This is a genomic window from Klebsiella sp. JB_Kp004, assembly GCF_040065795.1.
GTDB classification, from domain to species: domain Bacteria; phylum Pseudomonadota; class Gammaproteobacteria; order Enterobacterales; family Enterobacteriaceae; genus Klebsiella; species Klebsiella quasipneumoniae.
In genome coordinates this window covers 56,570-107,925 of record NZ_JBEAKW010000033.1, presented here as the reverse complement: position 1 = coordinate 107,925, position 51,356 = coordinate 56,570, and the positions used below count along the sequence as shown (strand labels likewise).

Here is a 51,356-nt window from a genome sequence, read left to right as displayed (position 1 = left end):
ACTGTTTGATAACTCAGGTTCAGCAGCCTTCCGTAGGCCGGATAAGGCGTAGCCGCCATCCGGCACAACAACGGGAATAGCGTAGGATACAGCCTGCCCGGCGGCGCGGCGCTTGCGCGGGCCTGCGGAGTCGAATAACTGTTTGATAACTCTGGTTCAGCAGCCTTCCGTAGGCCGGATAAGGCGTTAGCCACCCACCAGACAAAGCGGAGTAGCCCGGATAAGGCGCAGCGCGCCGCCATCCGGGTGACTTGTGCGGCAAAAGCGGCGGGAATTAGCCTTCGTTTTCCGCCAGTTCACGCAGATACTGGAAGATCAGGCGCGCGGATTTCGGCGGTTTGTTGCCTTCTTTCTCTTTCTTCGCATTGCGGATCAGGGAACGCAGCTGCTGACGGTCAGCATCTGGCCACAGGTTCAGCACTTCAGCTACGGCGTCATCCCCGTCGTCAATCAGTCGGTCACGGATCTGCTCCAGCTTGTGGAACAGCGCAACCTGCTGGTTGTGGCGGTTTTTCAGCTTATCCAGCGCCTGACGAATCGGATCGACATCGCGATTGCGCAGCATCTTACCGATAAGCTGCAGCTGGCGGCGGCGACCCTCTTTTTTGATTCGCTGGGCGAGTTCGATGGCGTCGCGCAGGTCAGTATCCAGCGGAATTTTATCCAGCGCGTTTTTCCCCAGGTCAACGAGTTCCGCGCCAAGACGCTTCAGTTCTTCCGCGTCGCGCTTAATTTCACTCTTACTGACCCAGATAATTTCATCGTCTTCATCCTCGATATCATCACCGGGAACGTCGTCGAGCCAGTCTTCGGGCTGCTTTGTCATCTCAGGCTCCTTAAAAAAAGAGGCTAATGTTACCAGTTAAGGCGCGCACTGAAAAACGGTTCTCTGTTAGACTTCAGTTAACTCCTTCTTACATTATGGCATTAGCAATGAAAGTGATCTCTCAAGTTGCCCAGCAACGTAAGACGCTGGAAGAGGCCGTGACCACGGCGCTGGAACTGGCGGCAGGTAAATCCGATGGTGCGGAAGTCTCCGTCAGCAAGACGACGGGCATCGGCGTCAGCACCCGCTATGGCGAAGTGGAGAATGTAGAATTCAATAGCGATGGGGCGTTAGGCATCACGGTTTACCACCAGAACCGCAAGGGCAGCGCCTCTTCCACCGATCTCAGCCCGGACGCCATCGCCCGCACCGTGCAGGCGGCGCTGGATATCGCCCGCTACACCTCCCCGGATCCCTTCGCCGGCGTGGCGGATAAAGAGCTGCTGGCCTTTGACGCCCCGGATCTGGACCTGTTCCACCCGGCGGAGGTCTCCCCGGATGAGGCCATCGAACTGGCCGCCCGCGCAGAGCAAGCGGCGCTGAAGGCCGATAAACGCATCACCAACACCGAAGGCGGCAGCTTTAACAGCCACTACGGCATCAAAGTGTTCGGCAACAGCCATGGCATGCTGCAGAGCTACTGTTCGACTCGCCACTCCCTTTCCAGCTGCGTGATCGCGGAAGATGACGGCGACATGGAACGCGACTACGCCTATACCATTGGCCGGGCGATCGAGGATCTGCAGTCCCCGGAATGGGTCGGGGAAGAGTGCGCCCGCCGCACCCTGTCGCGCCTCGCGCCGCGTAAGCTGTCGACCATGAAGGCGCCGGTGATTTTCGCCAATGAAGTGGCGACCGGGCTGTTTGGCCACCTGGTCGGAGCGATTGCCGGTGGTTCGGTATACCGCAAATCCACCTTCCTGCTCGATTCGCTGGGCAAACAAATTTTGCCGGAGTGGCTGACCATTGAAGAGCATCCGCACCTGCGTAAAGGACTGGCCTCCACGCCGTTCGACAGCGAAGGCGTGCGCACCGAGCGTCGCGATATCGTCAAAGACGGCGTGCTGACCCAGTGGCTGCTGACCAACTACTCTGCCCGCAAGCTGGGGATGAAAAGCACCGGCCACGCCGGCGGCATCCATAACTGGCGCATCAACGGCCGCGGCCTGAGTTTTGCAAAGATGCTTAAAGAGATGGGCACCGGTCTTGTGGTTACCGAACTGATGGGGCAGGGTGTCAGTGGCGTCACTGGCGACTACTCACGCGGCGCATCCGGCTTCTGGGTAGAAAATGGCGAAATTCAATATCCTGTCAGTGAGATCACCATTGCAGGAAATCTGAAAGAAATGTGGCGTAATATCGTGACCATCGGCGATGATATTGAAACGCGCAGCAACATTCAGTGCGGTTCTGTGCTGCTGCCGGAGATGAAAATCGCCGGGCAATAACACCTGTTTGCTTAAATAATAAAAAGGAAGTGAGCAATGCGTAAAAAACTGTTAGCGATGCTGGCTGTCTCTGCTTTTGCGCTCGGTTCAGCCTCGGCCTTCGCCGACCTGGGCGAAGACATGGACACTCTGGCAGAAAATCTGCAAGTGGTACAGAAAACCTCCGACGCCGGCGAACTGAAAGCGGCGCTGAATAAGATGCGTACCGCCGCGGTTGATGCCCAGAAAGAGACGCCGCCGAAGCTGGAAGGCAAAGCGGCCGACAGCGCTGAGATGAAAGATTACCGTCACGGTCTGGATATTCTGATCGGCCAGATCGACGGCGCGCTGAAGCTGGCGAATGAAGGCAAGGTGAAAGAGGCGCAGGCCGCCGCGGAGGAGTTTAAAACCACCCGCAACACCTACCATAAGAAGTACCGCTAACTGCCGTTTTCGGGAGGCATCAGCCGATGTCTCCCACCTCAAAGCCTACCGATATCACACTTTTCGATCTCTTTTTCCGGCCTTTCCGCAGCCGCGGGCTGCACATTCACGCGCATTGTTGTGATACGTCTCACGCCATAATTGCTGTTTTTTCATTTTTCCAGTGAATGTGTGGGGTCGATCACGCCTGCCGTCTCCCTTTCCACTTCGAAGTGGAAAACAACTCGCTACAAACTCCCATCCCCCGGCGCTACTTTGATTCCCAGAGACATCAGCGGGGTATCAGAAGTGAATAACGGAGCGGTAATACACGACGTAGGGGAGCAGGCAGCGCAGACCGAACGCCTGGCTGACAAGATGCTGCAGCAGGTTTTTGCCCTGTTAAGCCGTCACGGCATCGTCCCTAACGACGTTCAGGAGCAAATGCTGACCTCCCACGTGCGGGCGATGGCCCACCGGTCAATCAGCGGGGAACCGCTGCCGGAAGTGGATGCCAGCCTGTTCGAAGAGATTTCACCAGATTCAATGACGTTGGCCCGCGAAGTGGTCGCGCAGTTCGGCAACCTGCCTGATGAAGAGGCCTGGCTGCTCTCCGTCCATTTCGAAGTCGCAAAAGAAAACCTGTAAGGAGCAAAACATGGAACAAATCACCGTAGTTATTGGCGACCGTCTGGGTAAAGGCCAAAAAGTCGCCGCAGGCGCAGAGAAAGCCGGCGCACGTGCAGTGGTCGTCCCTGGCGTTGCTGCCGACATGAAGCTTGGCGACATGATGAAAGCGGAAAACGCCACCTTCGGCATCTCCTTCTGCGGCAGCGGCGGCGCCGGCGCCATCACCGCCCAGACCAAACACGGCTACAAAGCGAAATACGGCATGCGTTCCGTGGAAGAGGGCGTCACCGCCATCAACGAAGGCTGCAACGTGCTGGGCTTCGGCTTTATGGATAAAGAAGAGCTGGGCGAGCGGCTGGTAGAGGCCTGGAAAAAGAAATACGGCGCATAAGTATGAAAGAGCAATTCACCACCACGGTGAGGGTTGCCGGCAAAGGCGAAAGCAAATCACGGGCCTTCGCCGATGCCCTGAACCATGTGCAGGCTGCGGTGATGAAAACGTCATCGCACATTCTGCTGCGTATTGAGCCACAGGACGTGACGGTTGTTCATGCGCGCGAAGCGGTACGAAAAGAGGCCTTCCTGTTTTTCTTTTTGCGCCGTGAACGACGGACCTACAGCGTGGAGCTGGACGTCACCGTCAACGTGACCGCCATCGATCTCGATAAAGTGGATTTCGTCACGCAAACCTGATTGTTAGCAAAGGGTCTGACTATGTTCCTGATAATATTAATAAAATCGCTTATCATCGGCGGCCTGGTCGGCGTCGGCGTGGGCGCCGGAGCGGCACGCATGTTTCATGCCCCTACCACCCAGGGGATGGGGGCGTTTCGAACCCTGGGCGAGCTGAACTCCTGTGAGGGCGATCCGGCTTCCCACTTCTCCTTTGGCCTCGGTTTCTTCTTTAACGCCTGGGCCTCTTCCGTTGCAGCAGGCTCCTTCACCCAGGATGTTGACCACCGCATTATCCCCAACTGGGGCGCGGCGGCGCTGATGCTGAAAAATCGTAACGTCGGCGAAACGCTGCACGATCCGAAAAAAATGGCCATCTCCTGCGGCATCATCGGCATGATCGTCGTCGCCTTCCTTAACCTCACCGCCTCGTCCGTACCGGAAGCGCTGCAGGTGACCGCGGTTAAGGTACTGGTCCCGGCGGCAAACCTGCTGGTGAACACCGTGATGCCGGTGATCTTCTGGCTGGCGGCGATCGACGCCGGTAAAAAATCAGGCTTCTGGGCGACCATCTTCGGCGGCGCGGCGCAGCTGATTATGGGCAACGCCGTACCGGGGCTGGTGCTGGGCATCCTGATCGGCAAAGGCGTTGAAGAGAGCGGCTGGAACCGGGTCACCAAAGTGATGATGGTGGCCATTGTCGCCCTGTTCGTCCTCAGCGGCTTCTTCCGCGGCTTCGACATGAAGATGATCGAATCCTTCCATCTGACCGTGCCGAACTGGCTGGACATGATCCACAACTCACTCAGCGGCAAGTAACGGGAGCCTGATAATGGAACAGAATAAAGGTTTTTGGTATGCCGACTGGTCGTTCCCGATCTTCGTTGGCCTGCTCTCCTCCGGCGTCTTCGCCGGGACCCACATGTACTACCTGTACGGCATCGGCGCCTTTAACGAAGTCGCCTTCGTGGCGATGCTGAAGTCGGGGATTGATACCGGCGTTTACGGCGCGGTGGCCGCGTTTGGCGCCAGCTTCCTGTTCGCCCGCATCATCGAAGGGTCGCTGGTGGGGATCCTCGATATCGGCGGCGCTATTCAGACCGGGATCGGTCTTGGCGTCCCGGCGCTGCTGCTCGGCGCGGGCTTTGTCTTCCCGGTGGCGAACTTCGCCGCCTCGCTGGCAACCGGCCTGATCCTCGGCCTGGCGGTGGGCTACATCATCATTCTGGCGCGTAAGTTCACCATCAACCAGAGCGACTCCACGTACGGCGCCGACGTGATGATGGGGGCCGGTAATGCCTCCGGCCGCTTCCTCGGCCCCTTGATCATCCTCAGCGCAATGACCGCCTCGATTCCTATCGGGATCGGCTCGCTGGTTGGCGCCCTGCTGTTCTACATCTGGCAGAAACCGATCACCGGCGGCGCCATCCTCGGCGCGATGATCCTCGGCTCCATTTTCCCGGTGGCGATTAGCTAATCGCCCGATGGCGCGGCGCTTATCGGGCCTACACGTCAGCGCGATTGATAGGCCGGATAAGGCGGTACGCCGCCATCCGGCAACAGATACACTCTTTCATCAGGAGATAGCTATGTTTGATTTACTCCTGCGCCGCGCGCGCCTCGTCGACGATACCCTGACTGATATCGCCATTCAGGACGGGAAAATCGCGGCGCTGGGCGAGATTAGCGCGCCCTCCCGCAAAACCCTCGATCTGCAGGGCAACAGCTACGTCAGCGCCGGTTGGATTGACTCCCACGTTCACTGCTACCCGAATTCGCCAATTTATCACGATGAGCCGGACAGCGTCGGTATCGCCACCGGCGTCACCACCGTGATTGATGCCGGCAGCACCGGCGCCGACGATGTCGATGAGTTCTATCAACTGACCCGTAAAGCGGCGACGGAAGTCTATGCCCTGCTCAATATCTCCCGCGTCGGGCTGATTGCCCAGAATGAACTGGCCAATATGACCAATATTGACGCCGAGGCGGTGAAGCAGGCGGTGCAGCGTCATCCCGATTTTATCGTTGGTCTGAAGGCGCGGATGAGCAGCAGCGTAGTGGGGGAAAACGGCATTACGCCGCTGGCGCGCGCCAAGGCGATTCAGCAGGAAAACGGCGATCTGCCGCTGATGGTGCACATTGGCAACAATCCGCCGAACCTCGATGAAATCGCCGATCTGCTGAGCCGCGGCGACATCATTACCCACTGCTATAACGGCAAACCGAACCGCATTCTGAATCCTGCCGGCGAACTGCGCAGTTCGATTACTCGCGCCCTGCAGCGCGGCGTGCGCCTCGACGTCGGCCACGGTACCGCCAGCTTCAGCTTTGAAGTGGCGCGCCGGGCGATTGCGCTGGGCATTCTGCCGCACACCATCAGCTCGGATATTTACTGCCGTAACCGCATCGACGGCCCGGTGCGTTCGCTGGCGCTGGTGATGTCGAAATTTCTCGCCATCGGCATGACCCTGTCGCAGGTGATTGCCTGCGTGACCGTCAGCGCTGCCGAGGGGCTGCGCCTGTCGCGTAAAGGGCGGCTGGAAGTGGGTTTCGACGCCGATCTCACGCTATTTCGCCTGGAGCGCCAGCCAACGCTGCTGGTGGATGCCGAAAAAGAGAGCCTCCAGGCAGACAACATTTTGGTGCCGCTGGCCGCGATCCGCGCGGGCAAAGGCTATCTGACCGAACAAGGGAGCGCGGAACATGCCTTCGATTTTTGAAAAATACCATTTAAAACAAGTTATTAACACTTCTGGCCGGATGACGGCGCTGGGCGTTTCCACGCCGCGTCCGGAAGTGGTGGACGCCGCGATGGCCGGCATGAACCAGTACTTTGAAATGAAAGATCTGGTGAATAAAACCGGCGAGTACATCGCCAGGCTGCTGGACGTGGAAGGGGCGACCGTGGTCTCCTGCGCCTCGGCAGGGATTGCCCAGTCGGTGGCGGCGGTGCTGGTGAAAGACAGCGACTGGCTGCTGGAGAACCTGCACGTCACGCCGATAGAGCATAACGAAATCGTCCTGCCGAAGGGCCACAACGTCAACTTCGGCGCGCCGGTCGGCACCATGGTGGCGCTGGGCGGCGGCAGGCTGGTGGAAGCGGGCTACGCCAACGAATGCTCTGCCGAACAGCTGGCGGCGGCGATCACCCCGCGCACCGCGGCGATCCTCTACATCAAATCCCACCACTGCGTGCAGAAAAGCATGCTCAACGTGGCGCAGGCCGCGGAAGTGGCGCGTCAGCATCATTTACCGCTGATCGTCGACGCGGCGGCGGAGGAAGATCTGCAGGGCTACTACCGCATGGGCGCCGACCTGGTGATCTACAGCGGCGCGAAAGCGATTGAAGGGCCGACCAGCGGGCTGGTGATCGGCAAAACGCAGTACGTCGAGTGGGTTAAACGCCAGTCGATGGGGATTGGCCGGGCGATGAAAGTGGGTAAAGAGGGGATCCTCGGCCTGACCTGCGCCATTGAACACTACCTGACGGCAAGCAAAGAGAGCGGCGAAGAGATGGTGGCGAAGATGACGCCGTTTATCGAACAGCTCAATACCCTCAACGGCGTCACTGCCCGCGTGGTCTGGGACAGCGCCGGCCGCGATATCGCCCGCGCCGAAATCAAATTCGACGAAGCGGTGACCGGCGTGAAGACCGGCGATCTGGTTAACGCGCTGAAGCAGGGCGAATACGCCATCTACTTCCGCGGCTATAAAGCGAATGAAGGCATTATCGAAGCCGATGTCCGCAGCGTTGACGCCCAGCAGCTGGCGGTAGTCGCCCGCCGTATCGCGGAAGTTCTGAACAAGGAGAAACAAGCATGAAACTGACCCCAAACTTTTACCGTGACCGCGTGTGCCTGAACGTCCTGGCGGGTAGCAAAGACAACGCCCGGGAAATCTATGACGCGGCGGAAGGTCATGTCCTGGTCGGCGTGCTCTCCAAAAACTACCCGGACGTCGCCAGCGCGGTGGCCGATATGCGCGACTACGCGAAGCTGATTGATAACGCCCTCTCCGTCGGGCTGGGCGCAGGGGATCCGAATCAGTCGGCGATGGTGAGCGAGATTTCGCGCCAGGTGCAGCCGCAGCACGTCAATCAGGTCTTCACCGGCGTGGCCACCAGCCGCGCGCTGCTCGGGCAGAACGAAACGGTGGTCAATGGCCTGGTCTCGCCCACCGGCACCCCGGGTATGGTGAAGATCTCCACCGGCCCGCTGAGCAGCGGCGCGGCGGATGGGATTGTGCCGCTGGAAACCGCCATCGCGCTGTTAAAAGATATGGGCGGCAGCTCCATCAAATACTTCCCGATGGGCGGCCTGAAGCACCGCGACGAGTTCGAGGCGGTGGCCAAAGCCTGCGCCGCGCACGATTTCTGGCTGGAGCCGACCGGCGGTATCGATCTGGAAAACTACAGCGAGATCCTGAAGATCGCCCTCGATGCCGGGGTGAGCAAAATCATCCCGCATATCTACAGCTCGATTATCGATAAGGCCAGCGGCAACACCCGCCCGGCCGATGTTCGCCAGCTGCTGGAGATGACCAAACAGTTAGTGAAGTAGTGCCCTTGCCCCTCACCCTCAAAGGGTGAGGGGCAGCTTATCCCACTGAACCATCAAGGAGTTGCTATGCCTGTCGCTCGTCATCTGCTTGTCGCTTCACTGTCCCTGTTTGCCGCCGCCGCCGCCGCGCAAACTCACTATGCCTGGGTAGGCACCTATAATCCCAATGGCGAAGGTCTGTACCGCTTTACCGTTGACAGCCAAACCGGCGCGCTACGTGACAGGACGCTGGTGAGTTCGTTGCCGAACGCCGCTCAGCTGACCGTCTCGCGCGATGGCAAGACGCTGTATGCCGCCAGCGAGGTGGAGAAAGGCGTGGTGCAGGCGTGGCGCATTGAGAAGAACGGCGAGCTGACCGCACTCAATCAGGTCGCCTCCGGCGGCGCCGGTCCGGTTTATCTCTCCCTGACGCCGAACGGTAAACAGCTGCTGGTGGCCAACTACGTCAGCGGCAGCATCGCCGTGCTACCGGTGAAAGAAGACGGTAGCCTGGGTGAGGCGGTGGACAGGCATCAGGATGAAGGCCCGGCAGGGGCCGAACGCCCGGCGGCGGCCGTCGAGGGCAGCTTCGCCATCAGCGATCACAATGGCCCGCACGCCCATATGATCGCCGCCGATCCCAGCGGGAAATTTGTTTACTCCACCGATCTGGGACTGGATCGGATCTATCAGTATCGGCTGGATAGCGCCAGCGGCAAGCTGACGCCGAACGATCCGCCGTTTATCGCTGCCTCGTCGCCGGGAGCCGGCCCGCGCCACTTCGTCTTCACGCCAAAGGGCGACGGTCTGTGGCTGATTAACGAGGAAGCGTCGACGCTGACCTTCTATCATCTGGATCAGCAAAGCGGCCTGCTGCGCGAAGGCAAAACTGTCTCCGCGCTGCCGAAAGAGTATAAGGGCACCAGCTTTGCCGCCGGCCTGGCGCTGAGCAACGACGGCAAACAGCTGTACGTCGCCAACCGTCTGCATAACAGCATCGCCCACTTTACGGTGCAGGCCGACGGCCGCCTGCGCCACCAGGAGGATATCTGGACGCGCGGAGATTACCCCCGCACGCTGACCCTGGATAATCAGGGGCAGTGGCTGTACGTCATGAACCAGCGTAGCGATAATATTACCCGCTTCAGCGTGGCGCCGAAGGATGGCAAATTGACCTTTGTCTCAGACTACACGCCGGTCGGCAGTCCATCGCAGATGGTGATTTCCGCCCAACCCTGAGCCGTAACCACAAGGAACTGACATGCGATTTCCCAACCAACGCTTAGCGCAACTCTTCACCCTGCTGCGGAATGAAACGCTGCCGCAGGATGAGCTGGCGCAACGCCTGTCGGTTTCCACCCGTACCGTGCGCGCCGATATTACCGCCCTGAATGCGCTACTGGCGCAGTATGGCGCGCAGTTTATCCTTAACCGCGGCAGCGGTTATCAGCTGAAAATTAATAACCCGGCGAGCTTTCAGGCGCTGGAGGAGACGGCGCCGAAGGCGCAGCATGTCCCGCGTACCGCCCAGGATCGCATCACTTTCCTGCTGGTGCGTTTTCTGACGTCGGCATTCTCGATCAAGCTGGAAGACCTGGCGGATGAGTGGTTCGTCAGCCGCGCCACGCTGCAAAACGATATGGTCGAGGTGCGCGAGCGCTTCCAGCGCTATCAGCTAACCCTTGAAACCCGCCCGCGCCACGGCATGAAGCTGTTCGGTAGCGAGGTATCGGTTCGCGCCTGCCTCACCGACCTGCTGTGGGAGCTAACCCAGCAGGGCGGTATCGCGCCGCCGATCGGCGCCGAGGCCTTTGCAGAGGAGGTGCCTGCGCTGCTGGAGCCGGTGCTGCAGGAGACGCTCACGCGCCACCATATTCGCCTCACTGACGTCGGCGAGCGCTTTATCGGCCTGTACGGGGCGGTGGTGGTGCGTCGCGTCAGCGAAGGCTACCCGCTGGCGGATTTTAGTGCTGAAGATGTGGCGCAGAACGTCCGCGATGCCGCGCGCGATCTGGCGGGCGAACTGCAGCGGCTGGCCGGTAAACCTTTATCGCCCGCGGAAGAAGAGTGGCTGTGCGTGCATATCGCCGCCCGTCAGGTACAGGACGTGGACCCGGAAACCATCAGCGCCGACGATGACGAAGCGCTGGTCAACTACATCCTGCGCTACATCAACAGCCAGTATAACTACAACCTGCTGGACGATGCCCAGCTGCACGCCGATCTGCTGACCCACATAAAGACCATGATCACCCGCGTGCGCTACCAGATCATGATCCCCAATCCGCTGCTGGATAACATCAAACAGCACTACCCGATGGCCTGGGATATGACCCTCGCCGCGGTCTCCAGCTGGGGCAAATATACTCCGTACACCATCAGCGAAAACGAAATCGGCTTTCTGGTGCTGCATATCGGCGTCGGGCTGGAGCGCCACTACAACATCGGCTACCAGCGTCAGCCGCAGGTGCTGCTGGTGTGCGATACCAGCAATGCGATGGTGCGGATGATTGAGGCGATCCTGCAGCGCAAATATCCGCAGCTGGAGATCGCCGCCACTATTTCCCAGCGCGAGTACGAACAGCGGGACGCGATCGAGGCGGATTTTGTTATCTCCACGGTGCGGATCAGCGAAAAAGACAAGCCGGTAGTGACCATCGCGCCGTTCCCCACTGACTATCAACTGGATCAGATCGGCAAGCTGGTGCTGGTGGACCGTACCCGTCCATGGATGCTGAATAAGTACTTCGATGCCGCCCACTTCCGGGTGGTCGATACGCCGATGGATCAGCAAACGCTGTTCGCCGAGCTGTGCCAGCAGCTGCTGGAGGAAGGCTTTGTTGACGCCGAGTTTCATGCTTCGGTGGTGGAGCGTGAAGCGATTGTCAGCACCATGCTCGGCGATGGCATTGCGCTGCCGCACTCCCTGGGGCTACTGGCGAAAAAGACGGTGGTCTATACCGTCATTGCCCCGCAGGGCATCGTCTGGGGTGACGAAACCGCCCATATCATCTTCCTGCTCGCTATCAGCAAGCGCGAGTATGAAGAGGCGATGGCGATCTACGATATTTTCGTGACTTTCCTGCGCGAGCGCGCCATGAGCCGCCTCGCCGCGACCCGCAGCTTCGATGAGTTTAAAACGGTGGCGATGGAGTGCGTCAGCCGGTTTTGAGAGGCGTTTTCCAGATTCGAGTGTAATTCAAATGTAATGCTATAATGCATTACGAAATATCCCTTTCTGGAGGCATAATGGCCACGCTCAACGTTCGACTGGACGATAAACTCAAAAAAGAGGCTTATGCCGTGCTGGAGAAACTCGATATGACGCCAACGGAGGCGGTGCGCCTGCTGTTTCAATACATTGCGGAAAATGGCCGCATGCCAGTGAAAAGTATGACTATCAGCGATAGCGAAGCGGCATTATTACGCACCGTCCGCGAGCGGCTGGAAAACCCGCAGCCGGAGGTGAAGGTGAGTCTGGATGATCTATGAACTGGCGTTTGATCCGCGTGCCTGGCGCGAATGGCAGAAGCTTGGCGAGACGATCAAAAAACAGTTCAAAAATAAGCTCCAGCAGGTTGTGCAGAATCCGCGAATTGCATCGGCCAGTCTGAGTGATTTACCGGATTGCTACAAAATCAAGCTTAAGGCGTCAGGTTATCGGTTGGTGTATTAAGTACGGGATAGTGTGGTGGTGGTTTACGTTATTGCCATTGGCAAAAGAGAGAAAGCGGCCGTTTATCATCAGGCGAATAAACGGCTCTAAACGCTATCGCAAATGATGTACCACCTGGTTGCTGCTGCCGCGCCAGATCAGCGCCGGGTCTTTTAAATCCTGCACAAACTTACCGTCGACCAGCACGTTGATCAGGTTCACCACCTGCATCTGCGCCTCATTCAGCTCATCCAGTTTATAGCCGGTCCAGACCCAGATATCTTTGCCGGGGCATTCGGCACGCACGCGCTGAACCAGTTTGAGGATCTCCGCGACGTTCTGCGGATGCAGCGGATCGCCGCCGGAGAGTGAAATCCCCTGGCGTTTGATGCGGGTATCGTTGAGATCGGCAATGATGCGGTCGGCCATCTCGGCGGTAAACGGCATGCCGGAGTTCACCCGCCAGGTGCTTTTGTTGTAGCAGCCGGGGCACTCATGGACGCAGCCGGAGACAAACAGGGTGCAGCGGGTGCCGGGGCCGTTGACAATATCTACCGGGTAGTACTGATGGTAATTCATTGTTTCCTCTTCTCATTTGCCGATGTAGCGGCGTTGGCTGCGCTCGCTCGCCCGGGTCACTTACTCCAGTAAGCTCCCCGGGACTTACTCGTTTGCCGCCTTGCTACAACGCCAACTGATTTGAGGAAACCCACCTGGCTGTTTGGGATTCCCTCGTTTGCCGCCTTGCTCTGACGCTAATGGCTTTGCGAAAACGGAGGTGCTGTGCATTTGTAAAGGGAACGGCTCCCGGCGTCGCTGCGTTCGCCCGGGCTACGAAAAGCCGCATACGCGGTTGTAGCCCGGATAAGGCGCTTTGCGCCGCGATCCGGGAACGGCGCCTTAGTGGCCTAACGGCTACGGGCCGGTTCCCTCTCCCCGTTGGGGAGAGGGGGAGGGGCTAAACCAGCTGGAATTAACCGATCTGCCCGTTGCCCAGGTGCTTCACGCGGCGCTTCACTTCTTCCTGCTTGCCGGCGTTGAACGGGCGCGCGTCCGGACTGCCGAGGTAGCCGCACACCCGACGGGTAACGGAAACGCGGGAGGCGTCGTGGTTACCGCATTTCGGGCAGGTAAAGCCCTTGCTGGTGCACTCGAACTCGCCGGTGAAACCGCACTCGTAGCACTCATCGATCGGCGTGTTAGTGCCGTAGTACGGCACATGCTGATAGCTGTAATCCCATACGTCTTCCAGCGCCTTCAGGTTGTGCTGGATGTTTGGGTATTCGCCGTAGCAAATGAAGCCCCCGTTAGCCAGCGGCGGATACGGCGCTTCAAAATCGATCTTGTCGTACGGGTTGACCTTCTTCTCCACGTCGAGGTGGAAGCTGTTGGTGTAGTAACCTTTGTCGGTCACGCCCTCCACCACGCCAAACTCGGCGGTGTCGAGACGGCAGAAGCGGTCGCACAGGTTTTCGCTCGGCGTGCTGTACAGGCTAAAGCCGTAGCCGGTCTCTTCTTTCCACAAATCGACGGCGTCGCGCAGGCGCTGGACGATGGCCACACCCTTCTCGCGCAGCGCCTCGCTGTCGTACATATGCTGGTTGCCGTACAGCGCATTGATAGTTTCATGGATACCGATATAGCCCAGCGAAATCGACGCCCGGCCGTTTTTAAAGATCTCGGCGACGTCGTCGTCGGCTTTCAGCCGTACGCCGCAGGCCCCTTCCATATAGAGGATCGGCGCCACGCGCGCTTTTACCCCTTCCAGGCGGGCAATGCGGGTCATCAGCGCTTTGCGCGCCAGCTGCAGGCGCTCGTCCAGCAGCGCCCAGAAGGCGGCTTCGTCGCCTTTCGCTTCCAGGGCGATGCGCGGCAGGTTGAGGCTGATGACGCCGAGGTTATTGCGCCCATCGTGCACCTGCTCGCCGTTCTCGTTTTCCCACACCCCGAGGAAGCTGCGGCAGCCCATCGGCGTTTTAAACGACCCGGTAACCTTCACCACCTGGTCGTAGTTGAGGATATCCGGGTACATGCGCTTGCTGGCGCACTCCAGCGCCAGCTGTTTGATGTCGTAGTTCGGGTCGCCGAACTTATGGTTCAGGCCGTCACGGATCGCGAACACCAGTTTCGGGAACACCGCGGTCTTACGGTTTTTACCGAGGCCGGCAATGCGGTTGCGCAGAATCGACTGCTGGATCAGCCGCGATTCCCAGCTGGTGCCGAGACCGAACCCGAAGGTGACGAACGGCGTCTGGCCGTTGGCGGTATGCAGCGTGTTAACCTCATACTCCAGCGACTGGAAGGCGTCGTAGCACTCTTTTTCGGTACGGGCGCGGGCATAGCCTTCGGCATCCGGGATCTGCCACTCTTCGGCGATTTTTCGATGCTTGTTAAAGCTTTCGCTGACGAACGGCGCCAGCACTTCATCGATTCGGTTGATGGTGGTGCCGCCGTAAATATGGCTGGCGACCTGGGCGATGATCTGCGCGGTCACCGCGGTGGCGGTAGAGATAGACTTCGGCGGCTCGATCTCCGCGTTGCCCATCTTAAAGCCCTGGGTCAGCATGCCTTTCAGGTCGATCAGCATGCAGTTAAACATCGGGAAGAAGGGCGAGTAATCGAGGTCATGATAGTGGATCATGCCGCGTTCGTGGGCCATCACCACATCGTGAGGCAGCAGGTGCTGCCGGGCGTAGTGCTTGGCGACGATACCGGCCAGCAGGTCGCGCTGGGTCGGGATGACTTTACTGTCCTTGTTGGCGTTTTCGTTGAGCAGCGCGGAGTTGGTCTGCTCGACGAGGCCGCGGATCTCCTGATTGAGGCGGCCGCGCTTCTCACGCTGGCTATCGCGGTCATGGCGATACTCAATGTAGGCGCGCGCCAGCTGCTTATAGGGGCCGGACATCAGCTGGTTTTCCACCGCGGTCTGGATCTCGTTGATGTCGACCTGAGCGCGGCCCTGCATTTGTTGGCTAACGACTTCTGCGACGGTGGCGCAATAGTCTGCGTCATCGACTCCCGCTGCTTTAGCTGCACGCAGAATTGCTTCCTGAATGCGCTCTGACTTGAACGGCACTTTACAGCCATCACGTTTCATCACATGCGGTGTCATGATCACTCCATATATAGAACAGGTTATCCACAGAGGCGGAGGTTATCCCGAAGGCGCTGTACGCTACGGCTCGTGCTGTTTGCCTTCAGATCCGGCCCGTTTTATCCACATCTCATCACCGCCAGACATCGACAAGATATGGTGACATAATAGACGATTAATACAACATGTAGGGCCGGGACGCATTTTAAGTTCTATATGTAGTGATTTGCATCAAAGATGTTTGCGATTTTATTGACCCAGAACAAGGTAAAAAGGTGAGAGTACGGATGATGGGCGCTGGCGATAAATGTAAATTTATCTGGCTGGCAAATAAGCAAAAATGCCTGGCGTTCGCCACCGGCGCCAGGCATGACCTTCTCATTTCGGGAGGGCAGGGGACACCTTACGCCTGCAGCCACCATACCGCTTCGAACGGCCGCAGCGTCAGCCCGGTTGGGCGGGGCGTGGTCTCGGCATAGTTGCTGATGATCATCTTCCACTCGCCCGGGGCGTCCTCAGGCTGCCAGGCCTGCAGGTCGCGGCTCAGGTTGGCGGCGACCACCAGCGTTTGTCCCTGCCACTGACGGCGATAGCACCACAGCGACGGATGGTCAGGCAGGAGATCCTGATAATCGCCCCAGGTCAGCAGCGGCAGGGTTTTACGCAGCGTAATCAGCTGCTGATAGGCATAAAACACCGAATCAGGGTCCGCCAGCGCCGCCTCGACGTTGATCTCCTGGTAGTTATCGCCAAGGCCGATCCACGGTTCGCCATCGCTAAAGCCACCGTTCTCGCCACCATGCCACGGCATCGGCGTGCGGCTGTTGTCGCGCGACTTGCTGGCAAGGATCGCCAGCAGTTCGTCCGGACTTTGCCCCTGCGCCGCACGTTCGATAAACATATTGTGGCTCTCGACGTCGCGATAATCGCTGATGCTGTTGAAGTGCGGATTGGTCATGCCGATCTCTTCGCCCTGATAAATATAGGGCGTGCCCTGCATGCCGTGCAGCACCATCGCCAGCATCTTCGCCGCCGGCACCCGGTACTCGCCTTCGTCGCCAAAGCGCGAGACGATGCGCGGCTGATCGTGATTACACCAGAACAGCGCGTTCCACGCCTGGTTGTGCATCCCCTGCTGCCAGTGGCGGAACAGCGCCTTCAGCGCCACATAGTCCGGGCGGGCGAGGGTCCACTTCTCCCCACCGGGATAATCGACTTTTAAATGGTGGAAGTTAAAGGTCATCGACAGCTCGCGGCCGTCCAGCGCGGCGTACTGCTGGCAGTGTTCCAGCGAGGTGGAAGACATCTCGCCGACGGTCATCAGATGACGCGGCGTGAAGACATCGCGGCTCATCTCCTGCAGGAACTCATGCACCCGCGGGCCGTCGGTGTAGAAGCGGCGGCCATCCCCGTCCGCATCGCAGGGAAAGGCCTGATCCTTCGAGATCAGGTTGACCACGTCGAGGCGCAGGCCGTCGACGCCGCGGTCGGCCCAGAATTCGCAGACCTTTTTCAGCTCGGCGCGCACCGCCGGGTTCTCCCAGTTGAGATCCGCCTGCTCAATGGCGAACAGGTGCAGATAATACTGACCGCTGTCGGCATGCCACTGCCAGGCGTTGCCGCCAAACTTGGAGCGCCAGTTGTTCGGCAGGGCGTCCGGTTCGCCGTCGCGCCAGATATAGAACTGACGGTAGGGGCTCTCCTTATTCAGCGACTGACGGAACCACTCGTGTTCGGTCGAGGTATGGTTCAGCACCATATCCAGCACGATGCGGATCCCGCGGGCCTTCGCTTCCGCCACCAGGGCGTCAAAATCGGCCATCGTGCCGTAGGAGGGATCGATGGCGGTGTAGTTTGCCACGTCGTAGCCGTTATCCACCTGCGGTGAAACGTAGAACGGCGTCAGCCAGATGGCGTCGACCCCAAGCTTTTGCAGATAGTCGAGGCGGGAGGTGACGCCGCGCAGGTCGCCGGTGCCGCTGCCGGTGGTATCCTGAAAACTCTTCGGATAGATTTGATAAATAACGCCGTTTTGCCACCAGTGGGGGAGATGATTCATAGTACTTTCCTGCTGCAACGAGGGGCGCCAAAGGCGCCCCGAAAGAAGAAGTTAGACAATCTGCAAGGTGCCCTGACGGTACTTGCGCTGATACACCACGGTGGTGAGGATAATCGGCACCACCACCGCGATGGCCATCGCCATGGCGTACACCTGCCAGTAGCTCGGCTGGATGGAGAGGATCCCCGGCAGGCCGCCGACGCCGATGCCGTTCGCCAGCACGCCGTTCAGGCCGCACAGCAGGCCGGCGAGGCCGGAGCCGATCATCGCGCACAGCATTGGGAAGCGGTACTTCAGGTTGATACCGTACATTGCCGGCTCGGTGACCCCAAGATAGGCGGAGATCGCCGCCGGTACCGAGATTTCACGTTCATTCTGCTTGCGGCTGGCGATGATGATGCCGACCACCGCCGACGCCTGGGCAATGTTGGACAGCGCAATCAGCGGCCACACCGGGGTCCCGCCCATGCTCTGGATCATCTGCATATCGATGGCGAGGGTGGTCTGATGGACGCCGGTAATCACCAGCGGCGCGTAGAGGAAGCCAAACAGCGCGGCGCCGATCGGCGCGAAGCTGCCGGTTAACAGATGGCGCACTGCGAAGGCCACGCCGTCGCCGATCAGGCGGCCGAACGGACCGATAATGGCGTGCGCGAGGAATACCGCGAGGATCAGCGAGCAGACCGGCACAATGACCAGATAGAGGTAGTCAGGCACAATGCGCTTGAGGCGCGTCTCGATAAAGCCTAAGGTCAGGCCCGCCAGCAGGGCCGGGATGACCTGCGCCTGGTAGCCGACTTTAGCAATGGTAAACAGGCCGAAGTTCCACACCTCCGGCACCTGCTGGCCGAGGAGATAGGCGTTCATCAGCTGCGGGGACACCAGGGTCACGCCCAGGACGATCCCAAGGATCGGCGTACCGCCCATCTTCTTCACCGCCGACCAGCAGATCCCCACCGGCAGATAGAAGAAGATCGCCTCGCCAATCAGCCACAGGAAGTCATAGATGGTTTTCAGCGACGGGTGCATCTGGGCCAGCGTCTGGCCATTGCTCATGGGTAAGTCGCCGATGACGTTGCGGAAACCGAGGATCAGACCGCCGCTGATCAGCGCCGGCAGCAGTGGGAAGAAGATCTCGGCGAAGTGCGAGATCAGCTGCTCATGCCACTTCATATTTTGCCGCGCGGCCTGTTTGACCTGCTCTTTATCGGCGGAAGTCTGACCGGTGGTCGCCAGCAGGGCCTTGTAGTAATCACCCACCTCGGTGCCGATGACCACCTGGAACTGACCGGCGTTAGTGAAGCATCCCTTCACCATGCGCAGCTGCTCAATCTCTTTTGGTCTGGCGATGGCCGGGTCGTTCAGCACAAAGCGCAAACGGGTAATACAGTGGCTGACGGTGGCGATATTGCCGCGCCCGCCCACCAGTTCGATCAGTTTATCGATGTCCTGCTGGTTTACTTTGCTCATGATGAAGCCTCAAAAACAGAGGGGAGAGATGCCGTTTTTACCTTGAGGGCATCCTAACCGTTCCGCTTGATTTGCAAAATGGGAACGTTCCCGAAACCCGGCGACGATCACATAAATCGCCCGAACGAGATTAATTGAGGGCGGCGGGAATGACGATCTGGCGGGGATCGACGCTGCCGGCGATCTGCTCGATCAACTGCCGGGCGGCCCGGCGTCCGGACTCGGCATAGCCAGGATCGACGGTCAATATTTCCGGGTGGAGAAACTTCATCAGCGGCGTGCTGCCGACGCTGGCGAGCTGCAGCGCATCGCGGCCCTGCTGCTGGAGATATTTGCTGGCGCCGAGGGCGAGGGTATCGGTGGCGCACACCAGGGCGCTGGTCTCGGCCGTCAGCACGCTGGCGACGGTGTCATACCCCTGCTTCATGCCCAGCCCCGGCAGGGCGGCGGTGGGCGTCAGGCGATGCTTTTTACAGAAGGCGAGGTAGGCGAGATGGCGGCGTTCGCCGGTGGTGACGTCGCTGTGCGGTACGCCAAGGAAGCTGATGTGGCGATGCCCGCGCTCGTAGAGCCGCTGCATCAGCAGCGTGATGGCCCCCTCGTCGTCATAGCACACCGAGGCGAAGCCGGGGGCGTCGCGGGCCATCAGCACCAGGGTGTCGCGCCAGGGAGCGAGCATCGCCTCGTCGATGCCGGTAAAACCGAACAGCACCACGCCGTCAATATTACGCCGGGCGAGCATGCCGAGATGCTCCTCCACCAGCCCAGGGGAGAACTGACTCTCCATCATAATCGGGTCGTAACCCTGCTCATAAAAGGCGGGCAGCATGGTCTGCACGGCGAGGTTTTCCGACAGCGAATCGAGACGGGTGACGATAATCGCCACCACTTTATCGCTCTGGCCGCGCATGGCGCGGGCGGAGCGGGAGGGCGAGAAACCGTGCTGCTGCATCACCGCTTCGACGCGCTCGCGGGTCCGTTCGCTGACCCCGCTCTCGTTGTTGAGGACGCGGGATACCGTTGATTTCCCTACGCCGCTTAAGCGCGCGATATCTTTGATGGTCAGCCGGTTCTGCATGCGGAATTCTCGTCAGGGTGGGTAGAAGTGAGCCTAATGCTACTCAACCAAACCGCAATGAGCAAAGTCTGGTTTACGTTCGGTTTAGTTGCGCGGGTTTATCATCGCCATTATTGCCACACAATCCTCAACGAGGGCGCTATAATCCGCGCCGTTTAAATTCACTTACCGGAGATAGTTATGGACCCCGATCCCACTCCTCATCCTCGATGGAGCAACCTTTCTTTCCGGTAAGCCTGTTTAACACTGCTTTACCGGAAAGCGTAAAGCAGTGACGTCCTTGATGTCCCTGCCATAAAAATAACATGCCTGACAGGTAGGTTTTGCTACGCCCGTCGGCAACGCTGCGTTCGCTTGCGCGAGCGCGGAGGGACTGTTTATGCTGAAAAATTATACCCGGCAGCTGTTCGCACAGCTTAGCCGCCATCTACCACGCCGTTTAGTCCAGCGCGATCCGCTGCCGGACGCCCGCCATCTGGCGAGCGGCCCCATTCCTGAGTCGCTGGGCAAACAGTGCCTGGACGTGGCGGCGATGGACGACCAGGAGATCTGGCGCGCCTTTGACAGCCACCCTGAAGGGCTCAATGAAGGCGAAGTGGCGGCGAAAATCCTTAAACACGGCGACAACCAGATCCCGGCGCAGAAGCCCTCGCCGTGGTGGGGGCATCTGTGGACCTGCTACCGCAACCCGTTCAATCTGCTGCTGACGGTGCTGGGCATCGTCTCCTATTCCACCGAAGATCTGTTCGCCGCCGGGGTGATCGCCCTGATGGTGGGGATCTCGACGCTGCTCAACTTCATCCAGGAGGCGCGCTCGACCAAAGCGGCGGATGCGCTGAAGGCGATGGTGAGCAATACCGCCACCGTGCTGCGGGTGGTCAACGAGCAGGGGGAGAGCCGCTGGCTGGAGCTGCCTATCGACCAGCTGGTGCCGGGCGATATCATCCGGCTGTCGGCGGGGGACATGATCCCGGCGGACCTGCGTATCCTGCAGGCGCGGGATCTGTTCGTCGCCCAGGCCTCGCTGACCGGCGAATCGCTGCCGGTGGAGAAAGTGGCCCGCAGCCGCGATCCGCTGCAGCAGAACCCGCTGGAGTGCGACACCCTGTGCTTTATGGGCACCAACGTGGTGAGCGGCTCGGCGCAGGCCATCGTCTTCGCCACCGGCGGCCACACCTGGTTTGGTCAACTGGCCGGCCGCGTCAGCGAGCAGGAGAGCGAACCGAACGCCTTCCAGAAAGGCATCAGCCGGGTGAGTATGCTGCTGATCCGCTTTATGCTGGTGATGGCCCCTGTGGTGCTGCTGATCAATGGCTACACCAAAGGCGACTGGTGGGAGGCGGCGCTGTTCGCGCTGTCGGTGGCGGTCGGCCTGACGCCGGAGATGCTGCCGATGATCGTCACCTCGACGCTGGCGCGCGGGGCGGTAAAGCTGTCGAAGCAAAAGGTCATCGTGAAGCACCTCGACGCCATTCAGAACTTTGGCGCGATGGACATCCTCTGCACCGATAAAACCGGCACCCTGACTCAGGATAAGATTGTGCTGGAGAACCATACCGACGTCTCCGGCAAGGTCAGCGAGCGCGTACTGCATGCCGCCTGGCTGAACAGCCACTACCAGACCGGGTTGAAAAATCTGCTCGACACCGCGGTGCTGGAGGGCGTTGAGCTGGAGGCCGCCCGCGGGCTGGCGGCGCGCTGGCAGAAAGTGGATGAGATCCCCTTCGATTTCGAACGCCGCCGCATGTCGGTGGTGGTGAAAGAGGAGGACGCCGCGCATCAGCTGATCTGCAAAGGGGCGCTGCAGGAGATCCTCAACGTCTCAACCCAGGTGCGCTACAACGGCGATATCGTGCCGCTGGACGACACCATGCTGCGCCGCATCCGCCGGGTCACTGACACCCTCAACCGACAGGGGCTGCGGGTGGTGGCGGTGGCGACCAGGTACCTGCCGGCCCGCGAAGGCGACTACCAGCGCGCCGATGAGTCGGACCTGATCCTTGAAGGCTACATCGCCTTCCTCGATCCGCCGAAAGAGACCACCGCCCCGGCGCTGAAAGCGTTAAAAGCCAGCGGCATCACGGTGAAGATCCTCACCGGCGACAGCGAGCTGGTGGCGGCGAAGGTGTGCCATGAAGTGGGGCTGGATGCCGGCGAAGTGGTGATTGGCAGCCAGATTGAAGCCATGAGCGACGACGAGCTGGCGGCGCTAGCGAAACGCACCACGCTCTTCGCCCGCCTGGCGCCGCTGCATAAGGAGCGCATCGTGACGCTGCTGAAACGCGAAGGCCACGTGGTGGGCTTTATGGGCGACGGCATCAACGACGCCCCGGCGCTGCGCGCGGCGGACATCGGCATCTCGGTCGACGGCGCGGTGGATATCGCCCGCGAGGCGGCGGATATCATTCTGCTGGAGAAAAGCCTGATGGTGCTGGAGGAGGGGGTGATCGAAGGCCGCCGCACTTTCGCCAACATGCTTAAGTACATCAAAATGACCGCCAGCTCCAACTTCGGCAATGTCTTCAGCGTGCTGGTGGCCAGCGCCTTCCTGCCGTTTCTGCCGATGCTGCCGCTGCACCTGTTGATTCAGAACCTGCTTTACGATGTCTCCCAGGTGGCGATCCCGTTCGATAATGTCGACGATGAACAGATCCGCAAGCCGCAGCGCTGGAACCCGGCCGACCTCGGACGCTTTATGGTCTTCTTCGGCCCGATCAGCTCGATTTTCGATATCCTCACCTTCGGCCTGATGTGGTGGGTGTTCCACGCCAATACCGTGGAGATGCAGACCCTGTTCCAGTCCGGCTGGTTTATTGAAGGGCTGCTGTCGCAAACGCTGATCGTGCACATGATCCGCACCCGGCGCATTCCGTTCGTCCAGAGCCGCGCCGCCTGGCCGCTGTTCGCCATGACCCTGGTGGTGATGGCGGTGGGGATCGCGCTGCCGTTCTCGCCGCTGGCGGGCTATCTGCAGCTGCAGGCCCTGCCGCTGAGCTACTTCCCATGGCTGGTGGCGATCCTGGCGGGCTATATGGTGCTGACCCAAACGGTCAAAGGCTTCTACAGCCGCCGCTACGGCTGGCAGTGAGGGGAAGGTTTGCGGATGACCCCCGTAAAAAAGGCAGCCTGCGGGCTGCCTTTTTTCATGCCGGAGTTCGCGATCAGCGACGCACGGCGATGGCTTCGATCTCGATCTTCACGTCTTTCGGCAGACGCGCCACTTCAACGCAGGAGCGCGCCGGGAAGGTGGCGTTGTGCTCAGTGAAGAACGCTTCGTATGTGGCGTTAACGGTAGCGAAATCGTTGAGATCTTTGACGAAAACGGTGGTCTTGACGATATCGCCGACGGTGAGGCCTGCGGCTTCAACGATGGCTTTCACGTTGTTCAGCGACTGGCGCGCCTGCGCGGATACGTCTTCCGGAACGCTGCCGGTTTTCGGGTCGACCGGGATCTGGCCAGAGGTGATGATCATGCTGCCCAGGTCAACGCCCTGAACGTAGGGGCCAATCGCTGCTGGTGCATTTTCCGTCGCAATAGTTTTGCTCATGTTATCTCCAGATGAACTGAGTAATGTTACGCAAAATCATTCAGGTGGCCGCCAGGCGGTAAGCGCTGTGCCGCCGGGCGCAGACGCCGCCTGAAGGACGAAGCGTAGGGTGGTAGCCATTATAGGGAGGCCTACCACCAATACCAACCGCATTTAGTTGGCCAGCACCACATAATGAGAAAACTCTTTTTCGCAGTATTTACATTTGAGTGCGATGTCATCAGCACGTTTTTTCACTGCAAAACTGGAAGAAACCGGTTCGGCGTGGCTGATACAGTTGCTGTTCGGGCAGACCAGCACGCTGTCGATGCGATCCGGCAGGCTCGGGCGGGATTTGCCCACCACTTCGTAATCATCAATGCGGTTTACCGTCGCCTGCGGGGCGTACAGCGACAGCTGGTTAACCTGCTCGTCGGTCAGGAAGGTGTTCTCAATTTTAATCAAATCTTTGCGGCCCATCTCGCCGGAGGGCAGGTTCAGACCGATGGTGATGCGCTGGTCGGTTTCGGTCAGTTTGAACAGGGTGAGCAGCTTAAAGCCGACCTGCGCCGGAATGTGGTCGATCACGGTGCCGCGTTTGATCGCTTCTACCTGCAGTTTATTGTCGTGTGTCATCTCTCATTTCCCCTTACAGTGCCAGCTCGCTATTCAGTACCAGTGCCAGTAACGCCTGGCGGGCGAAGATGCCGTTACCGGCCTGCTGGAAGTACCAGGCGTGCGGCGTTTTATCGACATCGGTGGTGATTTCGTCAATGCGCGGCAGCGGGTGCAGCACCTTCATATTGGCGCGCGCCCCTTCGAGGTCGGCGGCGCGCAGGACGAACTGCGCTTTGACGTTGGCGTATTCCGACGGATCCAGACGCTCTTTCTGCACGCGGGTCATGTACAGAATATCCACTTCCGCCATCACGTCGTCGATGGCGCTATGCAGGCTCCAGGCGATACCTTTTTCATCCAGCATATCGAGGATGTACTGCGGCATGGCCAGCGCGTCCGGGGCGATAAAGTAGAAGCGGTTGCCGCTGAATTTGGCCAGCGCCTGGGTCAGGGAGTGGACGGTACGGCCATACTTCAGATCGCCGACCATCGCCACGTTGAGGTTTTCGAGGCGGCCCTGGGTCTCCTGAATGGTGAACAGGTCGAGCAGGGTCTGGGTCGGGTGCTGGTTGGCGCCGTCGCCGGCGTTCAGTACCGGCACGCCGCCGGAGAATTCGGTCGCCAGACGGGCGGCGCCCTCCTGCGGATGACGCATCACGATGGCGTCAACGTAGGTGCTGATGACGGAGATGGTATCCGCCAGCGTTTCCCCTTTTTTGCCCAGCGAGGTGTTGGCGCTGTCGGAGAAGCCGACCACGCTGGCCCCCAGGCGGTGCATCGAGGTTTCAAAAGAGAGGCGGGTGCGGGTCGAGGCTTCAAAGAAACAGCTGGCGATAACCTTATGCTTCAGCAGCTCGGGTTGTGGATTAGCTTTCAGCTTTGCCGCCGTCGCCAGCACCAGTTCGAGGTCTTCGCGGCTGAGATCGTTTATGGAAATGATATGTTTTTGATATAGCGGGTTAGCCATGCTTATCTCCTGACGCCTGGGCAAAAAAAAAGCCCCTTAAATAAGGGGCTTCGGGAATCCAATGAGCAACGGAAAGAAAAACGGCAGGCCAGCGTCTGCATTGAGACGCGCTAAGACAGAATGTCGTACGCAATTGGCCATGCTTCCTCCCGGCAAAACGACTGGCATTATACGCAGACCGTTATGACGATCAAGCGATTCATTCACAAACAGGTAATCGTTTGCCTGCAGAAAAGTGCGCCAGCGCAAAGAACCGTGAAACTGCACTGGTATGGCAGCGACGATGGGGGTATAAAACGCAAAAATGAAATGTTGTTTTATATTTGAGGTAAGCGATGATTATTGGCAATATCCACCATCTGCAGCCATGGCTGCCTGCCGCGCTGCGCGAGGCTATCGAACACGTTATCGCCCATGTCAGCGAGGCGACGCCGCTGGGTAAACATGATATCGACGGCAACAACCTGTTTTATCTGATTTCCGAAGACACCACCGAGCCGCAGGCCGCGCGTCGCGCGGAATTTCATGCCCGCTATCTCGATATCCAGATTGTGCTCCGCGGCAGCGAGGGGATGACCTTCAGCACCCTGCCGGCAGGAGAGCCGCAGACCGACTGGCTGGCGGAGAAAGACATCGCTTTCCTGGCGGAGGGGGCGCAGGAGCAAACGGTGATCCTTAACGAAGGGGACTTTGTGGTGTTTTATCCCGGCGAAGTGCATAAACCGCTGTGCGCCGTGGGCGCCCCGGCGAAGGTGCGCAAAGCGGTGGTGAAGATGCTGATGGCGTGACAAAGCGTCCTGACGAGCGGTATCCCGGATACGCGCCAAGCGATCCGGGATTTGACGGCGAGCGAAGGACTATTTGCTCAGCGTCGCCACCATCACCGCTTTGATGGTGTGCATCCGGTTTTCCGCCTGGTCGAAGACCACGCTTACCGCCGACTCAAACACCTCGTCAGTCACCTCCATGCCGCCGTGCAGGCCGTAATCGGCAGCCATCTGTTTGCCCAGCGTGGTCTGGTCATCATGGAACGCCGGCAGGCAGTGGAGGAATTTGACCTGCGGGTTGCCGGTCAGCGCCAGCATCGCACTGTTAACCTGATAGTCGCGCAGCAGGGCGATACGTTCGGCCCATTTTTCCTTCGCCTCGCCCATTGAGACCCAGACGTCGGTATAGATAAAATCGGCGCCTTGCACCCCCGCGGCGATATCTTCCGTCAGGGTGATGTTGCCGCCCTGCTGTTTGGCCTGCGCGGTACAGGTTTCCACCAGCGCGGCCTCCGGCCAGCAGGCCGAGGGCGCCACCAGGCGCAGATCCAGACCGGTCAGCGCCGCGGCTTCCAGCATCGAATTACCCATGTTGTTGCGCGCGTCGCCGGCGTAGACCAGCGTCATCTGGTTAAAGGCTTTGCCCGGCAGGTGCTCTTTCATGGTCAGCAGGTCCGCCAGCAGCTGGGTAGGGTGGAACTCGTTGGTGAGGCCGTTCCACACCGGCACGCCGGCGTATTGCGCCAGGGTCTCCACCACTTCCTGGCCGTGGCCGCGGTACTGAATGCCGTCGTACATCCGTCCGAGCACGCGGGCGGTGTCCTTGATCGACTCTTTATGGCCAATCTGGCTGCCGCTGGGCCCCAGGTAGGTCACGCGGGCGCCCTGATCGTATGCGGCAACTTCGAAAGAGCATCGTGTACGGGTTGAGTCTTTTTCGAAGATGAGCGCGATGTTTTTCCCTGCCAGTTTCTGGACTTCGATACCGTTTTTCTTATCGGCTTTCAGCTTTGCCGCCAGCTCGAGCAGGGCGGTGATTTCTGCAGGCGTAAAATCGAGTAACTTTAAAAAATGCTTCTGGTAAAACGCAGACATGGTTCCCTCACCTGGCATAGGCCACTAATTGAATTAAAATTCAATTTATATGTATGAATATTCATTTGCAAGTCTGTGATCGAAATCTTTCACTGAGAAGTGGAGGCAATGACGGCGGTATGTGACAATAGGGATAACTGCCGCACATTATGAGGAACGAGCCATGGCAAACCCGGAACACCTGGAAGAACAGCGTGAAGAGACGCGTCTGATTATCGAAGAGCTGCTGGAAGATGGCAGCGATCCGGACGCACTGTACACGATTGAGCATCACCTCTCTGCAGACGATTTCGAAACCCTGGAGAAAGTCGCGGTGGAAGCGTTTAAGCTGGGCTACGAAGTGACCGAGCCCGAAGAGCTGGAAGTGGAAGAGGGTGAAGTGGTCATCTGCTGCGATATTCTGAGCGAATGCGCCCTGAACGCAGAACTGATCGATGCCCAGGTGGAACAGCTGATGACGCTGGCAGAAAAATTTGACGTCGAGTATGACGGTTGGGGCACCTACTATGAGGACCCGAACGGTGAAGAAGACGGCGAGGATGACGAAGATTTTGTCGATGAAGACGACGATGGTGTTCGTCACTAAGTCGCAGATGATGTAGATGGATACGGCGGCGCCAGCCGCCGTATAGCAAGGAACTTCCATGGATTACCCGCAGATACTCTCCCCGATTATCAACTTCCTGCACTGCCCGACGCCGCAGGCGTGGATTGACGAAGCCCGCAAGCCGGAAAACCTGCCGCTGCTGCTGACCGACCATATGGTGTGCGAACTGAAAGCGGCGCAGAACGCCATGCTGCTGGTGCGTCGCTACGTCGCGGATAAAGCCGACGCCGACGAGCTGCTGGCCTGCCTGAAGCCGTATGAAGACTTCACCTACCGCCGGGGGCCAGAGCCGGATTTTGTCGCCCTGCATAAGCGGATCAACAAAAGCGCCATGCCGCAGACCGACGACCCGTGGGGCCGTCAACTGCTGGACAGCATGATTTTGCTGATTAAAGAGGAGCTGCATCACTTCTGGCAGGTGCGGGAGATGATGCTGGCGCGCGATATCCCCTACGTCAAAATCACCGCCAGCAACTATGCCCGCGGCATGCGACGGGAGGTGCGCTCACATGAGCCGGTGATGCTGATCGATAAGCTTATCTGCGGCGCCTATATCGAGGCCCGCTCCTGCGAGCGCTTTGCGGCGCTGGCGCCGTGGCTGGACGACGATCTGCAGAAGTTCTATCTGTCGCTGCTGCGCTCGGAAGCGCGTCACTATCAGGACTACCTGGATCTGGCGCAGAAGATTGCCGGAGAAGATATCAGCGAACGGGTCCGCCAGCTCGGCGAGGCGGAAGCGGCGCTGATCCTTCGTCCGGAGGCCGAGTTCCGCTTTCACAGCGGCGTGCCGGCGGCGGCGTAGCCCACGCTGTTCGGCTCCCGTCGCCCCGGTCGCCACTCACGCCGGCAGTCTCAGTAGCCATGGGGGGAGAGATAGCGTTGAGAGCTTCAGCTCGCCATGGTACGGGCCGTAGGTCGGGTAAGGCGTTAGCCGCCACCCGACAAAAAAACGGCACCGCGAGCACGGGTAAGGTGCAAGCGGTGCCATCCGGGACATACCCCGGCTCGCGCTACGCTTAGCCGGGCTACCGGGGAGGCCCAGGGTAGTGATTCGTTACAGCGTTTTCAACATCCGCACTTCGCAGTCCACGTGGCCGGTACAGCCCAGCGGACCGTCAATATGTTCGAAGCCAAGATGCTCATATAAGCCGATCGCCTCCGTCAGGAAGGCGGTGGTTTCCAGATAGCAGCGTTTAAACCCTTGCTCGCGGGCGTAGTCCAGCGCCAGCAGCGCCAGCTTCTTCGCCAGCCCCTGGCCGCGGGCGCTGGTCATGAAATACATTTTCTGCAGCTCGCAGATATCCGGCTCGCTGCAGGCGAGCGGCGCGACGCCGCCGCCGCCAACCACTTCACCCTCTTTCTCCACCACCCAGTATGCGGAGCCCGGCTGGCTGTACAGCTCATACAGTTCATCGAGATTCGGGTCGGCGACCGTATAGCCTTTATCGGCGGTCAGGCCATATTCTGCGGATACCTGGCGGATGACGGCCGCTATCGCAGCGTTATCCTGTACCGCGATACGGCGTAAAGTAAAGGTCTGTGGCGCGGCAAGATTCATAGAATCACTCAATTTTAGCTTAAATAACCATATATTTCTTTAATACCATTATTCGTTTACAGGCGCAAGGTGCGCGTGAAATGTATTGCCGGGAAAATTCAAAATAATATATTCTGCTCGCTTAATGCCGATGCGCATTATTTATTATTTTTATATATGGTTTAAAGTACAAGGACGACTTTTTTATGAGTATGATTTCAGGGCAATTGCAGCGTTCTGGCCATTCTTTTGTTTTTCATGGTCAGGCCGGGCGCTATTTTATTATTTGTCTGGTTAATATTATTTTTTCTGTAATAACTTGTGGGTTATTTATTCCATGGGCATGGGTACGGAGTCGCCGTTATCTTTGTGAGAATATGGAGGTTAATGGCGCCCGCTTTGCCTATCACGGGCGCGGTATCACGATTTTACTCAGCTGGCTATTGATATTTGTCGTGCTGGTTTTACTCAGCTTAGCGCTTGCCATTTTCTCTCCCGGTAGCGAAGGGCTGGAGACGCTGGCATTTCTTATCCTGCTGCCGGTAATGATAATTAAGGGGTTCAGCTACCATGCGACGATGACCTCTTTCGCGAATATTCGCTTTGGGGTTCAGTGTCATCTGCTGCGCGGATGGTGGATTATGCTCGGCTTACCTTTGCTGATATACGTGCTAACAGCGGTGGTGTTCGCCATGCTGGGAAGTCGGCTCTTTTACAATGGCCTAAATAGCATGCTGCTGGGGATCGTTGTTCTGCTTTTGCTGGCGCTAGTTATTATGGCAATAACCAGCGGTGTGGTTTACAGCCACTGGCTTGATCTCATCGGCAAAGGCGCAACCTTAGGCAAAAATAAATTTAATATTTATGTGAGTACTAAGCGTTGTGTGGTGATTTTTTTATGGGCAACGGCGATTTTGTTGCCGTTTATCATCATTTTTATTGGCTTTTTATTTTCCGCATTCGCTCAACTGCTGACGGGCTGTATGTTTGGTCTGTGCAGTGAGGGTTCGGCACTGTTTATGGCATTGCGGCATCTTGGGGCGATATTAGGGGGATATATATTCCTCACTATCGGTATCGTGTTATCCATGGCATACCTTCGTGTGGCTTTACGTAATCACGCGATGAATAACCTGGTGCTGGGGGATAGCGTTCATTTTCGTTCCACCCTGACGTTTTTCGGTCTTGCTCCGCGTTTACTGGCGTTGACGTTTCTCACGCCGCTGACGCTGGGGCTGGCCTATCCCTGGTTCAAGATTGATTTGCTACGCTATATTGCTGAAAACACGACGATGGTCGGTGAGTTCGATTCGCTCGATCTGCAGCCGGCGGCACCACCGCAGCCGACGGTATCTGACAAACTATGCGGCGGTTTTTTTCCGATGCTGCCGTTCCTGTAATGTAAAAAGGCCGGAGCAAGCTCCGGCCTTTTTTCTATCGCGAGCAATTACAGCGCGGCGATCACCGCCTGCTGCTCAATCAGCTTCGCTTTCGCTTCCGCGTAGCCTTCCAGCTTCTCGCGCTCTTTGGCGATCACCGCTTCCGGCGCGCGGGCGACAAAGCCTTCGTTAGCCAGCTTGCTTTCGATGCGGCCAATTTCGCCTTCGATTTTGGCCACTTCTTTCGCCAGACGCGCCAGCTCATCTTCTTTGTTGATGAGGCCCGCCATCGGGATCAGCAGCTCGGCGCCGTCGACGATCTTGGTCACGGAGACCGGACCTTTATCATCGGCAGGCAGCACGGTAATGCTTTCCAGACGCGCCAGATTCAGCAGGAAGCTGCGGTTGTCGTTCACGCGACGCTCGGCCTCTTTGCTGCAGCCGCGCAGCAGCAGTTCCAGCGGTTTGCCCGGGGCGATGTTCATTTCCGCACGGATGTTACGTACGGCGACGATCGCCTGCTTCAGCCATTCGGTGTCGGCCAGCGCCGCGTCATCCACCTGAGAGGCATCATACTGCGGGAACGGCTGCAGCATGATGGTGTCGGCGGTGATCCCGCAGATGACCTTCACGCGCTGCCAGATGGTCTCGGTGATGAACGGAATGATCGGATGCGCCAGGCGCAGCAGACCTTCCAGCACGGTCACCAGCGTATGGCGAGTGCCGCGCAGTTCCGCTTCGCTGCCGCCGTTCATCACCGGCTTGGTCAGTTCCAGGTACCAGTCGCAGAACTGGTTCCAGGTGAACTCATACAGGATGCCGGCGGCGATATCGAAGCGGAAGTTATCCAGCGCTTCGCGATACGCTTTGACGGTGTGGTTGAATTCCGCAAGGATCCAGCGGTCGGCCAGGGAGAGCACCCTCTCGCCGCCGTTGAAGCCGCAATCCTGATCTTCCGTGTTCATCAGCACAAAGCGGCTGGCGTTCCACAGCTTGTTACAGAAGTTACGGTAACCTTCCAGACGCTTCATATCCCAGTTGATGTCGCGGCCGGTAGAGGCCAGCGCCGCCAGGGTAAAGCGCAGGGCGTCGGTGCCGTGCGGCTCGATGCCGTTCGGGAACTGTTTCTCGGTGCGCTTACGAATTTTCTCCGCCAGCTGCGGCTGCATCATGTTGCCGGTACGTTTCTCCAGCAGCTCCGGCAGGGTGATGCCGTCAACCATATCCAGCGGGTCGATAACGTTACCCTTGGATTTTGACATCTTCTGGCCTTCGTCATCGCGGATCAGACCGGTCATGTAGACGGTCTTAAACGGCACCTGCGGTTTACCGTTTTCATCTTTGATGAAGTGCATGGTCATCATGATCATGCGGGCGATCCAGAAGAAGATGATGTCGAAGCCGGACACCATCACGCTGGTTGGGTGGAACTGACGCAGGGCGTCGGTGTTTTCCGGCCAGCCGAGAGTGGAGAAGGTCCACAGCGCGGAGGAGAACCAGGTATCCAGCACGTCTTCGTCCTGGCGCAGCGCCACGTCGGCGCCGAGGTTATTTTCCTGGCGTACTTCGTCTTCGGTGCGGCCTACGTAAACGTTGCCGTCGTTGTCATACCATGCCGGGATGCGGTGACCCCACCACAGCTGACGGGAGATACACCAGTCCTGAATATCGCGCATCCAGGAGAAGTACATGTTTTCGTACTGCTTCGGCACGAACTGAATGTCGCCGTTTTCAACGGCTTCCACCGCCGGCTTGGCCAGCACGTCCGCGCGCACGTACCACTGGTCGGTCAGCATCGGTTCGATAACCACGCCGCCGCGGTCGCCGTAAGGCACGGTCAGGTCGTGCGGTTTGATCTCTTCCAGCAGGCCGAGGGCGTCAACCGCCGCAACGACGGCTTTACGCGCCGCGAAGCGTTCCAGTTTCTGGAACTCCGCCGGGATCTCGCTGGAGTAGACGTCGGATTCATTGCCTTTGGTGTCGTACACTTCCGCGCTTTCGCGGATGTCGCCGTCAAAGGTCAGGATGTTGATCATCGGCAGCTGGTGACGACGACCCACTTCGTAGTCGTTAAAGTCGTGCGCCGGGGTGATCTTCACGCAGCCGGTGCCTTTCTCCATGTCGGCGTGTTCGTCGCCCACGATCGGGATGCGGCGGTTAACCAGCGGCAGCACCACGAATTTGCCAATCAGATCTTTGTAACGCGGATCTTCCGGGTTAACGGCCACGCCGGTATCGCCCAGCAGGGTTTCCGGACGGGTGGTGGCGACCACCAGGTAGTCTTTACCGTCAGCGGTTTTCGCGCCATCGGCCAGCGGGTAGCGGATATGCCACATGGAGCCTTTCGATTCGCGGTTTTCCACTTCGAGGTCGGAAATGGCGGTGCGCAGTTTCGGGTCCCAGTTAACCAGGCGTTTGCCGCGGTAGATCAGGTCTTCCTTGTACAGGCGAACGAAGACTTCTTTCACGGCATTGGAAAGGCCTTCGTCCATGGTGAAGCGCTCGCGCTCCCAGTCAACGGAGTTGCCGAGACGGCGCATCTGACGGGTAATGGTGCCGCCGGATTCCGCTTTCCACTGCCAGATTTTGTCGATAAAGGCATCGCGGCCGTAGTCGTGACGGGTTTTCCCTTCTTCAGCGGCAATCTTACGCTCAACCACCATCTGGGTAGCGATACCCGCGTGGTCGGTCCCCGCCTGCCACAGGGTGTTTTTGCCCTGCATGCGCTGGTAGCGAATCATGGTATCCATGATGGTTTGCTGGAAGGCATGACCCATATGCAAACTGCCGGTGACGTTCGGCGGCGGGATCATGATGCAGAAGCTCTCCTGGCTTTCATCACCATTCGGTTTGAAATAGCCCTGCTTTTCCCAGTGCTCGTAAAGCGGCTGTTCGATATCTTGTGGGTTGTATGTCTTTTCCATTATTTCCAGGTTGCCGTGTTCAGGTTGAAACCAGCCATGCGGTACGCCTTATAGCGTTCGCGCGCCAGTTGTTTCAGATTTTCTTCGTAAGGGACAAAGTCTATCACTTCTGTGAAAGCGGTGGCAAAATCTGCAAAGTTAAGCCGCAGGCTGATCAGAATGTCCCGCGGGCTGCTGTTGCGCTTTTGCGGCCAGGCAATCTCTACCGGCGCGCCGCCTCGCGGGCCTTCGCCCGCCAGATTGTGCGGCACAAAGCTCTCCGGTGGTCGCGACCACAGTGCCTCATCGAGACGAATCGCCTGCTGCTCATCTTCACAGGCGATCAGGACGCGCTTGCCGTTGCGCCAACGTTCTGCGGCAATGTCACACACCAGCTGCTCGACGGCGCTCAGGCCTTCGACGGTGTCTTCGTTGTCCAGAAGATAGAACGTTGCGTTTTTCATATATGGGGCTTCTTGTTGTGGATTTAAATGTAAAGCCGGGCGGCGCTACGCTTACCCGGCTTACAAACGGCATCTTTCCGTAGGCCCGGTAAGCGTAGCGCCACCGGGCATCAGACGGCAATCACTCTTCGCCGTTAAAACCCGCGCGATTGAGCAGGAACTGCGACAGCAGCGCGACCGGACGACCGGTGGCGCCTTTGGCCTTACCGGATCGCCAGGCGGTGCCGGCGATGTCGAGGTGCGCCCAATTGTACTTGCGGGTGAAGCGCGACAGGAAGCAGCCGGCGGTGATCGCGCCGCCAGGACGGCCGCCGATATTCGCCATATCGGCAAAGTTGGATTCCAGCTGATCCTGGAACTCGTCGGCCAGCGGCAGACGCCATGCGCGGTCGCCCGCCAGTTCAGAGGCGCCGATCAGCTCATGGGCCAGCGGGTTATGGTTCGACATCAGGCCGGTGATGTGATGGCCGAGGGCAATCACGCAGGCGCCGGTCAGCGTCGCGACATCGATAACCGCTTCCGGCTCGAAGCGCTCAACGTAGGTCAGCACGTCGCACAGCACCAGACGGCCTTCGGCGTCGGTGTTGAGCACTTCCACCGTCTGGCCGGACATGGTGGTCAGAACATCGCCCGGGCGATAAGCGCGACCGCCAGGCATGTTTTCACAGCCCGCCAGCACGCCGATCACGTTCAGCGGCAGCTGCAGCTCAGCAACCATCCGCATCACGCCGTACACCGCCGCGGCGCCGCACATGTCGTACTTCATCTCGTCCATGCCTTCGGCCGGCTTGATGGAGATACCGCCGGAATCGAAGGTCAGGCCTTTACCGACCAGCACGATAGGGCGCGCGTCTTCCGACGGGTTGCCTTTATACTCGATGACCGACATCAGCGACTCGTTCTGCGAACCGTTGCCGACGGCGAGGTAGGCGTTCATTCCCAGCTCGCGCATCTGCTGTTCGCCGATCACCCGGGTGATAACGTTTTTGCTATAGGTATCGGCCAGCTGGCGCGCCTGGGAGGCCAGATAGGCGGCGTTACAGATGTTCGGCGGCATGTTGCCGAGATCTTTCGCCGCTTTGATGCCGGCGGCGATCGCCAGCCCGTGCTGAATGGCGCGTTCGCCGCTGGTCAGCTCGCGACGGGTCGGCACGTTAAAGACCATTTTACGCAGCGGGCGACGCGGCTCGCTTTTGTTGGTCTTCAACTGGTCGAAGCTGTACAGCGTCTCTTTGGCGGTTTCCACCGCCTGGCGAACTTTCCAGTAGTTGTTACGACCCTTGACGTGCAGCTCGGTCAGGAAGCAGACTGCCTCCATTGAACCGGTATCATTCAGGGTATTGATGGTTTTCTGGATGACCTGCTTGTACTGACGCTCATCCAGTTCGCGCTCTTTGCCGCAGCCAATCAGCAGAATGCGCTCAGACAGAATGTTCGGCACATGGTGCAGCAATAACGTCTGGCCAGGTTTGCCTTCCAGCTCGCCGCGACGCAGCAGGGCGCTGATGTAGCCGTCGCTGATTTTATCGAGTTGTTCGGCGATGGGGGAGAGGCGACGTGGTTCAAAGACGCCGACCACGATACAGGCGCTCCGCTGCTTCTCCGGGCTACCGCTTTTTACACTGAACTCCATGCACTATGCTCCTGAATCTTAAAGACAACAGTGGTGGCTACGGCTATACTCGTCGCCTTTCAAGTTGCAGATGCGCCGGCTGCGCCTGCTTACCCTGACGTGGCACATTGTGCGCGCCAGGGGCCACAGCCCTGCTGCCTTCTTACAACTCGAAATCCATTGAGTATATAATTGCAAGCTTTCGTAACTCATGTCCGCTGTTGCGGTGACTTCGTGTTAATCTTAACGTTAATAAGGCCTGGGTTCGTCAGAAAAGATCCTGACATGCAGAACCGATGAGTCATTTAATCTTAGCGACGTTTTCGACGACCAAAGAGAATAAATGACGTTTAAGCCATGAAACAAGCAATTTTCCTGCACTAAAACGGGTTTTTACGGGCGTATTTATAGTGATAATCATAAGATATCTGGTTCGTGAGACGCTGAAAAGCCAGTTGGCGATCCTATTCATCCTGTTACTGATTTTCTTTTGCCAGAAATTAGTCAGGATCCTCGGCGCTGCGGTGGATGGCGATATCCCAACCAATCTGGTGCTCTCGCTGCTGGGGCTCGGCATCCCGGAGATGGCGCAGCTTATCCTGCCGTTAAGTCTGTTCCTTGGCCTGCTGATGACCCTCGGCAAGCTGTACACCGAAAGCGAAATTACGGTGATGCACGCCTGCGGCCTGAGTAAAGCCGTATTGATCAAGGCGGCGATGATCCTCGCGCTGTTCACCGGCGCGGTGGCGGCGGTCAACGTGATGTGGGCGGGGCCGTGGTCGTCGCGCCATCAGGATGAAGTGCTGGCGGAAGCCAAGGCCAACCCCGGCATGGCCGCGCTGGCCCAGGGCCAGTTCCAGCAGGCCAGCGATGGTAACGCGGTCATGTTTATCGAGAGCGTCAACGGCAACCGCTTCCATGACGTCTTCCTTGCCCAGCTGCGCCCGAAAGGCAACGCGCGCCCCTCCGTGGTGGTGGCGGATTCCGGCGAGCTGTCGCAGCAGAAAGACGGTTCGCAGGTGGTGACCCTCAATAAGGGCACCCGCTTTGAAGGCACCGCGATGCTGCGCGACTTCCGCATCACCGACTTCAATAACTATCAGGCCATTATCGGCCACCAGGCGGTGGCCGCCGATCCGGACGACACCGAACAGATGGATATGCGCACCCTGTGGCAGACCCACACCGATCGTGCGCGCGCCGAACTGCACTGGCGCTTCACGCTGGTGGCGACCGTCTTCATTATGGCGCTGATGGTGGTGCCGCTCAGCGTGGTCAACCCGCGCCAGGGCCGCGTGCTGTCAATGCTGCCGGCGATGCTGCTCTACCTGGTGTTCTTCCTGCTGCAGACCTCGATTAAGTCGAACGGCGGCAAAGGCAAAATGGACCCGGCTATCTGGATGTGGGCGATTAACCTGCTCTATTTTGCGCTGGCGGTGCTGTTAAACCTGTGGGACACGGTGCCGATGCGCCGCTTCCGCGCCCGTTTTAATAAAGGAGCGGCCTGATGCAGGCGTTTGGCGTACTTGACCGTTATATCGGTAAGACGATTTTCAACACCATCATGATGACCCTGTTCATGCTGGTGTCGCTCTCCGGCATTATCAAGTTTGTCGATCAGCTGAAAAAGTCCGGGCAGGGTAGTTACGATGCGCTGGGCGCTGGCCTCTACACCATCCTCAGCGTGCCGAAAGACATCCAGATCTTCTTCCCCATGGCGGCGCTGCTTGGCGCGCTGCTGGGGCTGGGGATGCTGGCCCAGCGCAGCGAGCTGGTGGTGATGCAGGCGTCCGGTTTCACCCGGCTGCAGGTGGCGCTGGCGGTGATGAAAACCGCGATCCCGCTGGTGCTGTTGACCATGGCGATCGGCGAGTGGGTGGCGCCGCAGGGCGAACAGATGGCGCGCAACTACCGCGCCCAGCAGATGTACGGCGGTTCGCTGCTTTCCACCCAGCAGGGACTGTGGGCGAAAGATGGCCATAACTTTGTCTATATCGAACGGGTAAAAGGTAACGATGAGCTGGGGGGCGTCAGCATTTATGCCTTCAACCCGGAGCGTCGTTTACAGTCGGTGCGCTATGCCGCCTCGGCAAAATTCGATAGCGAGAATAAAGTGTGGCGCCTGTCGCAGGTGGATGAATCCGATCTGACCGATCCGAAGCAGGTGACCGGGTCGCAGATGGTGAGCGGCACCTGGAAAACCAACCTGACGCCGGACAAGCTCGGCGTGGTAGCCCTGGATCCGGACGCGCTGTCGATCAGCGGGCTGCACAACTATGTGAAATACCTGAAGTCCAGCGGCCAGGATCCGGGACGCTACCAGCTCAATATGTGGAGCAAAATCTTCCAGCCGCTGTCGGTGGCGGTGATGATGCTGATGGCGCTGTCGTTTATCTTTGGCCCGCTGCGTAGCGTGCCGATGGGCGTCAGGGTGGTGACCGGGATTAGCTTCGGCTTTATCTTCTACGTGCTGGATCAGATTTTCGGCCCGCTGACCCTGGTGTACGGCATACCGCCGATCATCGGCGCCCTGTTGCCAAGCGCCAGCTTCTTCCTGATAAGCCTCTGGCTGATGATGCGCAAGGCCTAGCGGACTCGGCTACGGAACGTAAGCCCCCTCAACGATGAGGGGGCTTTTTTTTAGCGCTTGCGGCCGCCCAGCAGACTGCCCAGCATGCCGCGGACGATCTGATTGGTGACCTGGCGAACCGCGCTTTTCGCCGCGGTCTGCACGATACCGTCGCGTTTGCCGCCGCGCGGGCCGGTGCTGCCGAACAGGATATCTTTCAGGCCGCCAAGCAGACCATCGTCATCCCCGCTCTGCTGACCCTTCGCCGGCGGAGTAGACTGCTGTTCCGTGGCGACCTGGACCCCTTGCTGCAGCATTTCGAAGGCCGACTCGCGGTCCACCTCTTCTTCATACTTGCCGTACAGCGGCGAGTGATTCAGCAGGCCATTGCGCTCATCATCGCTGACCGGCCCCATTCGCGAGCAGGGGGCAATAACCATCGCCCGCTCGACCACCGAGGGGCTGCCTTTCTCATCGAGGAAGGAGATCAGCGCCTCGCCGGTGCCCAGCTCCTGGATCGCCTGCTCGGTACTGAAGGCCGGGTTGGCGCGCATGGTCTGGGCGGCGGTTTTCACCGCTTTCTGATCCTTCGGCGTAAAGGCGCGCAGCGCGTGCTGTACGCGGTTGCCCAGCTGGCCGAGCACGGCGTCGGGTATATCCGCCGGGTTCTGCGAGACAAAATAGACGCCGACGCCCTTGGAGCGAATAAGACGGATCACCTGTTCGATTTTATCCAGCAGCACCTGCGGCGCGTCGTTGAACAGCAGATGCGCCTCATCGAAGAAGAACACCAGTTTGGGCTTGTCGAGATCGCCCGCCTCCGGCAGACGCTCGTACAGCTCGGAGAGCATCCACAGCAGGCTGGCGGCGTAGAGCTTCGGCATCTGGTAGAGCTTTTCGGCGCTGAGGATATTGATTATCCCTTTGCCGCTGGCATCGACGCGCATCCAGTCGGCAATATCCAGCATCGGCTCGCCGAAGAAGTGCCCGGCGCCCTGTTGCTCCAGGGTCAACAGTCCGCGCTGGATGGCGCCGACCGAGGCGCTGCTGATATTGCCATACTGGTTCTGGAAAGATTTGGCGTTGTCGCCGATAAACTGGGTGATGGCGCGGAGGTCTTTGAAGTCAAGCAGCAGCAGACCGCGGTCGTCCGCGATGCGGAAAATAATGTTCAGCACGCCGCTCTGCACCTCATTGAGATTGAGCAGGCGCGCCAGCAGCAGGGGGCCAAGATCGGAGACCGTCGCCCGAACCGGGTGGCCCTTCTCACCAAAGATATCCCAGAGCACCACCGGGTTGGCGTGCGGCTCCCAGTCGCTGACGCCGATCTTCTCCAGCCGCGCCTGCAGTTTCTCTGAGCTCTGCCCCGCGGCGGCAATGCCGGTCAGGTCGCCCTTAACGTCCGCCATAAATACCGGCACGCCAATTTCCGAGAACGACTCAGCCAGCTTTTGCAGGGTGACGGTTTTACCGGTGCCGGTCGCACCGGTGATCAGCCCATGGCGGTTGGCCATCGCGGGCAGCAAATAGAGCGCGTTATCCAGCGTGCGCGCAATCAACAGGGGTGAGCTCATGATCGATTCCTCCATTTATCCTGCGACGATTATAGGCAACCTCGTCGTCCGGCGTTGGGGAAATCGTCACGCGCCGCGCACGCTGTCGCGAGAGGCCTCAGGCGCAGTGGCGTTGGATAAGCGCAATGCTCTGCTCAATTTCGCGCTCGATATCCGCTTCGCTCCACTGCGCCAGCTCGGGAGCGAAGGGTTCAAAAGCGTATACCCCCTGATAGCCGCGGGCTTCCAGCGCTTTAACCTGCTCGCAGGTGCCGAGGCGATCCTGCGGCGTCAGCATGATGCGCTCGGCATCGGTGAGCTGCTCGCGCGGACGGGTATCGTCCACCCCGGAGAGGTGCACCAGACCGATGTCCGCCACCTCCACCTGGCTGAACTCGTCCGCCGCCTGCGGGTAGAGATGGTGATGGAAGGTGTCGATCAGCAGCTTAAACGGCACGCGGGCGTCATGGATCAGCGTCTGCGCCTGGTGCGCCGATCGCAGCGAGCTTTGCGGAAAGCCCAGCGGCTCCACCAGGCCGTGGATGCCGTAGAAGGCGAACAGCGGCGCCAGGTCGCGCAGGGCGCCTAAGGTGTCGCTGGCCGGCACCTCGTTGCCGTCGTTGAGCGGGCAGAGCACCAGCGATTTGGCGCCGATGGCCTGGGCCTCTTTCAGCAGCGACTCGGTCAGCTGCCGCACCTCTTCGCTACGGCGGTTAAAGGGATAGACCGCGTTAATCGTCAGGATCTCGATGTGGTAACGCGCCGCCAGCTCGCGCACCTGCTGATGGCTCAGATCGTCGGTCACTTTCCCGCTGGGTAAATCGTTGCGCAGCTCGACTTTATTCAGGCCCAGACGGTTCACCAGACGGAAAAACGCTTCAATGCTGAGCGCTGGCGCGATTTTGCGGTTAATACAAAAACGTTGCATTGCGATGGCCATAGGACACTCCTGACGGAAGAGGGTTGGGTTCGTTCAATTGGCTAACAGTCAAAACGTTTATTCCAAAATAAGCAAGAATGAAAATGATGATTGTTTGAGCTGCCTCGCAAAATATTCCCTGCTTTCGCGGCGGGAGCGACCGGGACTGGGAGCCAGGTATCGCGAGGCGGCGCGGCTCGATGGGGAAAGCGCGTAAGCGATGCGTGATCGCAAAATGCGACTGTTATCACCAAAATGGAATTTCATTTCACAACAATGTTGAAATATAAATTTCATTTTACTACGGTTATAGCACAGCAGAATCAGCGACGGGCCGGCGTGCGCTGGCCCTCTTCACTATGAGGCGAGAACATGACGATCACAGGAAACTTTATTGGCGGGAAAACCGTTATCAGCAGCAGCAACGAAACGATGCCGGTGTACGATCCGGCGACGGGCAAAGCGGTGCGCGAAGTCACGGTATCGACCGCGCAGGAAGTCTCTGAGGCGATTCAGGTTGCTCGCGATGCGTTTGACAGCTGGTCTCGCACCACGCCGCTGCGCCGCGCCCGCGTGCTGTTCAACTTTAAAATGTTGCTGGAACAGCACGTGGAAGAGCTGGCGGGGATCATCGTCAGCGAGCACGGCAAAGTGTGGTCGGATGCGCTGGGCGAGCTGACCCGTGGTATGGAAGTGGTCGAATTCGCCTGCGGGATCCCGCACCTGATTAAAGGCGAATACTCCTCTGACGTCGGCACCGGCGTCGACAGCTACTCGTTGATGCAGCCGCTGGGCGTGGTGGCCGGGATCACCCCGTTCAACTTCCCGGCGATGGTGCCGATGTGGATGTTCCCGCTGGCGCTGGCCTGCGGCAACAGCTTCGTCCTCAAGCCGCCGGCGCTGGCGCCGACGGCCGCCGTGCGTCTGGCAGAGCTGCTGAAAGAGGCCGGTCTGCCGGACGGCGTGTTTAACGTTGTGCACTGCAGCAATGAAGATGCCGAGCAGCTGTACACTGACCCGCGCATTGCGGCGGTGAGCTTCGTCGGCTCCTCCGGCGTGGCGGAGTATATCTATAAGACCGCCAGCGCCCACGGCAAGCGCGTGCAGGCCTTCGGCGCCGCCAAGAACCACGCGATAGTGATGCCGGATGCCGATCTCGACGCCACCGTTAACGCCATTATGGGCGGCGCCTTCGGTTCCGCAGGCGAGCGCTGCATGGCGCTGCCGGTGGTGGTGGCGGTGGGAGATGAAACCGCCGACAAACTGATCGCTCGCCTGAAGCCGCTGGTGGAAGCGCTGAAAGTGGGCCCGGGCTGCATGCGCGGCCAGGAAGAGAACGAGATGGGGCCGGTGGTGTCTGATACTCACCAGAAAAAAGTGCTCGGCTATATTGATAAAGGCGAAAGCGAAGGGGCAAAACTGGTGGTCGATGGCCGCAAACTGCGCGTGCCGGGCTACGACGCGGGCTATTATATCGGCGGCACCCTGTTCGATCACGTCACCCCGGAGATGACCATCTGGCGCGAAGAGATCTTTGGCCCGGTGCTGGGGATTGTGCGCGCGGCGGACTATGACAGCGCCCTCGAACTGGTCAACAGCCACGAGTTTGGCAACGGCAGCGCCGTCTTCACCAGCAACGGCCACACCGCGCGTGAATTCGTCCACGACGTGCAGGCGGGGATGGTCGGGGTGAACGTGCCGGTCCCGGTGCCGATGGCGTTCCACAGCTTCGGCGGCTGGAAGCGCTCAGTGTTTGGCGCGCTGAACGTCCACGGGCCGGACGGCGTGCGCTTCTACACGCGCATGAAGACCGCCACCGTACGCTGGCCGGCAGGGCAGCAGACCGTATCTGAATTCAGCATGCCGACGTTAGGTTAATCGGCGAAGGAGAGCGCCATGTCGTTACTGGCTAAATCGCGAAAAGAGGGACAGATCCAGCACATTACGCCGCAAAGCGCCGGTTGGCGCTATATCGGCTTCGATGTCTGGATGTTGAAAAAAGGGCAGACTGTGACGCTGGAGAGCGGCGATCGCGAGCTGTGCCTGGTGCTGGTCGCTGGCCTGGCGTCGGTGAAAACGCAGCAGGCCGATTTCCCGAATCTCGGTAAACGGATGTCGCCGTTTGAACGTACCCCGCCGTGGTCGGTATACGTGCCGCCGCAGGATCGGGTCGAGGTGACCGCCGATTCCGATCTGGAGCTGGCGGTGTGCAGCGCGCCGGGCAAAGGCAGCTTCCCGGCACGCCTGATTCGGCCGGAAGACGTCGGCGTGGAGCACCGCGGGAAAGGGCGCAACCAGCGCCGGGTGCATAATATTCTGCCGGACAGCGCCGAGGCGGATTGCCTGCTGGTGGTCGAGGTCTACACCGACGAAGGGGCCACCAGCTCGTGGCCGTCGCATAAGCACGATACCGCCCAGCCGGGCAAAGAGACGCAGCTGGAAGAGACCTACTATCACCGCTTTGATCCGCCGCAGGGCTTTGCCTTCCAGCGGGTCTACACCGACGACCGCAGCCTGGACGCCTGCATGGCGCCCTATAACCACGATGTGGTGATGGTGCCGCGCGGTTACCATCCGGTGGCGGCGATTGCCGGTTACGACAGCTACTATCTGAACGTCATGGCCGGGCCGGATCGGAAATGGCTGTTCACCTGGGAAGAGGACCACGCCTGGATCAACACCCCGGAATATCCGCGCCACGACTAACGTGACGCGCAGACGCCGATAAAAAAGGCCGGTTAGCGATGCTAACCGGCCTTCTTGTCTATGGGCTGCGGGTGTTTTTTAGCGAAAGGGTCCGCGGAATCCCACTCCCAGGCCCGGCAAGCGCAGCGTCGCCGGGCAGTCAGGCACCGTACCCGTGGCTGTGCCGGATGGCGCTACGCTTATCCGGCCTACGGGGTCCTCTCACAGACTCATACCTCGTAGGCCCGGTAAGCGCAGCGCCGCCGGGCAGGACACCGCAAACACCGTCGCCGTTTTTATGCAGGATGGCGCCACACTTATCCGGCCTACGGGTTCCTCTCACTGGCTCATACCTCGTAGGCCCGGCAAGCGCAGCGCCGCCGGGCAAGATATCAGGCTCGATACCCGTCATGTTGCCGGGTGGCGGCTGCGCCTGACCCGGCCTGGAGGGGTCGTGCGACCTGTCCTTGATTTACCCACTTGTGCGACTGAAACTGCCGGTGCTGACGGCCTCAAAATCGCTGAGACGTTCCCGGAAGGCCGGGGCAGCCCGCATGGATGCGGGCTGAGGGCCGTGTTTTGCACGGACGCTGCCTCGGCCCAACCCGAAGCCTGCAGGGATAAGTCGAAGGTACCGCGTAGCGGCGATTTTGCTGGCCGGAGCCCGGGGGTACAGGGGGCGGCGGCGACTGGCCGCCCCCTGTGCGCTCCCTGCGCCATGCCAGGCATAACGCAGACGATTAACCGGGAGCGCAAATTTCACTGAAGTTACACGTGATAAACGCTTTGTCTGGCCGGGAAAGTTGCAAACCGAAAACAGTGTCTACGGCGACCCGCAGGCGCATATATCACACGCCCGGCAAGCGCAGCGCCGCCGGGCAGGACACCTCTGGCGCCACACCCGTCTTGTGCCGGATGGCGCTACGCTTATCCGGCCTACGGCATCCCCCCGCAGGCTTATCCCGCGCCGCCGCGCAATCGACGCCAGGCGGCCTATCTCACGCCTTCTGCTTGGCCTCGGACTCCTGACTGCTGTTCAGCGCCAGCGAAACCGCCAGCGTCTGGGCCAGGCACAGGGAAGCAACCTGCGAACGGAAGCCATCCACCTGCGCTTCCCGCACCACAAAGCAGACATCGCTGAAGGCCGCCAGCGGGCTGACCTGGCTGTCGGTAATGGCGATCTGCCGCGCTTTGCGCTGCGCGCCCAGCTCCACCAGCTCGACCACTTCCCGGGCGTACGGCGAGAAGCTCACCGCCACCACCACGTCTTTCGGGCCGACCAGACTCAACTGTTCGGTGAACATGCCGCCGAGGCCGTCGATCAGAAAGGCTTTGCGATCGAGGTGGCGCAGCGCATAGGTCAGATAGGAGGCGACGCTGAACGACCGGCGCAGGCCAATGACGTAGATATTTTCCGCCTCGCCCAACAGGGCCACCGCGCGCTCCAGCTCATCGCTGGAGGTCTGCATCGCCAGCTGCTGCAGCGCCTGGTTGTTCACCATTGTGAACATATTGAGGATTTCCGTCGGCGTTTCCGGCGGGCTGGACTCATCGCTGGTGGTCTGGCGGAACAGACGGGCGCGCTCGGTATAGTTGGCGGTCTCTTCCATCAAATGCTGCTTGAACATCTGTTTCATTTCGTTAAAGCCGCTGAAGCCGAAGGCGTTGGCAAAACGAATCAACGTGGAAGGGGGAACGTCCGCCTGTTGCGCAATGGAGGCCACGGTATCGAAAGCCACGCTATTGCTGTTATCAAGGATATAGCGGGCGACCTGTTTCAGACGTTTGCTTAACGTATCGTAGCGACGCCTGATTTCATCCTGCAGGATGGTCAGCTGTGTTGGGTTATTGGCCATAGAGTGCGCTCTGAGAAAATGGAAGGAATATGGCTTCCAGTGTACCAAATGAAGCGAATTTTTCATTTATTGCGACGAAATACGCGATTCATTTCACGAAGAAACAGAAAAACGCCCGCTCCGCAAGGTGACGGAGACGGGCGTTGGGGGATCAGCGGCGGGCTTCGCGCCAGTAGCCAATGAGCGTCAGGTAGTTGCGTTTCACTTCCTCTATCAGCGCCTCATCGCTGAGCTCGCCCTGCATCCAGCGCCGCGACGGCTGGCCAAAGATGGTGCGCCCGACGGCGAAACCTTTGATCATCGGGTGTGCGGCCGCTTCGGCGAAACCGGCGCGCAGTTTGTCGGAAGGCGCGTCGAGGCCGAGGATCAGGATCCCGCGGCTCCACGGATCTTCGCGCTCGATAAGGGCGGTGATCTGCTGCCAGCTGGCGCTGGAGAGCGGCGGCAGCTTCCACCAGTCCGGCTTGATCCCCAGCTGATAGAAGTGCTCCAGCATGGTGTGGTAATGGCGCTCGTCTTTGTCCGGGCCATTTTCCGGGAGGATCACCTCCAGCAGCAGCTCGTGGCCTGATTTGTTACAGGCCTGCCACACCTCGAGCAGCAGAGCGTCCTGCTCTTCTCGCAGCGCCGCCGGGTCGTCCGGGTGATAGAAGACCAGACATTTGACGACATGCTCCAGCGGCCAGTCGATCAGCTGCGAGCCGATGTTGCCATGCTCCAGACGCAGCGGGCGCGAGCTGGGCAGTTCGATAGGGCGACCGATCCACCAGCCCTTGCCGGTAATGGCGTTCAGCGCACGCTGGCCGTAGGTGCCGTCGGCCAGAATACCGCTGCGCTGGTCAAGACCCGCCTCCTGCGCCGCCGCTTCGGCCGCGGCCAACAACAGCAGCTTGAGCTGCGGAATGCAGGCTTCATCGCGCCCGGTCTCCCGCGCCAGGTCGGCCAGCTGTTTGCGATGGTCGAAGGCGAAAATGCACAGCTCCGGCCACTGCTGGCGGCGGCTGGTCACCCGGTGCAGATGGTTGAGGCGCTCGTCGACGTCCGGGCGCGGCACCGATTCGGCGCGCTGCAGGTAGTCATCGAGTTCGACTTTGGTCGGCATCGCCGGCGCGCAGCCGTGGCGGGAGACCACCAGCGCCCCGCAGGCGTTGGCGTAACGGCAAGCCTGCTCCCAGCCCTCGTCGTTAAGCCAGCCGCGCAGCAGGCCCGACATAAAGGCATCCCCGGCGCCCAGCACGTTGAGCACTTCCACGCGCACGCCCTGCTGCAGCGGCACCTGGTCCCAGCTGTCCGGGATGTCGCCTTCCAGCACCACGCAGCCCATCGGTCCGCGCTTGCAGACGAGGGTGGCTTTGGTGGCATGGCGCACATTTTTCAACGCGGTCAGGGTATCGGTGCTGCCCCCGGCAATATGAAACTCTTCTTCGGTTCCCACCACCAAATCGAACAGATGCAGCACTTCCTGCAGCTGGCTGGTGACCGGCCCGGACTCAATGAAACGGGTTTCGCCATCGCCGAGCGAGGTGAGCCCCCACAGCACCGGACGGTAATCGATATCCAGCGCGGTACGCAGGCCGTGACGGCGAGCGTACTCCAGCGCTTTCAGCACCGCGGCGCGGGTGTTGGCGTGCGACAGGTGGGTGCCGGTCACCGCCAGCGCCCGGGAGGAGGCAATATACTCCTCGCTGATGTCGTCAGGCGTTAAGGCCATATCGGCGCAGTTATCGCGGTAGAAAATCAGAGGGAAGGTCTCCTGATCCTTGATCCCCAGCATCACCAGCGCGGTCAGGCGGGATTTGTCGGTAATCAGATACTCGGTATCCACCCCGGCGCGGTTGAGCGTTTCACGCAGGAAACGGCCGTTGTGTTCATCGCCAACGCGCGCCAGCATGGCCGATTTCAGCCCCTGAATCGCGGTGCCAAAGGCCACGTTGCCGGAGGAGCCGCCCAGATATTTCGAGAAACTGGCAACGTCTTCTAGCCGCGAACCGATCTGCTGGGCATAGAGGTCGACGGCCACCCGACCTATACAGATGACGTCGAGCCGCTTTACTGCTGCATTCATAGCTAGGATTTCCTTTTTGGTGTCTGCTGCCTGGAAGGGTCGGGATCCCGACGTCGACTCCGTGAACAGCCTGAGGGTTATTGGTTACCCTTAGTTTGAGAAATAAATATTTCATTTGCAAACTCGTTCGAAATTAAAAAACCAAAAGTGTGAGGGATCTACCACTCTGCCGCACTGAGCCTCGCGTTAGCGCGGATCGCCCCCTCTGTCGACCCTGAGGAAAATGAAACGCCAAACGACAGCCATTTACCTATGATTTTTAAGGGGATATTGCCGTCTGGCGCGGCCAAAAAGCGCCCGAAAACGTGTCAGGAATGTAAGTGAAACGTATGAAATGGGTAGAGAGTTTGATCCTTCTCGCAAAATGAAATATTTCTTCTGTATTTGTATTTAATGAAAAAAATGTTTGCCTATAATCCACAGGTATTCCAGTGACGTGAACGACGGCCCCGGCGGCATCGGCGCGACGCCACACACAAATACTGAACAATAAGGATTGTGCAACATGGGCAAACTGAGACTGACAACGGCGCAGGCGCTGGTGAAGTTCCTCGATAACCAGTACCTGGAAGTGGATGGCGAAGAGCTGAAGTTCGTGAAAGGCATTTTTGCGATTTTCGGCCATGGCAACGTCCTGGGGCTGGGGCAGGCGCTGGAGCAGGATAGCGGCGACATGCGCGTCTATCAGGGGCGCAACGAGCAGGGGATGGCCCATGCGGCCACCGGTTTTGCCCGCCAGGCCCTGCGCCGGCAGATTATCGCCTGCACCTCCTCCATCGGCCCGGGGGCGGCCAACATGATCACCGCCGCCGGCACCGCCAGCGCCAACCGCATTCCGCTGCTGCTGCTGCCGGGCGATGTCTTCGCCACCCGCCAGCCGGACCCGGTGCTCCAGCAAATTGAGCAGAGCTACGATCTCAGCATCAGCACCAATGACGCCTTCCGCGCGGTCAGCAAATACTGGGACCGCATTACCCGCCCGGAACAGCTGATGAGCGCCTGCATCAACGCCATGCGCGTCCTGACCGACCCGGCGGAAACCGGCGCAGTGACGCTGTGCCTGCCGCAGGATGTGCAGGGCGAAGCCTGGGACTACCCGGAATCCTTCTTTGCGCGTCGCGTACACCGTCTCGATCGCCGTCCGGCCAGCGCCGCGCAGCTGGCGGACGCCGTGGCGGCCATCAAAGCCAGCCGTAAACCGCTGATCGTCTGCGGCGGCGGGGTGAAATACTCCGGCGCGGGCGAAGCGCTGTCCCGTTTCGCCGAGCGCTACGGAGTGCCTTTTGCCGAAACCCAGGCCGGAAAGGGGACGGTGGTCTCTTCTCACCCCCTGAACGTCGGCGGCGTCGGCGAGACGGGCTGTCTGGCGGCGAACCTGCTGGCGAAAGAGGCCGACCTGGTGATCGGCGTCGGCACCCGTTTCAGCGATTTTACCACCGCCTCGAAATGGATTTTCCAGCACCCGGAGGTGCGTTTCCTGAATATTAACGTCAGCAACTTCGACGCCTGGAAGCTGGACGGCATTGCCATGCTGGCGGACGCCCGGGAAGCGATGACCGCCCTCGACGCGGCGCTGGTGGACAGCGGCTGGCAGGCCGGCTGGGGTGCGCAGATCGAGAGCGTGCAGAGCCGTCAGTTAAAAGAGACCCAGCGCGTGTACCAGGCGGTGTGGCAGGAGAAATCCTTTGTGCCGGAGATCGACGATCATCTCGATCGCGAATCAGTATATCGCGAGTTCCGCCAGATCACCGACTCCACCCTGACCCAGAGCAGCGTCCTCGGGGTGCTGAATGAAACGCTGCCGGCCGAGGCGGTGATCGTCGCGGCGGCGGGCAGCCTGCCCGGCGATCTGCAGCGCGTCTGGCGTAACCGCGCGGAAAACACCTATCACGTGGAGTACGGCTACTCCTGCATGGGATACGAAGTCAACGCGGCGCTGGGGGTGAAGCTGGCGCAGCCGCAGAGCGAAGTCTACTCCCTGGTCGGCGATGGCTCGTTCATGATGCTCCACTCTGAGCTGGTCACCTCCCTGCAGGAGCGGGCGAAGATCAACGTCGTACTGTTCGACAACATGGCCAACGGCTGCATCAACAACCTGCAGATGGAGCACGGGATGGACAGCTTCGGCACCGAGTTCCGCTACCGCCAGCCGGAAACCGGCCAGCTGCAGGGCGGTCTGGTGCCGGTGGACTTCGCCACCATCGCCGCCGGCTACGGCTGCAAAACCTGGCGCGTCACCACCCTGGACGAACTGCGCCACGCACTGGACGCCGCCCGTCGCGAAACGGTCAGCACCCTGATTGATATTAAAGTGCTGCCGAAGACCATGGTGCACAAATACGGCAGCTGGTGGAACGTCGGGGTCGCCCAGACGGCGCTCTCAGAGCGGATCCGCAAAGTTGCGCAAATGATTAATGAAAAGCGCGCCCAGGCGCGTGATTACTAAAACGAACATCCACCCTGAATCCTACAGACTTACGGAGAAAACCATTATGTCGCTCAAATTAGGTGTCATCGGCGCTGGCGCTATCGGTAAAGAACACATCCGTCGCTGCACCCAGGTTCTGCAGGGCGCCACCGTTGTGGCGGTGTCTGATATCAATGCCGACAACGCCCGCGCGGCGGTTGCGCTGCCGGGCGTGCAGGCGGAAGTCTACGCCGACGGCCACGACGTGATTAACGCCAGCGATGTCGATGCCATCCTGGTCACCTCCTGGGACCCGACCCACGAAGAGTACACCCTGGCCGCCATCGCCGCCGGTAAGCCGGTGTTCTGCGAAAAACCGCTGGCGATGTCTGCGGAAGGCTGCCGCCGTATCGTCGATGCTGAAATGAAGGCCGGTCGTCGCCTGGTGCAGGTTGGCTTTATGCGCCCATACGACGAAGGCTATCTGGCGCTGAAAAAAGTGATCGACGATGGCGATATCGGCGCGCCGCTGATGCTGCGCTGCGCCCACCGCAACCAGGCGGTTGGCGAGAACTACACCACCGATATGGCGATCACCAACACCCTGATCCACGAGCTGGACGTGCTGCGCTGGCTGCTGAACGATGACTACCGTTCCGTGCAGGTGCGCTTCCCGCGCTCCACCTCGCACACCCATGCGCGCCTGAAAGATCCGCAGATCGTCTCCTTTGAAACCAAAAAAGGCACCCTGATCGACGTCGAGGTGTTCGTGAACTGCCAGTACGGGTATGACATCCAGTGCGAAGTGGTCGGCGAGACCGGGATTGCCCGTCTGCCGGAGCCGTCTGCCGTCCAGATGCGCAAGTCCGCCAGCCTGTCGACCGCCATTCTGACCGACTGGAAAGACCGCTTTATCAAAGCCTACGACGTCGAGCTGCAGGCCTTTATCAACGACGTCAAAGCCGGTCAGCTGCACGGCCCGTCGGCCTGGGACGGCTATGCGGCGTCGGTAGCGGCGGACGCCTGCATTAAAGCGCAGGGAACCAGCGAGCCGGTTGAGGTGACGCTGCCTGAGTGCCCGGCATTCTACAAACGTTAAGCACGCTTTGCCGACGGAACTTCTTTGCACAGGTAACGACGATGAAAATTGCCTTTGATGTGGATGTGATTAAGGACCTCGGGATCACCCGCATGGTCCATCAGGTAGCGGAGTGGGGCTACAAGTACATTGAACAGTCGCCGCACCCGCAGATAAACCCGTTCTACAAGCACCCGCGCGCCAGCCGGGAGATCATGGCCGAGTACAAGCAGGCGCTGCGCGATACCGGCCTTGAGCTGTCGTCGTTTATCTGCGTCTACCGCTGGTCCGGCCCGGACGAACTGCGCCGCCAGGCGGCGGTGAAAAACTGGAAACGGCTGGTGGAAATTGCGGTGGAGATGGGCGTTCAGGTGATCAACACCGAGTTCTCCGGCGATCCGAATCAGCCTGAGATCTGCGATGAAATGTTCTATCGCTCGATGGAAGAGCTGTTGCCGATTTTTGAGCGGGAAGGCATCCGCGTGGAGATCCAGGCGCATCCCTGGGATTTCTGCGAAGAGAACAATGAAACCGTCGATATCGTGAAGTCGTTCCGCAGCGATAACGTGAAGTACGTCTACAGCGTGCCGCACACCTTTTTCTACGACAAAGGCGTCGGCGACGTGGCGAGCATGCTGCGCTATGCCGGGAGCGATCTCTCCCATGTCCTGATTGCGGATACCCGCAACCATACGAAACATTGCCGCTATATCGTTAACCCGCCGGGCGTGGATGCCGTGGTGCACCAGCACGTAGGCGTCGGAGAAGGGGATGTGGATTTCGACGCGCTGTTCCGCACCCTGCGCGAAATGAAATTCGCCGAGCAGACCTTCAAGGTCGGCGGGGAGCCGATTGTCGCCACCTCGCTGTTTG

45 protein-coding genes and 1 pseudogene (1 of these 46 cut by a window edge) are annotated in these 51,356 nt (G+C 59.5%); 26 read left to right on the top strand and 20 right to left on the bottom strand.

All coding sequences use genetic code 11. The annotated features are described in order from the left end of the window. Window positions 1-274: 274 nt before the first annotated feature. Window positions 275-826 (bottom strand): ribosome biogenesis factor YjgA, encoded by a 552-nt coding sequence (yjgA, locus tag ABLX76_RS14840; protein ID WP_004206498.1) that lies wholly within the window; start codon window positions 824-826, stop codon window positions 275-277. A 95-nt stretch (window positions 827-921) separates the two neighbouring features. On the opposite strand from yjgA, the gene pmbA reads away from it, so the two are divergent. The 14 genes and pseudogenes from pmbA to ABLX76_RS14770 all read left to right on the top strand — a co-directional run bounded on the left by pmbA (window position 922) and on the right by ABLX76_RS14770 (window position 12,285). Next, window positions 922-2,274, top strand: a complete 1,353-nt coding sequence (gene pmbA / locus ABLX76_RS14835; RefSeq protein WP_032429082.1) for a metalloprotease PmbA — start codon at window positions 922-924, stop codon at window positions 2,272-2,274. A gap of 36 nt (window positions 2,275-2,310) precedes the next feature. Further along, window positions 2,311-2,697 (top strand): cytochrome b562, encoded by a 387-nt coding sequence (gene cybC / locus ABLX76_RS14830; protein ID WP_002886893.1) that lies wholly within the window; start codon window positions 2,311-2,313, stop codon window positions 2,695-2,697. A 288-nt stretch (window positions 2,698-2,985) separates the two neighbouring features. Further along, entirely contained in the window at window positions 2,986-3,324 is a 339-nt protein-coding gene (locus tag ABLX76_RS14825; RefSeq protein WP_004206500.1) for a PRD domain-containing protein, read from the top strand. A gap of 10 nt (window positions 3,325-3,334) precedes the next feature. Beyond that, window positions 3,335-3,697: an SFCGS family glycine-rich protein gene (locus ABLX76_RS14820; protein WP_032454653.1), complete on the top strand. Its 363-nt coding sequence runs from the start codon at window positions 3,335-3,337 to the stop codon at window positions 3,695-3,697. 2 nt (window positions 3,698-3,699) lie between these two features. Next, window positions 3,700-3,999, top strand: coding sequence for a DUF4312 family protein (locus ABLX76_RS14815; protein ID WP_004206503.1), 300 nt, complete (start codon window positions 3,700-3,702; stop codon window positions 3,997-3,999). A 21-nt stretch (window positions 4,000-4,020) separates the two neighbouring features. Next, entirely contained in the window at window positions 4,021-4,797 is a 777-nt protein-coding gene (locus ABLX76_RS14810; protein ID WP_002886897.1) for a DUF4311 domain-containing protein, read from the top strand. 13 nt (window positions 4,798-4,810) lie between these two features. Beyond that, a complete protein-coding gene (locus tag ABLX76_RS14805; protein ID WP_004206504.1) occupies window positions 4,811-5,455 on the top strand; it encodes a DUF4310 family protein in 645 nt (214 codons plus the stop codon). Between the two features lie 112 nt (window positions 5,456-5,567). Further along, window positions 5,568-6,701 (top strand): amidohydrolase/deacetylase family metallohydrolase, encoded by a 1,134-nt coding sequence (locus ABLX76_RS14800; protein ID WP_065882701.1) that lies wholly within the window; start codon window positions 5,568-5,570, stop codon window positions 6,699-6,701. Further along, a complete protein-coding gene (locus ABLX76_RS14795) occupies window positions 6,685-7,803 on the top strand; it encodes a DgaE family pyridoxal phosphate-dependent ammonia lyase (RefSeq protein ID WP_032454655.1) in 1,119 nt (372 codons plus the stop codon). The genes ABLX76_RS14800 and ABLX76_RS14795 overlap by 17 nt, the downstream gene beginning before the upstream one ends. Continuing rightward, on the top strand, window positions 7,800-8,540 hold the full coding sequence (locus tag ABLX76_RS14790; RefSeq protein WP_004206507.1) for a KDGP aldolase family protein: 741 nt from the start codon (window positions 7,800-7,802) through the stop codon (window positions 8,538-8,540). The genes ABLX76_RS14795 and ABLX76_RS14790 overlap by 4 nt, the downstream gene beginning before the upstream one ends. Before the next feature lie 66 nt (window positions 8,541-8,606). Next, window positions 8,607-9,758 carry a lactonase family protein gene (locus tag ABLX76_RS14785; protein WP_023291755.1) on the top strand — a complete coding sequence of 384 codons (1,152 nt, stop codon included), beginning with the start codon at window positions 8,607-8,609 and terminating at the stop codon, window positions 9,756-9,758. Between the two features lie 22 nt (window positions 9,759-9,780). Further along, window positions 9,781-11,691 (top strand): PRD domain-containing protein, encoded by a 1,911-nt coding sequence (locus ABLX76_RS14780; protein ID WP_348874753.1) that lies wholly within the window; start codon window positions 9,781-9,783, stop codon window positions 11,689-11,691. Between the two features lie 77 nt (window positions 11,692-11,768). Further along, window positions 11,769-12,011: a type II toxin-antitoxin system RelB/DinJ family antitoxin gene (locus tag ABLX76_RS14775; protein WP_023291757.1), complete on the top strand. Its 243-nt coding sequence runs from the start codon at window positions 11,769-11,771 to the stop codon at window positions 12,009-12,011. Continuing rightward, window positions 12,001-12,285 (top strand): annotated as a pseudogene (locus ABLX76_RS14770) (type II toxin-antitoxin system RelE/ParE family toxin). Before ABLX76_RS14775 ends, ABLX76_RS14770 begins: the two are co-directional and overlap by 11 nt. Window positions 12,286-12,288: 3 nt before the next feature. On the opposite strand, the gene nrdG reads toward ABLX76_RS14770, so the two are convergent. From nrdG to treR, 5 genes are all read right to left on the bottom strand, one after another. Continuing rightward, window positions 12,289-12,753 (bottom strand): anaerobic ribonucleoside-triphosphate reductase-activating protein, encoded by a 465-nt coding sequence (gene nrdG / locus ABLX76_RS14765; RefSeq protein ID WP_012969085.1) that lies wholly within the window; start codon window positions 12,751-12,753, stop codon window positions 12,289-12,291. Window positions 12,754-13,147: 394 nt separating this feature from the next. Next, on the bottom strand, window positions 13,148-15,286 hold the full coding sequence (gene nrdD, locus ABLX76_RS14760; RefSeq protein ID WP_065882699.1) for an anaerobic ribonucleoside-triphosphate reductase: 2,139 nt from the start codon (window positions 15,284-15,286) through the stop codon (window positions 13,148-13,150). Between the two features lie 385 nt (window positions 15,287-15,671). After that, entirely contained in the window at window positions 15,672-17,327 is a 1,656-nt protein-coding gene (gene treC, locus ABLX76_RS14755; protein ID WP_348874751.1) for an alpha,alpha-phosphotrehalase, read from the bottom strand. Window positions 17,328-17,378: 51 nt separating this feature from the next. Then, window positions 17,379-18,797 (bottom strand): PTS trehalose transporter subunit IIBC, encoded by a 1,419-nt coding sequence (gene treB, locus ABLX76_RS14750; protein ID WP_023291762.1) that lies wholly within the window; start codon window positions 18,795-18,797, stop codon window positions 17,379-17,381. A gap of 130 nt (window positions 18,798-18,927) precedes the next feature. After that, window positions 18,928-19,875, bottom strand: coding sequence for a trehalose operon repressor TreR (gene treR, locus ABLX76_RS14745; RefSeq protein ID WP_004206520.1), 948 nt, complete (start codon window positions 19,873-19,875; stop codon window positions 18,928-18,930). A gap of 379 nt (window positions 19,876-20,254) precedes the next feature. Here treR and mgtA point away from each other — a divergent pair, with 379 nt between their 5' ends. Further along, window positions 20,255-22,963: a magnesium-translocating P-type ATPase gene (gene mgtA / locus ABLX76_RS14740; protein WP_348874749.1), complete on the top strand. Its 2,709-nt coding sequence runs from the start codon at window positions 20,255-20,257 to the stop codon at window positions 22,961-22,963. Window positions 22,964-23,036: 73 nt separating this feature from the next. Here the strand turns inward: mgtA and ridA are convergent, their stop codons facing one another. The 5 genes from ridA to ABLX76_RS14715 form a co-directional block, all read right to left on the bottom strand. Continuing rightward, the gene (ridA, locus tag ABLX76_RS14735) at window positions 23,037-23,423 is read right to left on the bottom strand and encodes a 2-iminobutanoate/2-iminopropanoate deaminase (protein ID WP_002886926.1); all 387 of its coding nucleotides are present in this window, start codon (window positions 23,421-23,423) and stop codon (window positions 23,037-23,039) included. Between the two features lie 153 nt (window positions 23,424-23,576). Beyond that, window positions 23,577-24,038, bottom strand: coding sequence for an aspartate carbamoyltransferase regulatory subunit (gene pyrI, locus ABLX76_RS14730; RefSeq protein WP_002886927.1), 462 nt, complete (start codon window positions 24,036-24,038; stop codon window positions 23,577-23,579). 13 nt (window positions 24,039-24,051) lie between these two features. Then, a complete protein-coding gene (pyrB, locus tag ABLX76_RS14725) occupies window positions 24,052-24,987 on the bottom strand; it encodes an aspartate carbamoyltransferase (protein ID WP_004206522.1) in 936 nt (311 codons plus the stop codon). Window positions 24,988-24,989: 2 nt separating this feature from the next. Next, window positions 24,990-25,049: a pyrBI operon leader peptide gene (locus ABLX76_RS14720; protein ID WP_227650304.1), complete on the bottom strand. Its 60-nt coding sequence runs from the start codon at window positions 25,047-25,049 to the stop codon at window positions 24,990-24,992. Beyond that, window positions 25,024-25,128: a pyrBI operon leader peptide gene (locus ABLX76_RS14715; protein ID WP_002886930.1), complete on the bottom strand. Its 105-nt coding sequence runs from the start codon at window positions 25,126-25,128 to the stop codon at window positions 25,024-25,026. Before ABLX76_RS14715 ends, ABLX76_RS14720 begins: the two co-directional genes overlap by 26 nt. Window positions 25,129-25,322: 194 nt before the next feature. Between ABLX76_RS14715 and ABLX76_RS14710 the strand changes: the two genes are divergently transcribed. Next, complete coding sequence (locus ABLX76_RS14710; RefSeq protein WP_110243617.1) at window positions 25,323-25,775, top strand: YhcH/YjgK/YiaL family protein; 453 nt, start codon at window positions 25,323-25,325, stop codon at window positions 25,773-25,775. A 69-nt stretch (window positions 25,776-25,844) separates the two neighbouring features. Here the strand turns inward: ABLX76_RS14710 and argF are convergent, their stop codons facing one another. Continuing rightward, window positions 25,845-26,849, bottom strand: a complete 1,005-nt coding sequence (gene argF, locus ABLX76_RS14705) for an ornithine carbamoyltransferase (RefSeq protein ID WP_348874747.1) — start codon at window positions 26,847-26,849, stop codon at window positions 25,845-25,847. Between the two features lie 163 nt (window positions 26,850-27,012). Here argF and rraB point away from each other — a divergent pair, with 163 nt between their 5' ends. Further along, window positions 27,013-27,435, top strand: a complete 423-nt coding sequence (rraB, locus tag ABLX76_RS14700) for a ribonuclease E inhibitor RraB (RefSeq protein WP_023291768.1) — start codon at window positions 27,013-27,015, stop codon at window positions 27,433-27,435. 58 nt (window positions 27,436-27,493) lie between these two features. Then, window positions 27,494-28,258, top strand: a complete 765-nt coding sequence (miaE, locus tag ABLX76_RS14695; protein ID WP_023291769.1) for a tRNA isopentenyl-2-thiomethyl-A-37 hydroxylase MiaE — start codon at window positions 27,494-27,496, stop codon at window positions 28,256-28,258. A gap of 252 nt (window positions 28,259-28,510) precedes the next feature. Here the strand turns inward: miaE and ABLX76_RS14690 are convergent, their stop codons facing one another. Next, window positions 28,511-29,014, bottom strand: coding sequence for a GNAT family N-acetyltransferase (locus ABLX76_RS14690; protein WP_032454663.1), 504 nt, complete (start codon window positions 29,012-29,014; stop codon window positions 28,511-28,513). 185 nt (window positions 29,015-29,199) lie between these two features. Between ABLX76_RS14690 and ABLX76_RS14685 the strand changes: the two genes are divergently transcribed. Continuing rightward, window positions 29,200-30,393: a DUF898 family protein gene (locus ABLX76_RS14685; RefSeq protein ID WP_348874744.1), complete on the top strand. Its 1,194-nt coding sequence runs from the start codon at window positions 29,200-29,202 to the stop codon at window positions 30,391-30,393. A gap of 47 nt (window positions 30,394-30,440) precedes the next feature. On the opposite strand, the gene ABLX76_RS14680 is transcribed toward ABLX76_RS14685, so the two are convergent. From ABLX76_RS14680 to pepA, 3 genes are all read right to left on the bottom strand, one after another. After that, on the bottom strand, window positions 30,441-33,296 hold the full coding sequence (locus ABLX76_RS14680; protein WP_044525210.1) for a valine--tRNA ligase: 2,856 nt from the start codon (window positions 33,294-33,296) through the stop codon (window positions 30,441-30,443). Continuing rightward, window positions 33,296-33,739 carry a DNA polymerase III subunit chi gene (gene holC, locus ABLX76_RS14675; protein ID WP_048296514.1) on the bottom strand — a complete coding sequence of 148 codons (444 nt, stop codon included), beginning with the start codon at window positions 33,737-33,739 and terminating at the stop codon, window positions 33,296-33,298. The genes ABLX76_RS14680 and holC overlap by 1 nt, the downstream gene beginning before the upstream one ends. A 121-nt stretch (window positions 33,740-33,860) precedes the next feature. Further along, window positions 33,861-35,372, bottom strand: coding sequence for a leucyl aminopeptidase (gene pepA / locus ABLX76_RS14670; RefSeq protein WP_004206531.1), 1,512 nt, complete (start codon window positions 35,370-35,372; stop codon window positions 33,861-33,863). Between the two features lie 389 nt (window positions 35,373-35,761). Here pepA and lptF point away from each other — a divergent pair, with 389 nt between their 5' ends. Both lptF and lptG read left to right on the top strand, forming a co-directional pair. Next, complete coding sequence (gene lptF, locus ABLX76_RS14665) at window positions 35,762-36,859, top strand: LPS export ABC transporter permease LptF (protein WP_023291773.1); 1,098 nt, start codon at window positions 35,762-35,764, stop codon at window positions 36,857-36,859. Then, on the top strand, window positions 36,859-37,941 hold the full coding sequence (gene lptG / locus ABLX76_RS14660) for an LPS export ABC transporter permease LptG (RefSeq protein WP_002886956.1): 1,083 nt from the start codon (window positions 36,859-36,861) through the stop codon (window positions 37,939-37,941). Before lptF ends, lptG begins: the two co-directional genes overlap by 1 nt. A gap of 50 nt (window positions 37,942-37,991) precedes the next feature. Here the strand turns inward: lptG and ABLX76_RS14655 are convergent, their stop codons facing one another. Both ABLX76_RS14655 and ABLX76_RS14650 read right to left on the bottom strand, forming a co-directional pair. Then, window positions 37,992-39,494, bottom strand: coding sequence for a helicase HerA-like C-terminal domain-containing protein (locus ABLX76_RS14655; protein WP_087848678.1), 1,503 nt, complete (start codon window positions 39,492-39,494; stop codon window positions 37,992-37,994). Between the two features lie 97 nt (window positions 39,495-39,591). Beyond that, complete coding sequence (locus ABLX76_RS14650) at window positions 39,592-40,413, bottom strand: TIM barrel protein (protein WP_048296518.1); 822 nt, start codon at window positions 40,411-40,413, stop codon at window positions 39,592-39,594. Window positions 40,414-40,764: 351 nt separating this feature from the next. Between ABLX76_RS14650 and ABLX76_RS14645 the strand changes: the two genes are divergently transcribed. Next, on the top strand, window positions 40,765-42,270 hold the full coding sequence (locus ABLX76_RS14645) for a CoA-acylating methylmalonate-semialdehyde dehydrogenase (protein WP_023291776.1): 1,506 nt from the start codon (window positions 40,765-40,767) through the stop codon (window positions 42,268-42,270). 18 nt (window positions 42,271-42,288) lie between these two features. After that, window positions 42,289-43,098, top strand: coding sequence for a 5-deoxy-glucuronate isomerase (gene iolB, locus ABLX76_RS14640; RefSeq protein ID WP_023291777.1), 810 nt, complete (start codon window positions 42,289-42,291; stop codon window positions 43,096-43,098). 977 nt (window positions 43,099-44,075) lie between these two features. Here iolB and ABLX76_RS14635 read toward each other — a convergent pair. Together ABLX76_RS14635 and iolC are read right to left on the bottom strand one after the other, a co-directional pair. Next, window positions 44,076-44,933 (bottom strand): MurR/RpiR family transcriptional regulator, encoded by an 858-nt coding sequence (locus tag ABLX76_RS14635; protein WP_004206536.1) that lies wholly within the window; start codon window positions 44,931-44,933, stop codon window positions 44,076-44,078. Between the two features lie 151 nt (window positions 44,934-45,084). Next, entirely contained in the window at window positions 45,085-46,998 is a 1,914-nt protein-coding gene (gene iolC, locus ABLX76_RS14630; RefSeq protein WP_023291778.1) for a 5-dehydro-2-deoxygluconokinase, read from the bottom strand. 505 nt (window positions 46,999-47,503) lie between these two features. On the opposite strand from iolC, the gene iolD reads away from it, so the two are divergent. The 3 genes in view from iolD to ABLX76_RS14615 are tightly spaced (at most 46 nt apart) and all read left to right on the top strand, a layout consistent with a single transcriptional unit that may run on beyond the window. Continuing rightward, the gene (gene iolD, locus ABLX76_RS14625) at window positions 47,504-49,444 is read left to right on the top strand and encodes a 3D-(3,5/4)-trihydroxycyclohexane-1,2-dione acylhydrolase (decyclizing) (protein WP_087848680.1); all 1,941 of its coding nucleotides are present in this window, start codon (window positions 47,504-47,506) and stop codon (window positions 49,442-49,444) included. A 46-nt stretch (window positions 49,445-49,490) separates the two neighbouring features. Next, entirely contained in the window at window positions 49,491-50,504 is a 1,014-nt protein-coding gene (locus ABLX76_RS14620) for a Gfo/Idh/MocA family oxidoreductase (protein WP_032454672.1), read from the top strand. A 41-nt stretch (window positions 50,505-50,545) separates the two neighbouring features. Then, window positions 50,546-51,356: the 5' portion of a sugar phosphate isomerase/epimerase gene (locus tag ABLX76_RS14615; RefSeq protein ID WP_004152193.1), read on the top strand. The gene runs 74 nt beyond the window's last position; the window shows 811 of its 885 coding nt (coding positions 1-811); its start codon is at window positions 50,546-50,548; its stop codon lies off the right edge, out of view.

What these genes read in the sequence shown, in the direction of transcription:
- yjgA (WP_004206498.1), bottom strand. Translation starts at nt 826, where the DNA reads ATGACAAAGCAGCCCGAAGACTGGCTCGACGACGTTCCCGGTGATGAT.
- pmbA (WP_032429082.1), top strand. Translation starts at nt 922, where the DNA reads ATGGCATTAGCAATGAAAGTGATCTCTCAAGTTGCCCAGCAACGTAAG.
- cybC (WP_002886893.1), top strand. Translation starts at nt 2,311, where the DNA reads ATGCGTAAAAAACTGTTAGCGATGCTGGCTGTCTCTGCTTTTGCGCTC.
- ABLX76_RS14820 (WP_032454653.1), top strand. Translation starts at nt 3,335, where the DNA reads ATGGAACAAATCACCGTAGTTATTGGCGACCGTCTGGGTAAAGGCCAA.
- ABLX76_RS14815 (WP_004206503.1), top strand. Translation starts at nt 3,700, where the DNA reads ATGAAAGAGCAATTCACCACCACGGTGAGGGTTGCCGGCAAAGGCGAA.
- ABLX76_RS14810 (WP_002886897.1), top strand. Translation starts at nt 4,021, where the DNA reads ATGTTCCTGATAATATTAATAAAATCGCTTATCATCGGCGGCCTGGTC.
- ABLX76_RS14805 (WP_004206504.1), top strand. Translation starts at nt 4,811, where the DNA reads ATGGAACAGAATAAAGGTTTTTGGTATGCCGACTGGTCGTTCCCGATC.
- ABLX76_RS14800 (WP_065882701.1), top strand. Translation starts at nt 5,568, where the DNA reads ATGTTTGATTTACTCCTGCGCCGCGCGCGCCTCGTCGACGATACCCTG.
- ABLX76_RS14795 (WP_032454655.1), top strand. Translation starts at nt 6,685, where the DNA reads ATGCCTTCGATTTTTGAAAAATACCATTTAAAACAAGTTATTAACACT.
- ABLX76_RS14790 (WP_004206507.1), top strand. Translation starts at nt 7,800, where the DNA reads ATGAAACTGACCCCAAACTTTTACCGTGACCGCGTGTGCCTGAACGTC.
- ABLX76_RS14785 (WP_023291755.1), top strand. Translation starts at nt 8,607, where the DNA reads ATGCCTGTCGCTCGTCATCTGCTTGTCGCTTCACTGTCCCTGTTTGCC.
- ABLX76_RS14780 (WP_348874753.1), top strand. Translation starts at nt 9,781, where the DNA reads ATGCGATTTCCCAACCAACGCTTAGCGCAACTCTTCACCCTGCTGCGG.
- ABLX76_RS14775 (WP_023291757.1), top strand. Translation starts at nt 11,769, where the DNA reads ATGGCCACGCTCAACGTTCGACTGGACGATAAACTCAAAAAAGAGGCT.
- nrdG (WP_012969085.1), bottom strand. Translation starts at nt 12,753, where the DNA reads ATGAATTACCATCAGTACTACCCGGTAGATATTGTCAACGGCCCCGGC.
- nrdD (WP_065882699.1), bottom strand. Translation starts at nt 15,286, where the DNA reads ATGACACCGCATGTGATGAAACGTGATGGCTGTAAAGTGCCGTTCAAG.
- treC (WP_348874751.1), bottom strand. Translation starts at nt 17,327, where the DNA reads ATGAATCATCTCCCCCACTGGTGGCAAAACGGCGTTATTTATCAAATC.
- treB (WP_023291762.1), bottom strand. Translation starts at nt 18,797, where the DNA reads ATGAGCAAAGTAAACCAGCAGGACATCGATAAACTGATCGAACTGGTG.
- treR (WP_004206520.1), bottom strand. Translation starts at nt 19,875, where the DNA reads ATGCAGAACCGGCTGACCATCAAAGATATCGCGCGCTTAAGCGGCGTA.
- mgtA (WP_348874749.1), top strand. Translation starts at nt 20,255, where the DNA reads ATGCTGAAAAATTATACCCGGCAGCTGTTCGCACAGCTTAGCCGCCAT.
- ridA (WP_002886926.1), bottom strand. Translation starts at nt 23,423, where the DNA reads ATGAGCAAAACTATTGCGACGGAAAATGCACCAGCAGCGATTGGCCCC.
- pyrI (WP_002886927.1), bottom strand. Translation starts at nt 24,038, where the DNA reads ATGACACACGACAATAAACTGCAGGTAGAAGCGATCAAACGCGGCACC.
- pyrB (WP_004206522.1), bottom strand. Translation starts at nt 24,987, where the DNA reads ATGGCTAACCCGCTATATCAAAAACATATCATTTCCATAAACGATCTC.
- ABLX76_RS14715 (WP_002886930.1), bottom strand. Translation starts at nt 25,128, where the DNA reads ATGGCCAATTGCGTACGACATTCTGTCTTAGCGCGTCTCAATGCAGAC.
- ABLX76_RS14710 (WP_110243617.1), top strand. Translation starts at nt 25,323, where the DNA reads ATGATTATTGGCAATATCCACCATCTGCAGCCATGGCTGCCTGCCGCG.
- argF (WP_348874747.1), bottom strand. Translation starts at nt 26,849, where the DNA reads ATGTCTGCGTTTTACCAGAAGCATTTTTTAAAGTTACTCGATTTTACG.
- rraB (WP_023291768.1), top strand. Translation starts at nt 27,013, where the DNA reads ATGGCAAACCCGGAACACCTGGAAGAACAGCGTGAAGAGACGCGTCTG.
- miaE (WP_023291769.1), top strand. Translation starts at nt 27,494, where the DNA reads ATGGATTACCCGCAGATACTCTCCCCGATTATCAACTTCCTGCACTGC.
- ABLX76_RS14690 (WP_032454663.1), bottom strand. Translation starts at nt 29,014, where the DNA reads ATGAATCTTGCCGCGCCACAGACCTTTACTTTACGCCGTATCGCGGTA.
- ABLX76_RS14685 (WP_348874744.1), top strand. Translation starts at nt 29,200, where the DNA reads ATGAGTATGATTTCAGGGCAATTGCAGCGTTCTGGCCATTCTTTTGTT.
- ABLX76_RS14680 (WP_044525210.1), bottom strand. Translation starts at nt 33,296, where the DNA reads ATGGAAAAGACATACAACCCACAAGATATCGAACAGCCGCTTTACGAG.
- holC (WP_048296514.1), bottom strand. Translation starts at nt 33,739, where the DNA reads ATGAAAAACGCAACGTTCTATCTTCTGGACAACGAAGACACCGTCGAA.
- pepA (WP_004206531.1), bottom strand. Translation starts at nt 35,372, where the DNA reads ATGGAGTTCAGTGTAAAAAGCGGTAGCCCGGAGAAGCAGCGGAGCGCC.
- lptG (WP_002886956.1), top strand. Translation starts at nt 36,859, where the DNA reads ATGCAGGCGTTTGGCGTACTTGACCGTTATATCGGTAAGACGATTTTC.
- ABLX76_RS14655 (WP_087848678.1), bottom strand. Translation starts at nt 39,494, where the DNA reads ATGAGCTCACCCCTGTTGATTGCGCGCACGCTGGATAACGCGCTCTAT.
- ABLX76_RS14650 (WP_048296518.1), bottom strand. Translation starts at nt 40,413, where the DNA reads ATGGCCATCGCAATGCAACGTTTTTGTATTAACCGCAAAATCGCGCCA.
- ABLX76_RS14645 (WP_023291776.1), top strand. Translation starts at nt 40,765, where the DNA reads ATGACGATCACAGGAAACTTTATTGGCGGGAAAACCGTTATCAGCAGC.
- iolB (WP_023291777.1), top strand. Translation starts at nt 42,289, where the DNA reads ATGTCGTTACTGGCTAAATCGCGAAAAGAGGGACAGATCCAGCACATT.
- ABLX76_RS14635 (WP_004206536.1), bottom strand. Translation starts at nt 44,933, where the DNA reads ATGGCCAATAACCCAACACAGCTGACCATCCTGCAGGATGAAATCAGG.
- iolC (WP_023291778.1), bottom strand. Translation starts at nt 46,998, where the DNA reads ATGAATGCAGCAGTAAAGCGGCTCGACGTCATCTGTATAGGTCGGGTG.
- iolD (WP_087848680.1), top strand. Translation starts at nt 47,504, where the DNA reads ATGGGCAAACTGAGACTGACAACGGCGCAGGCGCTGGTGAAGTTCCTC.
- ABLX76_RS14620 (WP_032454672.1), top strand. Translation starts at nt 49,491, where the DNA reads ATGTCGCTCAAATTAGGTGTCATCGGCGCTGGCGCTATCGGTAAAGAA.